Below are 56,056 nucleotides of genomic sequence, written 5' to 3'. Positions count from 1 at the left end.
CGCGATCGCGGCGGCCACGTCGTCGGCTGTGCCCACGCGGCGCAAGGGAATCGAGGCTCCCGTCTTCGCATTGAAGCCCGCATCGCGCCCGGGAACGAATGACGTGTCCACCACGCCCGGAGCAACCGCCAGGACCCGGGTGTGCGGCGCCAGTGTCTTTGCCAGCCCCTTGGTGAGCGCGTCGATGCCGGCCTTGGCCGCCGCGTAGGCCAGGTTGCTCCCCAGGCCGGTGCCCGCGGCGATGGACGACACATTCACGACCACGCTGTCACCCGCGGCCTGCAACTGCGGCGCGAACGCGCGAATTGCCGCGAAGGTGCCACGCCAGTTGGATGCGAAGATGTCGTCGATAAGCCCGTCATCAAGCCCTTCGAGATCGGAGGCGGGAACCTGGCGGGTGAAGCCCGCACAGTTGACGAGTATCCGCGCCGGTCCATAGGTCTGCTCGGCAGCCTGCGCCGCGGCATGCAGCTGCTGGCTGTCGGTGACCGAGGCGACGATGGCGCCATGCCCCGTGCCCGGCAGCGATGCGGCCAGGGCCGCAGCCTGCTGCGCGTCCGAGCGGTGCAGCAGCACGATGCGGGCACCCAGCGCCGCGAGACGCCGGGCCGTGGCCGCGCCGATGGCGCCCAGCCCTCCGGTGATCACGGTGGTCTGGCCGTCCAGGCGGTCCAGGGGAGAGAAAGCACTGTTCATTTTGCGTGTGTTCGGTTCAGAAGACGTCATGGGATGGGGCATTGGGGAATGCGGGTCTCGCCGGGCTCGAGGCGCAGCTCCAGATCCAGGCTGAAGCTGCCGTCCTCACCGGGTTCGAAACGACGCAGCAGCGACCCCACCGCGCCGAACACCACGTCGTCGAACGCGTGTGGATCGTCGATGTCGAAGTACTGTGTCGCCAGCACCTTGTGGCCTTCCGCAACCACCAGGAAATGCAGATGCGCAGGCCGCATGATGTGTCGGCCCTGTGCTGCCAGGAGCGCTCCGCAGGGACCGTCCACGGGCACCGGGTAGCCTGCCGGACGCACGCTCTCGAAGGAGAAACAGCCCTGCTCGTCGGTCTCGAAGCGGCCTCGCAGGTTCATTTGCTCCTGTGTCTCGTCCTGGTTTTCGTACAGGCCCTTGGGCGATGCCTGCCAGGTTTCGACGCGTGCGCCCGCCAGCGGCGTGCCGTCCAGCGACAGCACGCGGCCCCTGACCTTCATGCGGGCGCCGGGGGTGTCCGCGCTGCAGATACGCTCGCCATTCTTCTTTGCCGGCTGATTCGCGCGCCAGAACGGCCCTATCAATGCGGGCTCCGTGCCCCCGGCTTCGAGCGCATGGCGCGCATCGTGCAGTTGCACCAGCGTGGCCAGCCCGAGAATGTCGGCCAACAGGATGCCCTCGTGCTTCTTCGGTCCGGATGCCTGGCCGATCGCGACCAGAAAATCCAGGCCCTTCTCCAGCTCGGTGGGGGTGAGGTGGGCCTCGAGGGCGAAGGCATGCAGATGCCGGATGCCGATCTCCAGGATCTCCCTGAGCCTCGCGTCGGCAGTGCCGGCGTTCGCCTTGAGCACGGCGGCAAGAAGCGCCTGGGGATCGGTGGGTGGCAGAGCTTGTGGGCCCATGCGGTGGTTCTCCTGTTGCTGAGATAGTGTGGTGAAGTGCGATATGCGATATGCGATATGCGATGTGCGACGGGCACGGCTCCGCCTGGGCATGGCGCCCGCAAAGCCCATCCGGATGGGTTCTGTCGTCCTATTTACGCGCCAGCATCTTCAGGGCGTTGGTGCGGTAGATGGCCTTCAGTTCGTCGGCCGTGAAGCCGCTTTGTTCAAGACCTTTGGCGATCCTGGCAGGCTCGACCCACGGATAGTCCGAGCCGAACAGAATCTGCGAATGGGGCACGATCATCTTGAGGATGCCCATGTGCACCGCATCCGCTGCCGCGGCCGTGTCGTAGTAGAAGCGGCGGAAATGGTGCAGGCGCGAATTGAGAGGTGCCTCCTGCGCCAGCGACTGCACCGTCTCGCCTACCAGGAAGCGCTGCGCCCAGATGCTGCCGCCGCCGTGCGACCAGATGAAGCGCACGTCGGGCGTGGCATTGGCAACGCCGTTATGGACCAGACTCACCATCGCGCGTGCCAGGTCGGAACTGAGCTCCACGATGGTGGGCAAGACTCCGGGCTGGTAGTTCCACGAACAACAGCCGGGCGCTGTGGCATGAACGTACACCACGGCCTTGCGGCGGTTGAGCTCCTTCCACATCGGAGCGAACGACGGGTCGCCCAGCCACTTGTCGTCATAGCTCGACAGGAGCCCCACGCCGTCGGCCTTGAGCACATCGAACGCATATTCGATCTCACGCAGCGTGGCATCCATGTCCGGCAGGGGCAGCACGGCGAACAAGCCGTAGCGGCCCTTGCGCTTTTCCTTCATGCCCGCGCCATGCTCATTGAGGTCGCGCGCCAGGTAGGCGGACTCCTTGACGTCACCAAACCAGACACCCGGCTGGGTGACCGACAGATAGGCCTTCTCCACACCGTCACGATCCAGCACCTCGATGTCGCGATCCAGCGTCCAGTTCTTGAAATGGTCGAAACCGAGCACAGGCTGCAATGCATTGCGCTTTTCCACCGCCTGCACCCATTTGGGGGAAAAGAAATGATGATGGACGTCGATGCGCGAGCCGACCGCCGCAGCACCGGCAGCCCCCACCGCACCAGGCTCGGTGGAAACTGCAGGCACGTGCTGGCAGCCCGGCAATGCCGCCGCAGCGGCGAGGCCCGAAAACACGCCCATGAACCGGCGCCGCGAGCAGCAAGGAGCATGCATTCCCGCGAGAGCCTGCAGGCTCCTGCCTTCGTTAGTGTTCGTATTCATCCCGGTTATCTCCTCGCCCCAAGGGGCCACTTCTTTCAGTCAGTCAATGGAAGAGCAGGCAAAGAACAGGCCTGCATGCAGGTCACTGCGCGCCGAACAGCTTGTATGACGGGTCGTTCTTGCCCATGCGCGGAGCGACCTGGTAGTTCTTCTTCACTTCGGCGGCGCTCACGTAGCTGATACGGCGGTAGTCACTCACCGTCTTGCGGCCGTCGAGGCCCCACTTGCCATTGCGGCGCGACCATGCATCCAGGTAGCGCGAGTGCATCCAGCGCTCCTCGTACATGTCTGGATCGCCCGCCTTGGGCACGAGCAAGGTGGCCGTTCCCGTGGTCTCGCTGACGGCACGGTCGCCGTTCACGCGGATGAGAATATTGGTCATGCGGTGGTTGTTGCCCGTCATCTCGTCATGGGCCTTCATGAGCCAATCCACGTAGGCGGCCCAGCTCGGAAACTCCGTCTTGCCGAAGGTCATCTTGGCATCGGGGTGTCCGATGGAGAGCAGCAAGTCACGGTCGAGGCGGTCCAGGCCGCGCGGATAGGTATTGATCAACTCGGTGATCGCCTGCTTGTCCCACAGTTCCTGGATCTGGGCCGGCGTCGGGCCTGGGGCGGCTGTGGCAGCGGTTACCTGCTGCGCCTGCGCCGTGCCCGCCAGGGCCAGGGCTGCAGAGAGTGCCAGGCCCACGACGGAACGCCTGCCGAAGAGGATCGAAGAATGCATGTCTGTCTCCTTAGAAAATATGGCGGATGCCGAATTCGAGTCCGGATGAACTGGCGCCGGGGCGGTTGGTCAGCGGCTGGCTGATCGGTGCATTGCCGAAGCCCGTCGTGGTGATGATCTGCGTGGACCCGCCTCGGTTGTCGATGCGTGCATAGGTGCCATAGAGCGCCGTTCGCCTGGAGAGGTTGTGCAGATAGCCCAGCGCCAGCTTGGTCCAGTCATTCCCGCTGCTCTTTCGGTCGTAGTAGCTGTACGTGGCGCGCAGCTCCCCCATGGGCCCGAGCGGTGCGGTGGCGCCGACGAGGTAGGCATCGATGCGCGCGCCCGACGAGTTCTTCTCGCTGGCCCAGAACGCCATGGGCTTGACCACGCCCAAATCGTAGGTACCCACCACGCTCATGCTGTCGATGCGGCTGGCCGCCGTGGCAGTACCGCTGTGGTATTGCGAAGCCGACACTGCAAGGTTCATGCGTGCATCGGAGTAGCCTGCGCGGATGCCCAGGTAGTTGCCCTTCTTGCTGTTGGTGGAGCCCGACGGCTCCTCGCCAAAGGCGTATTGCAGCTGGCCGTTCAGCCCCCCAGGGATCGCGGAAGGAAATAGCTCACGGCATTGCCGATGCGGATGGGCGAGCCCAGCATCATGAAGGCCGTGGGTTGGCCGATGCCTGTTCCCTGGAACGGGTCGAACCAGGCGGGGTTGTAATACGAAGCGGTGTAGTCCTGCCCCAGGCGCAATTCGCCGAAGCTGCCTGCAAGGCTCACCGTGGCCCGGCGCGCAAAGTTGAACCCCGTCGCCGGGTTCAGCCCTTGCCCGGTGTCACCGGAGAGCGGCGCCTCCAGCCAGAACCCGGCCTTGAGGCCACCACCCAGATCCTCCGAGCCTCGGAAGCCCAGGCGCGAATAGCTTGCACCACTGTTGGTGAGCGCCGTGACGCTCTTGCCGCCGGCCTTCACGTAGGCGACGCCCGTGTCCACGACGCCAAAAATGGTGACCGAGCCCTGCGCCAGGACGCAAAGAGGGGCCATGCCGGCCAGCAGCATTGGGATTTTTTTCATGTCTCCGGTACTTTCTCTATTAATATGAATGAAACCCAATCATGAGTTTTCCAAATGGCATCCAACGTCACACTGCGCCAGCTGCGCGCCTTCGTCGAGGTGGTCCGCAGCGCCGGTTTCACAGCCGCCGCTCGGAAGCTGCATCTCACGCAATCGGCCACCAGCCTGCTGGTGCGAGAGCTTGAGGCGCAGGTGGGCCTGCAACTGATCGACCGCACCACGCGCCAGGTCATGCTCACCGAGGCGGGACAGGAGTTTCTGGAGCGCGCCGAGCGCATCCTGCGAGATGTCGAATTCGCTGTCTCCAACGCTCAGGACCTGCTGCACAAGCGTCGCGGCCGCGTAACCATCGCCACGACCCCGCTGCTGGCCGCAAGCTTCGTGCCTGCGGTGATCGCCGAATTCCAGAAGCGTCACCCGGCCATCGAGGTGCGCATCGCGGACCAGCCCGTGGACCAGGTGCTTCGCCTGGTGAGCAATGGCGACGTGGACATCGGCTTCGGCGCGTTTCCGCAGACCGACATCGAACTCAGGCGGCAGGCGATGCTCAAGCACAGCATGGGCGTCATGGTTCCCTGCGACTGGCCGCTGGCCAACCGCAAGAAGCTGTCCTGGAAGAGCCTTGCAGGCCAACCGCTGATCACGCTCTCCACCGCAAGCGGGTTTCGTACGCTGGTGGATCCGCTGTTCGCACAGATGGGCGTGACCGTGATTCCACGGTTCGAGGTGAGCTATCTCGGAACCGCGGTCGGCATGGTCGAGGCAGGCCTCGGCATGACGGTGGTGCCTTCCTACGTCGGTGCCATGCTGAACTCCAAACGCGCGCGCTTCGTCGCGCTGCACGATCCCGTAGTGTTCCGCGCCATCGAGATGGTGACCCAGCAGGGTCGCTCCATGTCGCCCGGCGTCCAGGTGTTCGCCGAGTGCCTGACGGACATGTGCAAGGACTTTCACAAGTAGCTCCGATCCGTGCGTGCTTCGTTCGTCGCCCGCCTCAGTGGGCCGGGACGAGCTTGTCGCCCACCACCGCGGTCGCCTGGATCTCCACCAGCATGCCCGGCATGGCCAGAGCAGAGACCGTGACCTGCGCGCTGGCGGGATAGCGGCCCTTGGCGAACATCTCCGAGCGCACCTTCTGGAAAACGGCGCCATTGCGCACGTCGGTGAGGTAGACCGTCATGTTGACAATGTCCCCCATGCCGCCGCCGGCGCGCTTGAGCGTCTGGTCGATGAGCGCGAACACGGTCCGCACCTGCGCCTCCATGTCACCGCGGATGTCCTTGCCGTCCAGGTCGGTGGTCGTCGTCACCCCCGCCATCCAGATCGTCTTTCCGCCTTCGGTGATCACCGCTGGCGAATAGGTGCGCCCTTGCGTGCGTTCCGAATGGGCCAGGTACTCGGCGGCCTGTGCGCCCAGTGCGGCGAAGCTGGTGGCCAGGGCCAAGGCAGCGGTACGGTAAAGAGCTTTCATGTTGTCTCCAGTTTTTGCTCGGTTGAAACTCGGGGTGGAATAACGGATTCGGCGGGACGGTGCTTGACGCGCAGGCTCAGCGCTGCACATGCTTCGGCGGATTGGTCTGCAGCTTCGCTAGGCGGTGGACCGACTCCACGGCCTCGCGCACCACCGTCTGCTGGTCGATGCGTATGAACTGTCCGCGGCGGACCAGCGCCTTGCCGTCCACCAGCACCGTGTCCACATTCACGGGCTGGCCCGAGTACACCAGTGCATGGGCGGCATCGATGACAGGCGCCATGTTCAGATCCATGGTGCGCACCAGCATGAGGTCGGCGCGCTTGCCGGGTGTGATCGAACCGATGCGGTCGGCCAGGCCCAGGTCCCGTGCGCCATCGATCGTTGCCAATTGCAGCAGGCGGCGCGCGGACAAGGGCTGCGTGCTGCCGAAGCGCTGCTTGTGCGACCACAGCAGCGCACGAATGCAACTGAAGAAATCGGCGTTGGCGGACGCGGCCGAGCTATCCACCGACAGGCTCTGCTGCACCCCGGCCTGCTCCAGTTCATGGAACTGGATCACTCCGCGCGCCGCCTGCGCGTAGTGCATCTCGATCACCGGCGAACACGTCATCGTGGTGCGGCTCTCGGCGAGCCAGCCGCACTCCTGCTCGCTCACACCCTGGGGATGCACCAGTTGCAGGTCGGGCCCCAGCAGGCCATGCTCCTGCAGCAGCGAGACGATGCCCGGACGCGCATGCATGGTGATCGGCAGCCCCAGCTTGCGGATGTGCCGACACTCGTGGCTCACCACCTCGATGGGTACGGTGCCGCGGGGATTGGCGATGGGCGTGCGCACGGCGGCCCCCAGCGAGATCAGGTCGTCCCGCCCTTCGCATTCGCCCTTCACACGCTCCAGATCCGCGAGATCCATGTGCTCTGAGAGCGGCAGGTCCTGCCCCCAACCATAGGAGAAGCGGCCACGGATACCCGTCTCGCGCATGGCCCGCAGTTCGGCATCGGCATGCTGCGGCGAGCGGGTGTTGTGCGACCAGTTGTGTACCGTGGTGATGCCCGAGAGCAGTCCCTCGGCAAGTCCCAGCCGCACGGCGCGGTATGAATCCTCGGGCGTGAAATGCGGCCCGAGCCCCAGCGTCACCGGGAAGTAGCCGCACTCGGCATCATCGCCACGCACCAGCCCGCGCAGTGCGCTGTTCCACAGGTGCCAGTGGGTATCCACGAACCCGGGCAAGGCGATCATGCTGCGCGCATCGACCTCCGTCACACCCGGGCAACGCAGTTGCGGCTGCACGGCAATGATCACGCCATCGCGCACATGAATATCGCCTTCCGGCATCTCACCAAGCGCGGGGTCCATGCTCAGGACATGCGCGTTGCGGATCACGAATTCGCCGGGCAAGGTGGAAAAGGAGGAAGTGATCGGTGTCATGAAAAAAAGAGGCAGGACAGGTGCACAGGCCACAGGGGCCGCAAGAACGTACCGGCAGGGCTTTCTCTACTCGGCCTTCGCGCCAATCATTCGGATCAGCTTCGATTTCCGCGCAGCGTCTTCTGCGATGAACTGCTTGAACTCCGCGGACGTCGAGAAGACCGGCATGAAGCCGCGCTGCACAAGGGTTCTGGAAAAATCAGCCGAACGGCCGATGGCTGCGACCTCTTGCTGGATCTGCCCAATCACGGGCTCGGGTGTGTGGGCCGCAGCAAAAAGGCCGAACCAGGATTCCCGGGGATTGATGTCCCCGAAGCCCTCTTCCTGCAGCGTCGGCACCTTGGGAAACTCCGCAATCCGCTTGGAATTGGCGACGGCCAACGCCTTGAGCTTGCCGGCGTTGAGATGCCCCTGCGCGGCCGCAACACCCGCCAGCGTGAGCTGCACCTCATTGCCCAGCGCCGCCATGACGGCAGGCGTGATGCCCTTGTAGGGAACCTGAACCAGGTCGATTCCAGTGCGCAACTTGAGGCCGTCAAAAAGCAGATGCGGCAGGCTGCCCGAGCCATAGGAGGCATAGTTGAGCGGGTACTTTTCGGCCTTCGCCTTGGCGACCAGCTCGCCCAGGGTGTTGGCGGTGACGGAGGGATGCGCAACGACCATCTGCGGCAGGCTCAGGATCTGCGAGACAGGAGCCAGGTCGCGCTGCGGGTCGTAGGGCAGCTTGTCGAAGAGATACGGATTGCTTGTGATGGACGCCTCGCTCGTCAGCAGCAGGGTATGTCCATCCGGCTCCGATTTGGCAACGGCCACGGTGCCGATGATCGTCGACGCGCCGGTCTTGTTCTCGACAATGACCGCCTGCTTCCACTTGCGCTGCAGTTGATCGGCCAGCATGCGCGCCACAACGTCGATCCCGCCGCCCGGTGCATACGGCACGATGATCCGGACCGTCTTCGTCGGGAAGGCCTGCGCTCGCGCCGAGACGGCCCAGCCGGAAGCCACAACCAGGCCCGCGGCCGCCTGAAGAATCTGCCTTCTGCCGTGGGATTGCGGTTGGGCTTCCAGCGGAAATACGGGCTCGGAGGCTTCTGCAAAGAGGTGGTTTGATGCGTTCATGGCGCTATTTCAAGCCATTTGGCACCATACGTCCAACGATATAAATATATTGATTAATGAGAAAAACTTATTCAAAAACTCCTGCCAGAACTAGCGAAGTACCGTTCCCTCAGGCTATGACACCGGCATCAGCATGGGGAGAGTTAACATCGACCGAAAGCTCGCGCTGGCGAGCAGCGACCGCCCAGCGTTTCGCCGGCCCATCGAGGGACCAGGCGGACCGCGTTTTCCGGCCCGCCCGGATCCACCGGGCTCCAGGCCTCCTCCCTTCACAATAAAGACCCCACCATGACAGTTGCCCTGCCACCCTGCCCCAATGTCAATCCGAGTTCGTCTACGCTGACGGCGCGCTGCTGATCTGTCCGGAATGCGCGCATGAGTGGTCTGCAGAAGCCGTGCCTGAGGCCTCCGAGCCTGAGACTGTCGTCAAGGATGCCGTCGGCAACGTGCTGCAGAACGGTGATGCCGTCACGGTCATCAAGGATCTGAAGATCAAGGGCTCGTCACAGGTGGTCAAGGTAGGAACCAAGGTGCGCAACATCAAGCTCATCGACGGCGACCATGACATCGATTGCCGCATCGACGGCATCGGGAACATGCAGCTCAAATCTGCCTACGTGAAGAAAGCCTGAGACCATCAATCACCGCCCTGAAGGCGACCCGGGCCCGCCCGCGCGCGCCCGAAATCCCATTCCTTCAGCTCTACCGCATTCCTTCAATTACAAGAAAAACTCATCAATTCATCTAATTATCTCGTTGGACTGATCAATCACCAGAAGCTGAAATACGCAACAGCGGCTCTGCGCCGGATACCCCGCCGGTTTGCGGGCGCCGACTTCCTTCTTTTTTCAGCCACGAGAGGTCATCTTGAACACATCCAACCGTCGTCCTGCCTTGCGGATGCTTGCAACCGCCGTTCCGTGGGCCATCGCCTGCGCCCAGGCCCAGGCCCAGGCCCAGGCCAACGTGACGCTATTCGGTCTTCTGGACGCCGGTGTCAGCCACTACTCACTGAGCGGTGGCCCCCGCATGAATGTGCTCTCGAATCACGGGCAGCAACTGAGCCGCATGGGCATCCGTGGTGCAGAGGACCTGGGGCAAGGGCTCAAGGCATCGTTCTGGCTCGAAGCGCCCGTCACCCTCGATGACGGAACGGCCGGCGGCCTTAACTTCTCGCGCCGCTCCACTATCAGCCTCTCAGGCAGGTGGGGTGAAGTGCGCATGGGGCGCGACTTCACAGCGACCTACCGCAACGACGGCTTCTTCGACCCATTCAACGCCACCGGGGTCGGCACGCAGGTCATTGTCCAGGCCCGCGCCAGCAGCTCAAGCCGCGTTGCGTGGGCCGGCAAGCAAGGGCTGAACAACCCCTCCTATCTGCGCACCAGCAACAACATCAGCTATTTCCTGCCAGGCAATGAGGGGGTGTACGGCACCATGCAATATGCCTTCGATGAACAGGCTGGCGGCGCCGGCCATCCGGGGCGCTACGTGGGCCTGCGCCTGGGCTACAAGGACGAGCGGCTCAATGTGGCCATGTCGGCCGGAAAGATCCACGGCACCTCGCCTTCGAGCGCTGCCACACCCGGCATCACCACCATGAGCATCGCCGGTTCGTATGCGTTCAGGCCCCTCACCGTGATGGCCCACTGGGGCCGCGACAGGATCGATTCCGGCGTGGCGACACACCATCTGAACGGCTTCATGCTGGGCGCCTCCGCGAACGTCGGCAGCGGTGAGGTGAAGCTCGCCTACTCGCAGGCCAGGATCAACTGGAATGAATCCCCCACCACACGCAAGGTGGCGCTGGGCTACGTGCACAAGCTGTCCAAGCGCACCAGCCTCTATGCCACCGCCGCGCACATGAAGAACTCGGGAGGCGCCCAGCTGACCGTGGCGTCTGCGCTGGCGGGCCGTCCGAACACGAGCTCCACAGGCATGGACTGGGGCATCATGCACAGCTTCTGACCACGCTACCGGCCTGCCCTGCAGGCACGGACTCGCCGCCTCACGCCCCCCGCCGGTTCGGGCTGACGATGTTCCATTTCTGCATGTAGCGATACACCGTCGCGCGGCAGATGCCCAGGGTCTGGGCGGCCTCTGTGACGTTCCAATGGCAGGCCTGCAGCGCGGCGAGCAGCCTGTCGCGCTCCCCATGGTGGGCCTGGGCGCCGGATGAGGTCGCCTGCACTGCCGACACAGGCGATGCCCTGGCGCCATCGGTACTCTCCTCCCTGTGAATGGACAGGAGCCGTGGTGGCGGCAGCAGGCCCGAGTTCGTGCCCACCCCTTCGAGAATCTCCGCCGGCAGGTGCTCCGGCTCGATGAGCGTGCCGCCGCTCAGTGCCAGTGCCGCCCGCAGCGCGTTGCGCAGCTGCCGGATATTGCCGGGCCAGTCATAGCGCAGCAGCCAGTCCGAGGCTTCTGCGCTGATGGGCACCTGGCGTCCATGGATCTGCAGACTGGCTTCCGCGAGAAGCGATTGCATGAGTTGCACGCGGTCGGTGCGCTCGCGAAGCGGCGGCAAGGTCAGCGTGACGCTGTTGAGACGGTAGTACAGGTCGAGACGGAACTCTCCGCGATCCACCATCTCGCGCAGGTTGCGGTGGGTGGCGCAGACCAGTTGCACGTCGACGGGAACGGCCTGCTCCGCACCCAGCGGCGTGACCTCGCCCTCGGCCAGCACGCGCAGCAGGCGCGTCTGCAAGGCGAGCGGCATGTCGCCTATCTCGTCGAGGAACAACGTGCCGCCATGCGCCTGCAGCACCTTGCCGCGCGCGCCCTTGCTGCGGGCGCCCGTGAATGCACCGTCCTTGTAGCCGAAAAGCTCGCTCTCGATCAGGGTTTCAGGAATGGCCGCGCAGTTGATCGCAACGAACGGCTGGTTGCCGCGTGCGCTCGCCTCGTGCATGGCCTTGGCGAAGGCCTCCTTGCCCGAGCCGGATTCGCCACGCAGCAGCACCGCAAGGCCCTTGTCGAGCACGCGCATCGCGTGCTGCACATTCGCCAGCATGGTGGTGTCCTCGCCCGCCAGCCGGTACAGCGCCTGTGCACCGCCCGCCGGGTCGTGGCCTGGCCTGGCGGCGGCGCCCGCGGAGCGTGCAGGCGCCGGGAATGTCCGGGTGGTGCCACGCCGCGGCGCACGTACGATCGCGTAGCACCGCTCGCCGGTGTGCAGCAGGCGCGTCGACAACGGATCACCGGGGTGCTGCATGGCGGACAGCACCTGCTCGAAGCGCAGGTCCAGCAACTCATCCATCGGCCTGCCGATGGCCAGGTACGCCATGTGGCCCAGCTCATGCAGCAAGGTCTGGTTGATGGCCACGACATGTCCCGTTTCGTCAAGCGCCGCCAGGCCGCCCGGTGCGACCTCCAGCAGATCGCGCCGTCGCCCGAGCCTCAGCACGCAATGGCCCTCGAAGGCATTGAGGAAATTGGCGTCCTCGGCCATGCGCGCGAATGACTTCACCATCTGCAGCACCAGGTGCTGGCTGCGCCGGTCGTCAGGTGATTCGAGTGCCGAGGCGTCGAGCACCGCGAGCGGCGTTCCGTCGGGCGCGAAGATGGGCACGGCGCTGCAGGTGAGCTTCTTGTTCGGCATCCGGAAATGCTCGGACTGGTGCACGGTGATGGCACGCTTTTCCAGGTTGGCAAGAGCCACCGCGCAGGTGCCCTCGTTGTCCTCGGTCCAGCAGCTGCCGAGCCACAGGCCCGCATGCCGCAGTTCACGATCGATGGTGGGGTTGGAGATGAAGTCCACCACCACGCCGTGCGCATCGGCCAGCAGCACGACATAGCCCGCATCGCGCACCTGCGAGAACAGGGCCTCCATGCCGCTGCGGGCAACACCCATGAGCCGCTCCATGGGCTGCTGGTGTTCCTTGAGTGCGGTCGACGTCAGCACGCGGGGCGAGCCGCTGCGCGCCGGATCGAGGCGATAGAGCTCGGACGAGCGCTGCCTGGAGCGCTCGATGACTTCACCGTCGGGCGCGAAGCCCGGCGGGATGGGCGTGCCGCTGGAAAGAGCGCCGGGCGATGTTGCATTCCACACCATAGACTGTCTCCATATGCCTGCCCTCGGCGTGCGGGGCGGGTCTGTCGTATCTGTGCTCTGGCTGGGGCCACCATATCCTGCCGCACCGCGCAACAAGTGGTTGATGCGAATCAAGATTTCACCATCATAAACCCGTAGTCCGGCGCCAGGCTTACACACGGGCGGCATGGCCGCCGAGCCAGTATTGCAGGCATTGGACCAGTGCCGCCGGCTGATCGGCCTGCAACCAATGCCCGGCGTGCGGCAGCTTGCTCACTTCGAGCAGAGGGAACAGCTCCCGCATGCGCAGCAAACCCTGCCCGGCAACGTAGTCGGAGCGCCCGCCCCGCACCAGCAGGGTCGGGGCACTGCCTTGCTCGGACTCCGCCCCCTGCAGCGCTGGCACGCGAAAATCCAGCAACTGTGGCAGCGAGTCCGCAATGCCCCGCCAGTGGATGCGCCACGCCAGGCGACCCTCGCGCCGCTGCAGATTCTGAAGCAGCATCGCGCGCAAGGCAGGCGCATCGACGGACTCCCTGAGTGCCTCGTCCACCTCCGCCCGCGACTCCAGCCGCGAAACGTCGATCCCCATGACGGCCTGCAAGAGCGGCGTGAACCGGTCTTCATAGCGCACAGGGGCGATATCGAGCACCGCCAGGCTCGCGCAACATTCAGCATGGAGCAAGGCCAGCGCCATGGCCACCTTGCCGCCCATGCTGTGGCCGATGACGTGCGCCCGGCCGATGCCCTGCTCCGCGAGCAGCCCGCGCACCTCGTCCGCCATGCCGGGATAGTCCATCGAGTCGCGGTGCGGCGACGCGCCATGATTGGGCAGGTCCACCACCAGTACGCGTCGGCCTTGCGACAACGGCATGGCGACGTGGTGCCACTGCACCGAGCTGCCGAAGAGCCCGTGCAACAACACCACGGCGATGTCACCGGGAGCACTGCCCTCGCCATGGCCCGCATCGCGGTGGCCGTAGTTCCGGAAGGCAAGCCGCGCTGAATGGCCCATTGCCGCCTCAGAGCTCCTTGCGCTGCATGGCCGAGGCGATGTACTCCGCCTGCCGGATGGCCAGCGCCACGATGGTCAGCGTCGGGTTGGCCGCCGAGCTCGATGTGAACTGGCTGCCGTCGGAGACGAACAGGTTCTTCACATCGTGCGTCTGGCCCCAGCGGTTGACGACGCCGTCGGCAGCCTTTTCGCTCATGCGGTTGGTGCCCATGTTGTGGCTGGCAGGATAGGCCGGCATGTCGATCACGCGCGTCGCACCCACGGCCTCGGAGAGCTTGCGCCATTGCTGCAGGCCGTGCGCCGTGATGCGGTCGTCGTTCTCGTGGTAGGTCTTGGTGACGATCGGAACCGGCAGGCCGTACTGGTCCTTCTCCGTGGGATGCAGCGTGATCGAGTTCTGCTCGCGCGCCAGGTCCTCGCCGCACACCCACACGCAGGTCATGTGGTCGTACATTTCCATGGCCGATGCGAAGTCGCGGCCCCAGCCACCGGGCTTCATGAAGGCCGCCGTGTACGGCAGATGGATCGCAAGGCCTTCGAGGTAGTAGCCCCCGACGAAGCCGCGCCGGGTATCGAGCGGCACTTCGTCCGCAACCACCGCCGCGATGTCGAAGCCCCGGTACATGTACACCGGCTTCTTGTGGATCGCCACCGCCGCGGCCGTGGCATGGTTCATGTAGTTGCGCCCGACCTGGCCCGATGAATTGGCCAGCCCGTTCGGGAACAGGCTGGAGGCGGAGTTCAGCAGCAGGCGCGGCGACTCGATCGAGTTGCCCGCCACGCACACGATGCGTGCCTTCTGCAGCTGTTTGCGGCCCTTGCCGTCCACATAGAGCACGCCCGTGGCGCGGCCCGACTTGTCGTGCTCGATCTGCAGCACCATGCATTCGGGACGCAGCTCCATGTTGCCGGTAGCCTGTGCGCGCGGCACTTCGGTGTAGAGCGTGGACCACTTGGCGCCGATCTTGCAGCCCTGCATGCAGAAACCCAGCTGCATGCAGCCCGGGCGGCCATCATAGGGCTCCGAGTTCGACGCCGCCGGGCGCACGATGTTCTTGTAGCCCACCTTCTTCGCGCCGGCCTCGATCACCTTGTAGTGGTTGTTGGGCGGCATCGGCGGCAGCCCGCTGGCCTTGGTGCCGCAAACACCCATCTTCTTCTCGGCAAGCTCGTAGTACGGCTCGAGCTCCGACAGCGTGATCGGCCAGTCCAGCACGTTTGCCCCGTCCACCGCGCCGTAGGTGGTGCGGGTGTGGAAATCGTGTTCCTGGAAACGCAGGGCCACACCCGACCAATGGACCGTGGAGCCGCCAACGCCCTTGACGATCCACGCGGGCAGGTTGGGGTAGGTCTGCGTGTGGTGCCAGCCGCCGGCCGATATGCGCTTGTCGAGCCATGAGATCTTGTTGAACATGGCCCATTCGTCGTTTTCGAAATCGGCCTGCGTATAGTGCTTTCCGGCCTCGAGCACCACGCTCTTGATGCCGCGCTGCGCGAGTTCATTGGCGAGCGTCGCACCGCCCGCGCCCGAGCCGATGATGACGGCGACGCTGTCGTCGTCGAGTGAGAATTTTGCCTGGTCTGTCATGGGGAATGTCTCCTGATCCGTGTTGTGTGCTGTTCTGGCTGGCGCCGTGCTTCAGAGCCAGTCGAGATCGTCGAAGCCGCGGTGCAGATAGCCGCCCTTCTGCCACGACGAGCCCTCGTAGCCGAACAGCGGCCACAGCTCCTTGTTGTTGTAGAGGCCGGTGACGAGGTCACCCTGGATCTTCTTGAAGAATGGCGTCGACTCGATGCCCCTGAGCAGCGCCACGCGGTCGCTCTCGGCCTTCACCTGCAGGTAGGGCGTGCCATGCTGCTTCCTCGCGCGCTGGTCCAGGTCCTGGAGGCCTTCGACGAGCAGCTTCTTGAGCGCCGCATCCTTCTTCGCAAGGCCGTCATAGGGAGCTTCGGCCTGCACGTAGAACTTGTCCGGGAGCTTGTCGTGCGGATAGATGTCACGCGCCATGCGCACCAGCGTACGGCCCGCGTGCTTGCCGAGATGCGTGAAGCTCTGATCCGCCGTCAGCGCCCTGGCCGCCTCCTTGGACAGGGCCGGTGCGGCCGGCAACACCACCACGCCGATGGCCCCCAGGCCGCTGCCGCGCAGGAAGCCGCGGCGCTGCACGCGGGGTGCCTTGTCGAGCACGCGCATCGCAGGCTCGTGCCCGGGCGATGCATCGTTCGCCGCCTGCCCCGCCGGCTTGAATGGATTGAGTTTCATGGGTCGTCTCCTTCAGGGTTTGAAGTCTTTGGTTATGAATCGATGGGATGGGCGACCTGCGCGCTCATGGCCTCGCGCAGCCGCTGCTCAAGCAGCTCCGTCCAGCGCCCGCGCTCGAAGAGCTCTCCCGCGCATTCGGTGCAACTGATCGTGGTGGTGGCCAACCGCGCGGCGTCCAGCGCCGAGCCCCCCAGCGCGGAGCACAGCAGGGGCCAGGGCGACGGCTCGACCAGCACGCCACCCACGAGCAGCACGCCCGCACGTCGCCGCACCTGCGCAAGGCCGGCGATCTTCCTGCCGTCCGCCAGGACCTCCCAGGGAGACAGGCCGCCGAAGCAGGCCCAGTCCACCTTGCGCTGGCCGCCGGCATAGCGCTCGTGCAGCACCCGGGGGTCGAGCGCAACGGCCTGCACGCCGCAGTCCGTGAGCGCCTGCGCGATCACCTCGCCGAACCATCGGTAGCCGGCCACCGGCCCGCCCTGCACCAGCGGATGACCGGCAGGCAGGACGGCCGAGATCCCCAGCATCCACGGGCCGGTGAGCACCGCTCCGCCACCAGACTGGCGGATCAGCACGGGCAGGTGCGGATCGGCCTGCTCCTGCCCCAGCAGCTTGCGCTGCGAGCACCCCAGCACAATGGCCGGATCGCTGTAGCGCCACAGGCGCAGTTGCGGCTGCGCGACCGGGCTATCGAGCTGCTGCTCGTTCCACAGTTGCTCCTGCACGGCCACGGGCACCTGCAGCAGCTCGTCGAGGGCCGCCGCCTGCTGCAGGCCGGCCGCGCAGTTCATGCTGCACTCCACAGGCGCTGCGGCGACTGCAGATGCTCCTGCACGCTGCGCAGGAACAGCGCCGCCGGATAGCCGTCGATCGCGCGGTGATCGAACACCAGCGTCAGCGTGGTGACGGCGGAGATCTGGACCTGGTCCTCGCGCACCACCGGCTGCTCGCGTACGCTGCTCACCCCCAGGATGCCCACCTGCGGCGCATTGAGCACTGGCGTGAACCAGTCGATGCCCGTCATGCCCAGGTTGGTCACGGTGAAGGTCGCCCCCTGGTAGGCCTTGGGCGTGAGTTTGCCGGCGCGCGCCCCGCTGGCCAGCTCCCGCGTTTCGCGTGCCAATTCCTCAAGCGGCTTGGTGTCCGCATCGCGGATCATCGGCACCATCAGTCCCTCGTCGAGCGCCACGGCCAGCCCGAGGTGGACACCCGGCTGGCACTGAATGCCGTCATCGAGCAGCCAGGCGTTCATGCGTTCGTGCTCGCGCAGGGCCAGCGCGACGGCCTTCAGCACACAGGTGGTGAACGTCATGCGCTCGGCGCCGTCGCGGGCGTTGCGCAACGTGAGCTCGGCCATGCAGGAGGCCACGTCCACGTCCACCCCCATGGCCACGCGCGGGGCCTGCCAGCCCCGGCTCATGTTGCGGGCGATCGCGCCGCGCAGGCCCTTGAGGGGAATGACGGGGAGCGCCGCCGCCGCCACGCCAGCCACGCCGGTCACCTCCACGGAGGCAGCCGGGGCTGTCATGCGCCGCTCCGCAGCGTGCCCAGAGCCTGGCCGGGCTTGAACGTGCCTTCGGCGGCTACCAGGATGGAGTCGATCACGCCGTCCTCCGGAGCCAGCACCTCGTGGCTGGACTTGACCACCACGACGCTCGCGACGGGTTGCCCGGCCTTCACCGCATCGCCCACCTGGACCAGCCAGTCCTCGACCAGTGCTTCGGTGCCGGGTTCCACATCCTGCCAGGCATCCAGAGAGAGAACGATATCGGTCATGCGAGTGCTCCTTCGATCTGGCGAGCGCCGACGATCTGCCGCGCGGCGGCGGCAATGGTGTCGACCTGGGGAATCACGAACTGCTCCAGCGGGCGGCTGAAGGGAATCGGCACGTCCGGCACGGCCAGGCGACGGATCGGTGCCTTGAGCTGCACGGTGTCCAGGTGCTCGCCGACCAGCGCCGCGATCTCGCCCGACAGGCCGAAGCTCAGGTAGTCCTCGTCGACCACCAGCAGGCGCCCGGTCTTGCGCACGGACTTCAGCACCGATTCACGATCCAGCGGCACGATGGTGCGCAGATCGATGATCTCCGCGGCGATGCCTTCGGCCGCGAGCTTCTCGGCTGCGAGGATGGATTTCTGCACCATCTGGCTCAGCGTCACGATGGTGACGTCGCTCCCCTCGCGCACGCACTTCGCCTGGCCGAAAGGAATCGCGTAGGACTCTTCGGGAACCTCGTTGGTACTGCCCTCGAAGTACGACATCCAGGGCAGTCCCATGATCCCCTTGTGGAACAGGAACACGACCGGGTTGTTGTCGCGGATGGCCTGCGTCATGAGGCCCTTGGCGTCGTAGGCGTTGGACGGAACGACCACCTTCATGCCGGGCATGTGGGCGAACGTGGCGTACAGGCACTGCGAGTGCTGGGCCGCGTCGTTGTACCCGCCGCCGATGGCCGACATGAGCACCATGGGCAGCTGGATGTTGCCGCCGGCCATGTAGGTGTTCTTGGCCATGTGGTTGTAGATCATGTCCATGCACACGCCGAAGAAGTCGACGAACATGAGCTCGGCGATGGGTCGCATGCCTTCGGCGGCGGCACCGATCGCCGTGCCGATGAACGCCGTCTCCGAGATCGGCGTGTCCATGATGCGATCCTTGCCGTGCTTGGCGAGCAGGCCGCCGGTGGCACCGAAGATGCCGCCGTACTTGCCCACGTCTTCGCCCAGAACGAACACGTTGTCGTCGCGTTCGATCTCCTGGCCGATGGCCTCGGCAATCGCCTGGGCCATGGTGAGTTTGCGTGTTTTCATGATGTCTCTCCTGCAATCGTTGGAATGGAAGCGGGCCGGGGCCGGTGAAGCTGGCTGCAAGCGGTCAGTTGAAGACGTGCAGCAGCGCGTCCTCCGGCTTCGGATAGGGGCTTGCGCGGCCGTATTCGTAGGCCTCCGCCACACGGGCGCTGACGCGCTGGCGGATCTGCTGCTCCACGGCATCCGTGAGTTCGCCCGCCGCGCGCAGCTGTTCGGCGATGCGCGGGATCGGGTCGTTGGCGCGCAGCGTCGTGGTCTCGCCCTTGGTGCGGTACACCTCGGGGTCGCCCTGGAAGTGGCCGAGATAGCGGTCGGTCTTGACCTCCAGGAGCGTGGGCCCGCCACCCCTGCGCGCCCGTGCGATGGCCTCACCGGCGGCCTCGTAGACCGCCACGGCATCGTTCTCCTTCACCAGCACCCCGGGCATGCCGTACGCGCTGGCACGGTCGGCGTTCCACTCCACCGAGGTCGACTCGGTCTTCTCCACCGAAATCGCGTACTTGTTGTCCTCGCAGACGAACAGCACGGGCAGTTGCCAGAGCGCAGCGAGGTTCAGTGATTCGTGGAAGGCTCCCTGGTTGGTTGCGCCCTCGCCAAAGAACGCCACGGCCACCCAGTCCTTGCCGCGCTTCTTGGCCGCCAGGGCCGCGCCGCATGCGGGGGGCATGCTCGCGCCCACGATGCCGCTGCAGCTGAACTTGTGCGCCGCATCGAACAGATGCATGTGACCGCCCTTGCCTTTGCCAAGCCCCGTCTCCTTGCCGAACATCTCGGCCGTCATCGGCTTGAGCGGTACGCCCTTGGCGATGGCGAAGTGGTGGGAGCGATGGGCGCCGACCACCGTGTCGTTGTCCGTCAGGTGCGCGCAGACCCCCACCGCAACCGGCTCCTGGCCAGCGGCGAGATGCATCTCGCCCGGCACCGGCCCGGAGCCGATGTCGAAGGCCAGTCCCTTCTGGATGTGGGGCGGCAGCTTGCCCTCCATGTAGACCCGGACCATGGTCTCTTCATATTCCCGGATCTCGATCATCTTCTCGTACATCCACAGCTTGCGCTCGGTGCTTGCATTCATGGCGGTGTCTCCATTGCCTGGTTGGTGATTCATGGTTTGAAACCCGAAACTGCGTCGCAGCTCGTACCTGCTCAAGGCAAGCGCCATGCCAATTGCCGGCCAGGCGTCGAAAAGCGTGGGTTAACCCTGAAAAACAATGGATGCAACGCGCCGGAAAACGCAGATACCGCTCACAAACAAGGGCAAACCCGCAGAGAAGGTGGCACTCGGCGTTGGAGGGAGCGTGCGACGGCATGCGACAGATGTCGCACCTGTCGCAGCGGGCTTGCAACGGCCTGCGACAGGTGTCGCAACACGACCCGAAGCGGGACGAAACAAGGTGCCCCAGGCACCCGTGAAATCCCTAGATGTCGTCTCGTTGACTTTTACCCATCAAGTCATGACACTTATACCAAACGAACGTTTGCTTTTTATATGAACTCCAAACGCACCACCACGCGGTCGCCACGGGCAGACAACCGGCTTCCGGAATTGCTGAATGCAGCAGCACGGCACTTCGGCAGCCGCGGCTACGCGGCGACCTCCATGCGCGACATCGCCCTGGAGACCAACATGCTTCCGGGATCGATGTACTACCACTTCCCTTCCAAGGAAGCGCTGCTCGTGGCGGTCTACAGCGAGGGCGTCAGGGAGCTGGAATTAGCAACCGCGGCGGCGCTGGAGAAGGAACGCGACCCGTGGAGCCGCCTCGAGGCGTTGTGCCGGGCACACCTGGAAACCGTGCTCAGCGACAGCAACTACGCAAACGTCCTCATCCGCGTCTTGCCTGACGACATTCCGGAAGCCGCCGAGCGCCTGCGCGCCGTGCGCGAGAGCTACGAGCAGACCTTTCGCGACGCAGTGGAGCAACTGCCGCTCGTGCCCCGCGCAGATCGCCACGCGCTGCGCCTGATGCTGATCGGCGCGCTCAACTGGACAGCGCTGTGGTTCAACCCCCAGGGACGCGATTCCCCACGCGCACTGGCAAGGAAGTTTGTGGGGCTCATAAAGGAGACACAAGATGGCAGCTCGTCCGCCTAGGGTGATTGTCACGAAGATTGGATTTGACGGGCATGACAGAGGCAGCCGCGTCATCTCCGCCACCCTTCGCGACGCAGGCATGGAGGTGATCTACACCCCGCCATGGCAGGAGATCGCCACCGTCGTCAAGCTGGCAACGGAAGAGGATGCCGACGTCATCGGTATTTCCTCTCTCGCGACGGACCACCTGATCATTCCCCAGCTCATGGACGCGTTGAGGAACGCCGGGCTGTCGGATGTCCAGGTCATCGTGGGCGGCATCGTGCCCGCCAAGGATGAAGCCAGGCTGCTTGAAGCGGGCGTTGCCCGGGTCTTCCATCCCGGTGCCGCACTGGATGACGTCGTCACCGACGTCATCGCCCTCACCGCGAAGCGCCGCCAATTGCAAGGGGAATCAGCATGAGCGCCGACATTCTGAACATCAAGCAGGCTGCAGCACCCGAAGGACTGCGCAAATGGGAAAGGGAATTCACCCAGGGGGTGAAGGCCGATGCCACCACGTTCAACCGCTCCGGCATTCCCATCAAGCCGCTTTACACGCAGCGGGACTGGACCGGCGAGCGCCAGGACGAGGCACTTGGCTACCCCGGCCAGTATCCCTACACGCGCGGCATCTATGCCACCATGTACAGGGGAAGGAGCTGGTCCCAGCGCCAGCTGATCGGCCTGGGGGTTCCGGAGGACTACAACCAGCGCGTCAAGGAAATCCTGGACCTCGGGGCATCCGCGCTGTCCCTCATTCCCTGCAACTCCGTGTTCCGCGGATACGATGCCGACGAGGTGCCCCACGAACTGCTGGGCACTTGCGGTACGGTGATCAATCACGTCAAGGACATGGACACCGCGCTCGACGGCGTGCCGATCGGCGACCTGTCCACGGCCATGAACGATCCCTCGCCGTTCACGCTGCTGGCCTTTGAGCTGGCAGTGGCGAGGCGTCGCGGCATCCCCTGGACCAGGATCACCGGAACCTCCAACCAGAGCGACTGCATTTCCCATTTCGTCGCCAACCACATGTTCTTTCGCCTGGCGCTTCAAGGCGCAAGGCGCGTGGTGATCGATCACATCAAGTTCTGCAACGCATACGTTCCCAACTGGAATCCGCTCTCCATCGTCGGCCAGCACATGCAGCAGGCGGGCGCGACGCCGGCCGAGGCCATGGCATTCACGCTGGCGTCCGGCATCCAGTATGCGGAAGACTGCATTGCAGCGGGCATGGACCCGGACCAGTTCCTGCCACGCTTCACCTTCTTCTTCGACATCTCGGTCAGCCTGTTCGAGGAGGTTGCAAAGTTCCGGGCAGGAAGAAGGATCTGGGCACGGCTGTGCCGCGAACGATTCGGAGCGAAGGACCCACGCTCGTGGCGATTCAAGTTCCACGGCCAGACGTCGGGCGTGGATCTCACCCGGCAGCAGCCACTCAACAACATCGCCCGTGTCACGACGCAGGCCATGGCGGGCATCCTGGGGGGGTTGCAGTCCCTGCACACCGACGGCTATGACGAAGTGTTCTCCACCCCCACGGCCGAGGCCGCGCGCATCGCCGTGGCAACGCAGAACATCCTGCGCGAGGAAGCCCACCTCACCGATGTCATCGATCCGCTGGGCGGCTCCTACTACATCGAATCGCTCACCGACGATATGGAGGCAAAGATCAACAAGATCATCGCCATGATCGACGAGGTGGGCGGCATGTACAACGCCGTGGAAAAGGGCATGGTCCAGCAGATGATCGGAGACTCCGCCCTCGCGTTTCAGAAGCAGGTGGATTCAGGCAGCCAGACCGTGGTGGGCGTCAACGCCTACCAGACGGAGGAAGACCCCGGAACCTATCCGTCGCTGGAGTATCCCGAACCCGCGCGGATGCAGGGCTATCTCCAGCGGCTGGCCCAGTTCAAGCGGGAGCGCTCGAACGCCGACGTGGATGCCGCATTGACTGCGCTGGCACGCTCGACGGAAGGCCGGAATGCCAACGTATTCGAGCATGTGGTCAAGGCCGCTGAGGCCGGCGCGACCCACGGGGAAATTTGCGGCACGCTGCGCAAGGAACTCGGATTCGGCCATCCACTCACCATGGTCTGACGCGATGGATACAGCTCTCATATTCAAGGCGCTGGAGGGAGATCGCCGGGCCATCGGACGGGCGATCAGCGCACTCGAGGATGGCGGGGCATCGGCATATGCGATACGCCAGGCCACCGCTGCCCGGCAAGGCCGCGCCCATGTCATCGGCGTCACGGGCCCGCCCGGGGGCGGCAAGTCCACGCTGGTGTCCGCGATGATCCGCGGCCTGCGCGAACGCGGCATGACCGTGGCGGTCGTGGCGGTGGACCCGTCGAGCCCCTTCACCGGCGGGGCCGTGCTGGGAGACCGCATCCGCATGGGGGAACGCCAGTCGGACGACGGCGTGTTCATCCGCTCGCTGGCCTCCCGGGGGCATCTCGGCGGCCTGGCCACGGCCGCTGCCGATGTGATCGACCTGTTCGATGCAGCCGGGTTCGATGTCGTCATCGTCGAGACCGTCGGTGCGGGGCAGTCGGAAGTGGAGATCACCCGCTTTGCAGACACCAGGATCGTCGTATGCCCTCCAGGACTGGGCGACGACGTGCAGGCCATCAAGGCGGGCATCCTCGAGATCGCCGACGTATTCGTCGTGACCAAGGCCGATCTTCCCGACTCGCGCAAGACAGCGTCCGACCTGCGCGCCATGCTCGCGCTTCGCAAGGACCAGTGCCACCTGCCCCCTGTGCTGCAGGTGGTGGCCACAAGCGGCGACGGCGTCGACAAGCTGGTGGAAGTGCTGCTCCAGCGTCCGGAGCGAGGCAAGCGGCATGCGGTGGACGGCGCTCAGGAGGCCTACCGGCAACTGTCCGGGTTCATTGCACAGGACAACGTGGCCAACCTGCTGGGATTCGAGCTGGTGGCAGCCGCCAAGGGAACGGCCACGCTGCGCATGAAGGTGCAGCGCAAGCACATCAATTTCAACGGCAAGTGCCATGGCGGCATCCTGTTCTCGTTTGGTGACATGGCGCTCGGCCTGGCATGCAATTCGCACGGCAAGCTCGCCACGCTCGTGGATGGACAGATGAGCATCTCGACGGCCGTGGACGAAGGCGACTGGCTGATCGCACATGCCAGCGAGGTGAGCCGCTCCAGGAAGATCGGCAGCTACCAGGTGCGCATCTTCAGGGCCAGCGACAACGCGCATATCGCCCTGATCCACGGGACGGTGTATGTCCTGGACAGGCCTCCTGTGGGCGCCAACGATGAATGAGGTGCCGTGATGGACCAGGAAGCCCCGATGACGACAGCCATCGCACTGCGCGGAAGGCGCAAGGTCCGGCAGCTCAAGCGGCAACTGCGCACGGCCGGCCTTCCATCCGCGGCCGCCGCGCAGCAGGATCTCGGCCGCGACAGTGTCCTGGAGCTGCTGGAGCGGAGCATGCGCTTCGGTCACCAGCGCCTCGCCCTGCAACGTTTGCACCAGGCATTGAAGCTGGGTGCCGTGCTGACTGAAACTCACTGGAAGTACTGCCATGGTGTTGCCGCTCGCTCACAAGACAAGTCACTGCAGGAACGATACCTCGCGCTCGCCCTTGAGCACTCCGCCCATCCTCCAGGCGCCCATTGAGCGCCCCCTCCAACGCGGAGTCAACGTGCAACCGACCTTTCCCCGCTTGATGCTGAAACAGGCCGCAACACGTCCGAAGGCCCCGGCGATGCGGGAGAAGGAGTACGGCATCTGGCAAACCACGAGCTGGTCGGATCTTGCGCGAATGGTTCAGGAAATCGCGGGCGGCCTGCACCTGGCGGGACTGCAGCGGAACGAGCACCTGGTGCTCCTCGGGAGCAATCGTCCGCGCCTCTATGCGACCATGCTGGCGGCCCAGTCCCTCGGTGCGATTCCCGTTCCGCTCTATCAGGACGCCGTGGCGACGGAATGCGTCTTCCCCATCAACAACGCGGAAGTGCGCTTCTGTGTCGTCGAGGACCAGGAACAGGTGGACAAGCTGCTGGAAGTGCGCGACCAATGCCCCCGGCTCGCGCGCATCTGGTATGACGAGCCGCGCGGCTTGCGCAACTACGAGGAGACCTGCCTGGAAGGGCTCGATGCCCTGATGGACCTGGGCCGGCAGTTCACACGCGACCATCCCGATTTCTACCATGGCCAGGTGGAGCAAGGCAGTGCCGCCGATGTCGCCGCCATGTTCTTCACCAGCGGCACCACGGGCAATCCCAAGGGCGTGGTCCACACCCACGCGTCGCTCATCGACCGCGCCCAGGCAGGAGCCAGGTTCGACCAGCTGAAGGACACGGAAGAAGTGCTGGCCTATCTGCCACCTGCGTGGATCGGACAGAACATCTTTTCCTATGCGCAATGGCTGGCGGTGGGCTATGTCGTCAACTGCCCCGAGAACGCCAGCACCGTCTCCATCGATCTCAAGGAGGTGGGGCCGACATACTATTTCGCGCCGCCCAGGATCTTCGAAGGGTTGCTGACCCATGTGATGATCCGCATGGAAGATGCCAGCACCGTCATGCGATGGGTGTTCAGTTCCTGCATGGAACTGGCCAGGCGCGTCGGCCCTGCCCTGCTGGACGGCAAACCCGTGGGCATGTGGGACCGGATCAGGTACCGGATCGGCGATGCCCTCATCTATGGTCCGCTTCGCAACAATCTTGGATTCTCGCGGGTGCGGGTGGCCTACACGGCGGGCGAGGCGATCGGTCCGGATCTCTTCAGTTTCTATCGCTCTATCGGCATCAATCTCAAGCAGTTGTATGGTTCCACCGAAACGGCCGTCTTCGTGTGCCTGCACCCGGACAGGGACGTGCGATCGGACACGGTGGGCATTCCTTGCGAAGGCGTGCAGATCAAGATCGGAGAGAACGGCGAGGTGCTCGTCAAGACGCCCGGACTGCTCAAGGAGTACTACAAGAACCCGGGAGCGACGGCGGAAGTCATCTCGGACGATGGCTGGTATCACACCAGCGATGCCGGCTTCCTTGACGCCAGCGGACACCTGAAGATCATCGACCGCATCAAGGACGTGGGCCGTTTGCAGGGGGGGCCGTTCTCGGGTGCCATGTTCGCGCCCAAGTACGTGGAGAACAAGCTGAAGTTCTTCTCGTTCATCAAGGAGGCAGTGGCCTTCGGCGATGGCCGCGACCGTGTCTGCGTGATGGTCAACATCGACTTCGACGCGGTCGGGAACTGGGCCGAGAAACGGAACCTGCCCTATGCGGGGTACACCGACCTGGCCGGCAAGCCCGAGGTGTGCGAGCTGGTCAGGGATTGCGTGGAGAAGGTCAACCTCGACCTGTCCCGGGACGGCATGCTCGCGGGCAGCCAGGTCAGCCGTTTTCTTGTGCTGCACAAGGAGCTGGATGCCGATGACGGCGAACTCACCCGCACCAACAAGGTCCGCCGCGGCTTCATCGGCGACAGGTACTCCGTGCTTGTCGACGCGCTGTACGGCACGCAGACTGAGCAATTCGTGCAGACACAGGTGAAGTACGAGGACGGACGGACCGGCTCCATCAGTGCGACGCTGAGGCTGCTGGATGCAAAGACCTTCCCTCCCTCAGAGACGGCCGAAGGAGTCCACCGCGTATGAGCAAACGACAGATCGGCGACGTCATCCTCGACGTCCGGCACATCAGCCTGCGCTTCGGCGGCGTCAAGGCGCTCACGGACATCAGCCTCGACGTCCGCGAACATGAGGTGCGCTCCATCATCGGCCCCAACGGAGCAGGCAAGAGCTCGATGCTGAACTGCATCAACGGCGTGTACATCCCGCAGGAAGGAAGCATCAACTTCAGGGGCAGATCCTTCAATCAGCTGAGCAGCCGCGATGTGGCGCAGATGGGCATCGCGCGCACGTTCCAGAATCTTGCACTGTTCAAGGGCATGAGCGTCATCGACAACATCATGACGGGGCGGAATCTGCGCATCAGGAGCAGCCTGCTCTCGCAGGCCTTTCGCAACCCCTTCGGCCTGGGCGGCGCGCAGCGCGAGGAAGAAAAGCACCGCGAATTCGTGGAGCGGATCATCGATTTCCTGGAGATACAGGCCCACCGCAAGACGCCCGTCGGCCAGTTGCCCTACGGGCTGCAGAAACGTGTCGACCTGGGGCGCGCCCTTGCAATGGAGCCGCAGGTGCTGCTGCTCGACGAGCCGATGGCCGGCATAAACCTCGAGGAGAAGCAGGACATGTGCCGCTTCATCCTCGATGTGAACGACGAGTTCGGAACCACCATCGTGCTCATCGAGCACGACATGGGCGTGGTGATGGACATCTCGGACCGGGTCGTCGTTCTGGACTACGGCAGAAAGATCGCCGATGGGACCCCGGACGAGGTTCTGAACAACGAAGAGGTGATCCAGGCCTACCTGGGCACCACGCATTGAAACCATCCGGAGAAGCCTATGTCCTTCTTTCTAGAGACGCTGTTTGGCGGGCTGATGGCGGGCATGCTCTATGCCCTGGTGGCCTTGGGATTCGTGCTGATCTTCAAGGCCTCCGGCGTATTCAACTTTGCCCAGGGAGCGATGGTCCTGTTCGCTGCACTGGCCATGGCAAGGTTCTCCGAGTGGATACCCCAGTGGTTCGGCATCGGAAGTGCGCTCGTCGCCAACGTGCTGGCATTCCTGATGGCCGGGCTGTGCATGGTGCTGATTGCATGGCTCGTGGAGCGGCTTGCGCTGCGCTACCTGGTCAATCAGGAAGGTGCGACCCTGCTGATGGCAACCCTGGGCATTTCATATTTTCTGGATGGACTGGGGCAGACCATCTTTGGCAGCAATATCTACCAGATCAATATCGGCATGCCCAAGGACCCCGTGTTCATCCTGGAGCAGGCATTCGAAGGCGGCCTTCTCATCAACAAGGAGGATCTCTATGCCGCCCTGATCGCGGCCGTCCTCGTCGCGACACTGTCCGTCTTCTTCCAGAAAACGGCAACGGGACGCGCACTGCGCGCCGTGGCCGATGACCACCAGGCCGCGCTGTCCATCGGCATTCCGCTCAACCGCATCTGGGTGATCGTCTGGAGCGTCGCAGGCGTGGTGGCCCTGGTCGCGGGAATGATCTGGGGATCGAAGCTGGGCGTTCAGTTCTCGCTGGCCACCGTGGCCCTGCGCGCACTTCCCGTGCTCATCCTCGGCGGGCTCACCTCCGTGCCCGGAGCCATCATCGGCGGCCTGATCATCGGCGTCGGGGAAAAGCTCTCCGAGGTCTACCTGGGCCCCCTGGTCGGGGGCGGCATCGAGATCTGGTTCGCCTACGTCCTCGCGCTCGTGTTCCTGCTGGTTCGCCCCCAGGGGCTGTTCGGCGAGAAGATCATCGATCGCGTCTGATCCTTCGCCCTCTCCACCCTCGCATCCGCACCTAACGGGAGGCATCCATGCTCTACAGAGAAAACGGCCAGATCAAGACCAGCTACCGCGCCGACCAGCAGATCCTGCCCATCGAACAGGATCGCCATGCCATGCTCGCGTTGCTCGTCACCGCCAGCGTGCTCATTCCCTCGCTGGCCTCCGACTATGTCTTGCGGGCCATCGGCATTCCCTTCCTGATCATGTCGCTCGCCGCACTGGGAGTGAACATCCTGGTGGGCTACTGCGGGCAGATTTCACTGGGATCGGGGGCCTTCATGGCCATCGGTGCGTACGGTGCATTCAACCTGATGGCACGGATTCCGGACATGCCGCTGATCCCTGCCCTCCTTCTTGGCGGGTTCTTCGCCATGATCTACGGGATCGGGTTCGGACTGCCGAGCCTGCGCGTCAAGGGACTGTATCTTGCGGTTGCCACGCTGGCAGCGCAGTTCTTCAGCGACTGGCTTTTCCTGCGGGTGAAATGGCTGACCAACCATTCGTCTTCGGGCTCCGTGTCGGTCGGCAACCTGCACGTCGGCAGCCTGCCCATAGAGACGCCCATACAGAAATACCTCTTCTGCCTTGCGTTCGTGATCTTCTTTGCCCTGATCGCCAAGAATCTCGTTCGCAGCGCCGTCGGCCGGGAATGGATGGCGATCCGCGACATGGACGTGGCAGCCGCGGTGATCGGCATCCGGCCGACCTACGCCAAGCTGAGCGCATTTGCCGTGAGCTCCTTCATCATCGGGATCGCGGGCAGCCTGTGGGCGTTCGTGCACCTGGGCGCATGGGAGCCCGCCGCCTTCTCGGTGGAGATCTCGTTCCGCCTGCTCTTCATGGTGATCATCGGCGGCATGGGCTCGATCATGGGCGGTTTTCTCGGGGCTGCGTTCATCGTCCTGCTGCCCATCTTCCTGAGCCAGGCCCTTCCCGCAGTGGGGGGCGTCTTCGGCTTCGCCATTTCCACCGCCACCATCGCCCATATCGAGACGATGATCTTCGGTGGATTGATCGTCTGGTTCCTCATTGTCGAGCCCCACGGGCTCAGCAAATTGTGGTCGCTTGGAAAGCAGCGTTTGAGGATCTGGCCATTTCCTCATTGACTGTCGGAACGCACTCCGCGGCCCGGCAACAAGGCCATTTGACAACAACGATCAGGAGACATGATGAAACGGACCATCGCAACCCTTTCCGCAGCTGTCGCTGCACTGGTGTCTGTCGCTTCCAGCCCCGCGCTCGCGCAGGAAAAACAGCAGTTCTTTCCCATGCTGACCTTTCGTACCGGCCCCTACGCACCAAGCGGAACGCCCTGGGCGAACGGCTTTCTCGACTACTACAAACTGGTCAACCTGAACGGAGGTATCAACGGCGTGCGCGTGCTGTGGGAGGAATGCGAGACGGGCTATGCCACGGACAGAGGCGTGGAATGCTATGAGCGCTTGAAGGACAAGCACGGCGGGGCAACCGTCTTTCAGACCATGTCCACCGGCATCACCTTCGCGCTGACTGAACGCGGCGCCGCAGACCGCATCCCCATCCTCACGCCCGCCTACGGCGTCAGCGAAAGCGCGGATGGCGGTGCCTACAAGTGGAGCTTTCCCATTGGCGGCACGCACTGGGCTTCCGCGGATACGCAATACCAGTATCTCGTTCAGAGGGCTGGCGGAGCCGACAAGCTCAAGGGCAAGAAGATCACGCTGCTGTACCACGACAGTCCCTTCGGGAAGGAAGCCATCCCGGTTCTCACGGCAAGGGCCAAGGCTGCCGGCTTCGACCTGCTGACGCTGCCGGTCTCCCACCCCGGTGTGGACCAGAAGGCCGCATGGCTGCAGATCCGCCAGACCCGACCGGACTATGTGCTGCTGTGGGGATGGGGCGTGATGAACTCCACCGCCCTGAAAGAGGCGCAGTCCACGGGATTTGCGCGCAACCGCATGATTGGTGTATGGCCCTCCGGCTCGGAGTCCGATGTGAAAGGCGTGGCAGGCGCGGAAGGGTACAGCGCCGTGCTGCTGCTGCCCGGACCTGGCGCCAGCTCGAAAATCGCACAGGAAGTTCTCGAGAAACTGCATGCGAAGGGCAACGGATCCGGCCCCAAAGAAGAGGTGGGAGAGGCGCTCTACATGCGCGGCATGATGAACGCGATGATGTCGGTCGAGGGGGTTCGGCGCGCCCAGGAGAAATTCGGCAAGGGCAAGGTGATGACTCCATCCCAGGCACGTTGGGGCTATGAGAACCTGGACATCAGCCAGAAGCGCCTGGAGGAACTGGGCATTGCGGACATCATGCGTCCCCTATCTACCACCTGCAAGGATCACATGGGCCCCTCGTCCGCCCGCGCCTATACGTGGGATGGAGCCAAGTGGAACGTGAGTTCCGACTGGCTGCAGGCCGACCAGAACATTCTGGGCCCCCTGCTCAAGGAATCCGTGGACCGCCACCTGGCCGAGAAGAAGCAGACGCGCCGCGCCGCCGACGACTGCAACTCGTAGCCTGCCGCAATTGAAACCCTGAAGCCGGGAAGCGGTGCCCGCCCGGCTTCCCCCATGGAAGATCACATCACATGACGAACACGGTTTTGAATGTCAACGGCATTGAGGTCATCTACAACCATGTCATCCTGGTGCTCAAGGGGGTCTCGCTGACCCTGGCCGAAGGTCAGGTAGCAGCCCTGCTGGGTGGAAACGGCGCGGGCAAGACCACCACGCTGCGCGCGATATCGAATCTTCTCAAGGGCGAGCGAGGAGAGGTCACCAAGGGCAGTATCGAGCTGCGCAACGAGCGGATCGACAGCCTGTCCCCGGCCGAGCTGGTACGGCGCGGGGTGGTGCAGGTCATGGAAGGAAGGCATTGTTTTGCACACCTGACGATAGAGGAAAACCTGCTGACAGGCTGCTACACCCGCAGCGACAAGGCCGAGATCGCAAGAAACCTGGAAAAGGTCTATGCCTACTTTCCCCGGCTGAAAACACGGCGCACCTCTCAGGCCGCCTATACATCCGGCGGCGAGCAGCAAATGTGCGCGATCGGCCGGGCGTTGATGACCAACCCCGGCATCGTGCTGCTCGACGAGCCCTCCATGGGACTCGCGCCCCAGATCGTGGAGGAGGTATTCGGAATCGTGAGGGACCTGAACCACAAGGAGAAAGTCAGTTTCCTCATCGCCGAGCAGAACACCGGCATGGCGCTCAAGTATGCGGACTACGGCTATATCCTGGAGAGCGGCCGCGTGGTCTTGGACGGAAAGGCCCAGGACCTGCGCAACAACGAAGATGTCAAGGAGTTCTACCTCGGGGTGGGCGGGGAGCAGCGCAAGAGCTTCCGAGACATCAAGAGCTACAAGCGCCGCAAACGCTGGTTGGCTTGAGGCGTTGGATGGCCATTCGACAAAGCCGTTTACATTAGGTTAACATTCAACAAGGAGACCGTACGAACCCAACAAGCCGGGAGAACACATTGCCGATCGAGCTTTTGAAGGAAATCAGAAACCTGGATCTGCCCGTGGTGCTGACGGATGCTGCCAAGGTGGACAAGGTCCGGATATTGCGTGCTTCGGGCCTGATCGAGGCCGACATTTCGGAGCCCGGCGACTCCATCCAGAAAGCCACCATACTTTCCATCACCAACCTCGGACTCATCGCCACGCACATTGGCGAAGACCCGAATGGCTAGCGGCGGCTACGAGTAAGCCAGGGCACGACAGCCAGGACGGTGAGTGCCAGCACCGTGCAGAAAATGGCGGTGGTCTCTTCCCCTACCCCCACTGCCACACCAATGGCAGCCGTGAACCAGATACCCGCGGCAGTGGTCAGTCCCTTGACGTCCTCTTCCCCATGCCTGGAAGACTTCAGGATTGCGCCCGCGCCCAGGAAGCCCACGCCCGCGATCACCCCCTGGATGACCCTGCTCGATTCGGCTGCGCTGACGCCTGTCAGTTGCGCAATGGTCAGAAACATGGAGGCGCCCATGGCCACAAGCATGTGCGTACGCAGCCCTGCGGACTTGCCGCTGGTTTCGCGCTCGAATCCCAGCAGGCCTCCGAGCAGCGCAGCCAGCAGCAGCCTGAACACGACCTTGGTCGCCTGCTCCAGGTCCTGGACATCCGAGAGTTCTCGACTGATCGTGTGGAGCACGATATCAACACTGGAATCGGAAGCGTTCATTGCATTCATGGAGCAGTTGGAATGGTGATTCCGGCAAGGAGGCCTGTCCAGGGCGCCGCTGCGCCACCAGGTATCCGTCAGTTCAAGATGCCGTTCTTCATCGCGTAGTACGTGAGATCGCTGTTGGAAGCCAGTCCCATCTTCTCCAGCAGACGTGTACGGTAGGTGCTCACGGTCTTGACACTCAATCCCAGGCCCCCGGCAATCTGGCCCGCCGTATCGCCGCGCGCCAGCTTGAGAAACACCTGATATTCGCGCCCCGACAGCAGCTCGTGAGCAGGGGCATCGGACTTGCGACTCACGTTCTGCGCGAGCAACTCGGCCACCTTGTCGGTCAGGTAACGGCCGTTGAGCGCAATCTTTCGTATGGCCTCGGCGATTTCATGAGGAGGACAATCCTTGTTGAGGTAGCCGCGAACGCCCTTCCTCAGGACGTTGACTGCGAATTGCTCTTCCGGATAACCGGTGAAAATGAGGATGGCAATGTCCGGCGCCACCTCCTGGATCCGTGTGATTGCGTCAACGCCGCTGCCGTCTGGCAGTGTCAGGTCCAACACCAGCACATCCAAATGCTGGTTCCGCACCATCTCGACCGCCTCGCACACATTGAGCGCCTCGCCCGCCACGCGAAAGTCCACGTGCTCGGCCAGATACTGTTTCAGGCTGGCCCTCACGATCGCATGGTCGTCCACTATGCCTATTTGAATCATAAATTTCGAGTCTCCTTCTGATGTCATGCCACCGCGTTAAGCAGCAAGCATGTTAGGCAGGAAACCTCATGCGACCTTGTAGGATTCGGCCCCTCGCCGGGAGCAGTCCGAAGCGAATCGTGCTGAACGAAAAGCCGAACCTACGCCGGCTGTCGCACCGCAGAAAGGCCCCGACGGCGTTGCCGTGGGGCCCCGTGTTGGTTCAATGCGGCTGGACCGGCGGCAGCGGTTGGCCCACCTGCCGCTGATTGGCCTTGGTCTGCAACTGACTGTAGTTCCTGTCCGTGATGGGCTGGCCCATCTGGAGAGGCACATACGTCCGCCGCTTGGACTGCCCCAGGCTGAGAAGTTGCTTCATTGCGACCTCCATCTTCCCGGAAGCTGCCGCCTTCGATCCATCCTTAGCGGTGCTGGCCGGTTTGCTGTTGACCCGCCTGGCCCGGCTGCTTCTGTCCGGGGTTGTGCTGTTGCTGCTGATCCCGCTTGTCCTGCTGCTGATCGTGCTGCTTCTGGTTGGGATTCTGTTGTTGCTGTGGCTGTTGCTGCTGGTGTGGCTGTTGGGATTTATGCTGATTCATGATCGCTCCTTGAGAGGGGGAAAGTCACCATCTCGGCCGATGGCTGCATCGCGTCCGGTACGTACGTTGTCGCTTGCGTTCAGTTTGCGCCCCTCGCTTCCGGCGGAGTGTCAGGAATCATCCGGTTCACGGCCTCCCCGTGTCCGGCACATGTAGTCCCTCCCGAATGACGTGGCGGTGTCGCGACCAGCGGAGTCCACGGCTCCCGGCAGGCGGAAAGTCGTCATATTGAATGTCAACATGAGCGTTTGAATTGTGAATTGACACATATCAAGTGGCATCATTCCCACATGAGGGATCCCAAAGAATCACACTGCCCCATATGCCGCCAGCCCTGTACCTTGTTCTTCTTCGGCAGCGGCAGCTGGCATCACTTCCACGGATGCGCGTGCATAGAGGTGCGCGTGCATTCCGAACTGCTCACCTCCGATCAACGCCTGAGGTCGGATGAGTTTTCACTGGAAGCACGGGAACAGCTGTCGGAAGATGCGCGCAACGCACCATCGCACCAATACCTGGTCGTCAGCCTGAGTTCCGGAATGCAGAAAAAGGGCAAGCTGCGCTGGAGCACCCGCATAGCACGCCGCAAGCGTGAAGACCCCGCGCGGCCGGCACCTGTGCAGCAACCTCAGCCCTCCTGACGGCGCGCGGCCCCGGCACGACTGCGGGGAGCTCTCCTACAGGGGACAGGACGCATGCGCTGAAAAAATGCGGGGCTGTCCAACTGCCGGATATTCGTATGAAATTTGCACATGCTGTCTTCGTCGCTGTGCATTGCCTGATGGCGACCATGTTCACGCTCTGCGCCCTGGGCCTGCTCTGGATTGCCGGAGCCAAGGGGTGGGAGGCGTTCCAGAACGGACTCGGTCACGATGAAATGTTCAAGGTGGTCGAAGCACTGGGCATTCTCGCGGCAAGTGTCGTCGCCCTGCAGATTGCACAGACCATCCTGGAGGAAGAGGTCATGCGCGATACACACATCAGCGGCCCGACGCGCGTGCGGCGCTTTCTCTCCCGCTTCCTCGTCGTGCTGGTGATCGCCCTCGCGGTCGAAGCCCTGATAACGACCTTCAAGGCCTCCCAGGATACGGACCTGATGCTCAACGCATCCGCGCTGATCGGAGCCGTCGGGCTCCTGCTGTCGGGCTGGGGAGTCTTCATCCACCTGAACACCTCTGCAGAAAAACTCGAGCCCGAAGCGATGGAGGACGCCAAGAGCGAGGACTCCAAGGTGCAAGACCGGAAGTAGCTTGTGCGACTTCTTTCCCCGGAGCGCCAGCGTAGGCTAGTATGATGGCCTGCAGCACGGCGCCCTCGCGCGCCGCCCAAACTTCCGGCAACAGATGAAGCCACAGATCAATTTCATTGAGAGGGGACGCCTCTACAGGCGCGAGCTGAAGCGGCGTGGCGTGAGGTTCCTGCCTGCGCAGGTCCTTCGCAGAATCTTCGAGGCTGCCGGGGTCTAGCCCCTCATGCCCTCACCCGCTTGGCCCCGCCACACCGGCGCCCGGCCAGGAGATCACTCCACGCGCTGAATGGAGAGTTCGAGTGTCTCGATCTGGCGGAGCGTCGACTCCAGGATGCATCCTGCATAGTTCTGCGCCGGACTGCTGCCGGAAAGTGTTCTTTCGAACTGGCACCAGTCCTCACGCTGCCTGAGCCACGCCTTCTGGCCCTTGATCAGGATGGGAACCTGCTCCTTGGCGAGCATGCTCCGCAGCCGGTTGTAGCGTTCATTCAATAGGACATCCTGGCGCTTGAGCTCCGCCATGTCACAGGCCGCGAAGAACTCGCCCTCCGTCTCTCCTGGAATGACGGCGTTGGTGCATTTCCTGTGCTCGAGAGAGGTCTTGTACTCCGCCGCATGGATGCCTGGCTGGATGCACGCGAGGCCGATGATTGCGGCCAGCTTGATCAGAACGTTCACTTGCGCCTCGTCGGCAAAGGTCTGGAATATAACGGGAGAGCCCTCCCCTCGCACGTTCTTCATCTGGCGTCCGGGGCGGCCCTGGACAGGGTCAGGATGGCGCTGACTGCCGTGCCATGCGGTCCAGAGACGATATCGAGCACGGCGCCCATGCGGTCGGCACGCGCCGCCATGCTGCGCATGCCCACCGACAGCCCGGCCCGCTGCACGGCCGCCACATCGAAGCCGGTGCCATCGTCCTCGATGCGTACCTCCAGGACACCGCGCTGCTGCGCCTCTTCAGTACGCACGTCCACCATCACGCACAGGCGATGGGCCCGACTGTGCTTGATCACGTTGGACAGCGCCTCCTCGACCAGCCGTGTGAGGCCCAGGCACTGCAGGGCGCTCGGACGGTATGGCCCGAGCCAGGTCGGCGCAATGCGCCACTCCGAAGCCACGTCCAGCTCGTCAAGAATGCGGGTATAGCGGTGACGCAGCGGCGCGGCCCACTGGACCGGCGTCTCCGGCACGTTCGCTCCGGCACTCGATCCGTAGTCGATCACCTGGCGCAGGTCATCGCGCAGGGTCTTGAACAGCGACAGCACCCGCTCGTTCGGCAAGGCCTCGCTGGCCTGCTCCACCAGGGCCATGCCACGCACCAGGCTGCCACCCAGGCCGTCGTGCAGGTCATGGGCGATCTGCATGCGCTCCTGCAGCTTGGCATTCTCCAGTGCCCTCGCATGTTCGCGGGCCAGCGCCTGGGCGAGTTCGGTGCGCGCGTCATTCACGCGCTCGGCCAGGGTGAGATTGAAGTGTTCCATGCGGCGCATCTGCCGCACCAGCTGCGCCCCCAGCAACAGCATCACCAGTCCGATGACCGACAGGCCGGACAGCGCAGCCCAGTACCGCGCCACCTGCCAGCGATCCACCACGGAGAACAGCGTGGCCACTCCGACGAGCACGAACACCAGCCAGCACAGCGCCAACAGCACGTGCGACATCCGGCGGCTACCCGACCGTGGGCGCCAGGCATGCCATTGGAACTGCACGCCATTGGCCAGGATGACCATCATCGTTGCCTGCCACACCCTGTCGAGCCAGGGAATCACCGCGTCGGGTGACGGCAGTATCAGGGCCGCCACTCCCACGACAGCCAGCACATGGAGAGCCTTTTCCACGCGCGGCAGATCCTGCCCGCCGAAGCGGAAGGTGAACTTGCACACGCACAGCGCATAGCCGATCAATGCGATCAGGCTGAAGCGGCTGCGGGTCAGCGAATCGGGCCAGGGCCACGGAGTCAAGGCCAGGTAGGTCGAAAGATAGGCCAGCCAGCACAGCGCCATCAAGCCGAACCAGCCATAGGCCGGCGCCTGTCCGCTCTGGTCCTGGAAACGGCCACGCCGGTTGAGTGCCCACACCAGCAGGAACAGCACGGCGGCCATCGCGCACAGCACCGCATTGATGAAGTACACCGTGCGCTGGCGCCACTGCGCACTACCGTATTCCCCAGCGACCCAGCGCGTGTCGCCCACACGCACCGCACCCAGACCGGGAGACAGGCCTGCAGGCCCCACGGCTCGCACCCACACGGAGTTGGCGCCATTCTTCAGCCCCGAAGAGGACAGCACCCACCATCGCGGCACGTTCCAGCTGCGCGACAGCGGCTCCACCAGCGAGACATCGCGCCAGAGCAGGTCGCTGTTGCTGAACACCTCACCCGTCACGCTCACGCCATCGATGCCCAGCGCCACCGGAACATCGGCGGCGGCGCATCCCGCGGCGGCGCCTCGAATCCAGTCGATGCGATACCACACCGACCCGCTCCAGTCCGGCCAGCGCCGCGTCCATACGTCGGGCACCGTCACGTCCACCCAGCCTTCGACGGGCCGCAGCTCCGGGGCATCGGGTGCCGCACGCGCGGCCTGCACGGATACGATGCGCGGCTCGCAGCCGGGCGGCGCGTCCAGCGCGGCCAGGGCCGCGCCGGCGGAGAGTGCCCACAGCAGTCCTATCCAGAAAAGCCGCCAGCATCTCACCCGGTAATCCTCCATGCCGGCGCCATGCACTCGCCTTCGGCATGTCGGAGGTGTTTCTTCATCATGTGGAAAGTGTGCGTCAGGGCATCCGCCCAAGACGGCATGCGCGTGGTATTCGAGGCGGTCATGGGCCGCCATCGTATGCCAAGCCCAGGCGCGAGCCTATCCCTGAAATCCGGTAATCCGTGGTGCGCGCGGAGCGCAGCGTCAGGCTGCACGCTTCAGGGACAGGTCACTTGCCCGGTGCCAGGCACTGGTCGTCGTTCACCATTCAGCAGCGGGCAACCTTGCTCGAGGGTGCCGGGCACCTCATTGCGTCCTGCCCAGCCACCAGATCAACCCCAGCGCCAGCGCCGCCGGCACGGCGAAGTTGGCCAGCAGAATGGGGAGCTCCTGTGCCACGGTATAGCCCGCCTTGCTGACACCCACCCACATGTTGGCCAGGACAACGCCCAGCCATGCGATAAGAAACCATCGGGCACCCAAGGCGATGCCAAGCGCATCGGCCCCCCAGAGCTTTCCAAACAAGGCGAATACCGCCAGCAGAAGCATTCCCGCCACCATTACCAAGAGCATGTGCATTCAGGTTCTCCTTGTCGGCATGTACTGCGCTGCAAATCCGGGGCGTATCACCGCCTCTTCCATCGGGTGGGCCGGGGTTGCAGCCCGGCTGCCGTTTTTATCGTAGTCTATTGAAATACATTCATCAATAAAAACAAGCTCAAACAGGGATCACCCCTTCCCCGCGGCCCGTTCGCCGCATCCCTTGTCGGGTTCGCGCAACGGCGAGGCATGCCAGCAGCGACGGGAACTGCAACGAGCTTGCTCAGCCTGCCGGAGCGACCGAAGCGCCCGTCCTGGAACGCGCATTTCGATTTTCCGAGTAAATAGCCAGCGTTTATTCAGAAGCCACACGCATTGAAAAACCTGTTCCTATAATCCGCGCCTCTGAGTCTTGTAATAGACCGAAGCGTGGCGGACGACCGGGCTGTTGATCTGCGGGTGAAGGCACCTGCGGCGACACCGGTGGTTATCACCTGCTTTTTGACTCTCGGGCCCCCGGATTTCGCGTCCACCCTGCCCGGGAACACCAGTCATCTAGCGATGTGACCACGCCAGCTCCTGCTGTCTCGTGTGCGCATTGCAGCGAGGAGTTGAACCATGTCCAAACTGGACTTGAATCGGCGCAGCCTGCTCAAGGCTGCCGCCGCACTGGGCGTGATTGCAAGCGTACGCCCCATCAAAGATGCGCTTGCGGAGTTGATCGAGCCGGCAGCCGGCCAGGAGACCCAATGGGTCACCGGCAACAAGCTGAACTATCGCCGCGACGGCCTGGCCAAGGTCACCGGGCAGAAGGTCTTCACGATCGACCTGCGCGCCAGGGACATGAAGGGCTGGCCCGAGCAGCAGTCCCACGCGCTGACCATCCATGTCCCGCGCGCCGACCGCATCTATGAAGGGCTGGATCTCTCCGTCCTGGGGGATGAATACCAGCCCGACGTGCTGATCGATGCCGAGAGCATCCTGGCGGACAAGGTCGGCATGCCCGAGCCCGGCTTCTACGGCGACTTCTTCGTGAAAAAAGGCCAGGTCTCACCGATGCTCGGCCATCCCGTGGCCGTGGCCATCTGGCATGACTACGAGAAGTTTCGCGTCGCTAACAAGCGCCTGCGCTTCAACGACGACATCTTCCGCTTCGGTGCAGAGGCGGCGCAGCCTCCCCGCGCGCCCTACGTGGCCGCGCGCTTCGTGCGCGTCCAGGGCGAGGATGCCTATGACGAGGATCGCTTCTCCCCGATGAAGAACACCATCGTCTGGCCGCAGCTGGACGACAAGGGCGTGCACTGGCCCGACGAGCGCCACCCGGCGTTCGGCGCGCTGATGGGCGAGTCCGCCCGCATCCAGGCCGAGATGAAGCAACCCAAGGACGGCCTCACCACCTTCGCGCGCAAGTACTACAGCCAGTCCATCGAGCACATGTCGATGGAGATGGAGAACGGCCTTGCGTGGTACGACAAGGCCAGCGGCGAGCTGCACATGGTGGCCGCCGCACAAGCGCCCTACGGCACCGCCGAGCACGTCATGCACATGCTCAAGGACAGCCGCCTGCCACTCAGCAAGCTGGACTACATCAGCGCCTACACCGTGGGCTACGGCCAGAAGGAACACCATCCGTTCCCGTTCTACGTTGCGCTCGCGTCGCTGTATGCGCAAGGCCGCCCGGTGCGCCTCGCGCTCGATCGCTGGAAGCATTTCCAGTTCGCGCTCAAGCGCCATCCCTTCGACGTGGAGACGGCGATCTCGGTGGACAAGGAAGGGCGCTTCCATGCACTCACCTGCCACATGGTGGGCGACGGTGGCGGCGTGACCAATTTCAGCCCTTCGGTGGGCACAGTGGCCGTGACCGCGGCGCAGTCGATCTACTACTTCCCCGAAAGCGACCTGTCGGTCGAGGTGAATCCCTCGGTCGGCGTGACATCGGGCTCCATGCGCGGCTACGGCACCGTGCAATCCATGGCCTACACCGAGATGCTGGTCGACGAGATCGCCCAGGAAATCGGGATGGATGCCATCGAGCTGCGCAAGCGCAACGTGCTCAAGAGCGGCATGAAGAACACGCAGGGTGCATCGCCCTCGGGCCACCTGCGCATTGGAGAGATCCTCGACATCGCCGCCAAGGATCCGATGTGGACCGACCGTGCCAAGCGCAAGGCCGCGTACGAGTCCGCCAATCCCGGCATGCTCCATGGCGTGGGCTTTGGTGCCGTGCAGAAGGACTTCGGCACGGGTGCGGAAGCCTCCATCGCGCAACTCGAGATCACGCCCGAAGGCCGCATCAAGATGCGTCACATCGCCACCGAGATCGGCACCGGCAGCACGACGGCGCAGCTCGTGGCGGTGGAGCCCTTCCTCGGCCGCCCGGCCGACGACGTGGACTTTGCCGTCAACCAGTGGGACAACATGCCCCTGCACAGCAAGGACGAGCCCTACACCACGCCGCAGGCCAAGGAAGACGAACTGGCCCGCGACCCGTACTGGGTGCCGCGCCTCGTGTCGCCCGTGTCGGCCTCGAACTCGGCCTACTATTTCCGGCATGCGACGCAGCAGGCTGCGCAGCTGCTGCTCAAGCTGTGCCTCTGGCCGGCAGCGCAGTCCATCTGGGCCGGCAAGTCCGGCGGCGGCCAATGGCTGCCCAGCGCCGTCACCGAGGACATGCTGGAATGGCGCGACCGCATGCTCGTGGCCGAGGGCCTCGAGCCCCTGAGCCTGGAGCGCCTGGCCGCCCGCGCCCACGAGCTGGGCATGGTGACCGGCGTGTGCGTGCATGCCTTCAACCGCTGGGCCTGGGCCAAGGCCGACTTCACCGTCGACGGCAAGAAGTTCCAGGCTTTCGTGGATGCACTGTCGGTCCGGTACGGCCAGGGTGCCAGCCAGGCCCGCAAGTCGAGCATGAAGCATGGCGGCTACGCCTTCATCGCGCGCGACAAGGTCGACTACCCGCCGGTGCAGCGCAACAACGCCGGCACGGTGTACTACGCCCCCTGCGCCACGATGATGGAGGTGGCGGTCTCCAGCGGCACCGGCAAGGTGCAGATCCTCTCGCACAAGACCTGGCTCGAATGCGGCACGCAGATCGTGCCGGAACTGGTCTCCGGGCAGTTGCAGGGCGGCGTGGCGATGGGCATCGGTCACGCACTCTACGAAGACCTTCCGCGTGACGAGACCGGTCCCGGCAACGGCAAGTGGGGCCTGAGCCGCTACCACGTGCCGCGTGCCAGCGAAGTGGCCGTGTGGCAGGCCGAAGGCCATGTGCTGCCGCCGCTCTCCCGCACCGACCCGCCAAAGGGCATGGCCGAAGTGGTGATGATTCCTGTCGTCGCCGCCTGCGTCAACGCCGTAGCCAACGCCACCGGCAAGCGTTTCCATGCCACCCCCGTCACCCCGGAAAAAATCAGAGAGGTACTGTGATGCAGGACCGTATTCAATTCAGCGCCACCATCAATCGTAAAAAAATCGGCCCCGTGGACGTTCCCAAGGACTTGATGATGATCGAGTTCCTGCAGGAATACGCGGGCATGAACGGCACCCGCCTGGGCTGCGGCCAGGGCGTCTGCCGCGCCTGCACCATCATCGTGGACGAGCCGGGCAAGGGCTCCATCACCGTGCCCGCCTGCGTCACCGGCGTGACCTGGCTGAACGGCAAGACCATCCGCACCGTAGAAGGTATCGCCTCGGTGGACGACAAGGGCGTCGTGCATCCCTCTCCGGTGCAGAAGGCATTCCTTGAGCACTACTCCTTCCAGTGCGGCTACTGCACGCCGGGCTTCGTGAACTCGGCCACCGTGCTCATGGAAAAGCTGGAAAAGAACCCCGTGCCTGCCGACGACGTGGAGAAGGCCATCGAACAGCAACTCGAGCCCCATGTCTGCCGTTGCACAGGCTACGTGCGCTACTACAGCGCCGTGCGCGACGTGATCCTGAAGACGCCGGGCCTCACCACGGGCAAGCGCACCAAGGAGGTTGCGAACAATGGCTAAGGCGAACGGGAAATCCAAATGGATCAAGGGCCTCGGGGCCGTCGCCGTCGTGGGTGTGGCAGTGGCGGCAGGACTGTATCTTGCCGGCAGCTCGAGCGGCGACATCCCGCCTGCCTCGGTGGACTTCGCCAAGCTCGGCCCGCAGGAATACGACGTGCTCTACAAGCGCGGCGAACAGGTGTTCCGCGCAGGCGACTGCGCGGCCTGCCACAGCTCGCCGCAAACCGGCGCGGAGCTGGCCGGCGGCGTACCCATGGTGACCCCCATGGGCACGCTCTACGGCACCAACATCTCGCCGTCGAAGGAACACGGCATCGGCAACTGGAGTGCGGACGACCTGTACCGAGCGGTCGCCACGGGCATCGCCCCGGGCCGCAAGGTCCTCTACCCTGCCATGCCGTATGCGAGCTATCACCAGATCACGCGCGGCGACAGCGATGCGCTGTGGGCCTGGCTCATGAAGCAGCGCCCCGTCGAGGTGGCCAACAAGCCGGGCGAGATGCAGTTCCCCTTCAACATCCGCCCTGCCGTGGCATTGTGGAACGTGGTCAACCGCCCTGCCGCGAAGGAGTTCGACTACACCGTGAACGAACTCGCGCGTGGCCGCTACCTGGTGGATACGCTGGGCCATTGCGCGGAATGCCATAGCCCGCGCACCAAGGTGACCTTCGCGATGGACACCTCGCGCTACCTTGAAGGCAACACCATCGAGGGCTCGTATGCCCCCGCGCTGACACCCGGCGCCCTGGGCGAACGTGGCTGGACCCGCGATGACCTGGTCAAGTTCTTCCGCACAGGCCTCTCGCCACAGGGCGTGATGACCTTCCGCATGGCCTCCGTGCTGGATCACTCCACGTCGCACATGCCGGAGGCCGATCTGCGCGCCATGGCGGCGTACCTGACACAGAACCAGGACATGCCCGGCCTCCAACCCAAGGCACCGCAAACGCAGGTCAACGTGAAAGGCGAGAACCTGTACGTGGGCCTGTGCGCCGGCTGCCATGGCGTCCAGGGCGAAGGCCAGCCGCACTCGTCGGTGCCCATGAGCACCAACACGACCGCCATGTTCCCCACGCCGATCAACCTGATTCGCGTGATCCGCGAAGGCGTCGAGGAGCGCGACCTGGCCCATGGCGAGCGCATGCAGACCATGCCCGGCTTTGCCGACAAGCTGGGTGATGAGGAAATGGCCGATCTGGTGAACTACATGCGCCAGACCTGGGGCGGCCAGCCCGGCAACGTGACGGCCTCGGATGTGGCCGGACACGTGCGGACCATCGAGCACAGCAAGTAACCTCTACCTGCTTGCCGCTCGCGCCCTGGCGTCAGAACGGCATGATGAACAGCACCTGTGCGTACACATTGCGCCCCTTGCCGCTCTGCAGGCCGCCGTTGGCGGCCCAGGCGGCCGGCTTGTAGAGGCCGACCAGGGGCGAGATGATCAGGTGCTCGTTCACCGCCCACTCGGCGTAGAGGTCGAGTTCCCGGCCGTCGAGGTTCAGTGCCGCGCGGTCGTGCAGCGTCCTGAAGTCGAAGAACAGCGCGCCCAGGGTCAGCGTCTCGGTCGGCTTCACGGTCAATGCCACATGGTGGCTGCGCGTGTTGGTATTGAAGGGGCCGGCATAGTTGCCGGCCACCTCACCCTGCAACCAGCCCATGTAGCCGCCCGTGAAGAACGAATCCCAGTTCTTGCCGTAGCGGACGTAGCGGTAGGTCAGCTTGGGCTTCCAGGGCAGATCGGCGAACTCATAGCCCGCCTGCGCATACCAGGCCGTGTCGGTGCCCGTGTCCTTGCGCTGGCGCGCGAACTCGAACGCGAAATCCGCATTCTCGATACCAGCGTTGCCCTCGCCCCGCAGGCTGTACATGTCCATGCCCTTGCGCAGGCTGCGCGCCGGATCGGCATAGCGCGCATCGACATCGATCCCGTGGATATAGGTCAGGCCCAGCGTGCCGGGCGCAGCGGTGTACTCCAGCGTGCCCACGCCCATTTCGGTCCTGGCTTGCGCGCGGTTATCGGACTTGAGCCACATGGCGCTGCCATGCAGTCCCTCCTGCCCGCCAAGCCGCAGCACGGCAGTGTTCGCGAAGGAGTGACGGGCGGCAATATAGTAGGCACCACCTCGGCTCAGGCCGCCACCACCCAGGGCGTTACCCGCGTTGAGACCGTCATCGTTGATGAGAAAGCCCCGTCCGACCTTGACCACCTGACGCCCTGCGGAAACGTCCAGACCATCCTTGCCCAGCGTCGGAAACAGATCCGCCGAACGCCAGCCCAGAAAAGCATCCTCGATGCTGGTGCGGCGTTCGCTGCCGTTGGTCATGCCTCCGGCATCTCCGTTGCCCCAAGTGCCGGAGCTGACGAAGGCAAGGCCGCCATAGACCGTACCGGCGCTGCCCGAACCCAGCCTGCCGGTCTGCCCGCTCAGACCGTATTTCACAAAGCCCTCGCGCCAACTGGTACCGCCCGGCCGGCCATCGTAGTTGTAGCGGCTGTGCATGGCGCCGAACACCGCGGTGACGTCGGCATTCAGCAGGTCATTGCCCTCTTTGTAGAGCTCAGAGGCAGCGGCAGGCGCCGCCAGCGCGCAGGCTGCGGCCCATACGGTCAAGGAGAAAAGTGGTTTGAAGAATTGCATGATGGCGATGTCTCTTTTTTCTTGGAATGAATGATGGGATGCACGCTGCTTCAAAGCTTGTGGTTATGGCTTCCCAGGGCGGCGAAACGGTGCGGCGCCGCTTTGCGCAGTCGCAGGGCCAGTGCCACGCCAATCGCGATCGCCAACGGAATCACGGCGCACAACAGGTAAGAGAGCGTCTTGCTGGCCCCGGTCAGCACGTCGAAATTCACGATCGCGATGCACAGCACGCACGTCAGCGCAACGCTGGACGCCATCGGCAGGATCGCCACGCGCCACATGCTGAGTTGCAGGTCGCGGCGACCCAGGAAGTAGCTCACCACCGCAATCGAGGTCAACGCCATCAGCAGCATCACGCACAGGCAGGCCAGATTGGTGAGCCAGGAGAACAGGTGCAGGATGGGGTCGGCTCCCAGCGCCGCGAAGATCACGATCACCACGGCGGCGATCAGGCTTTGCAGCGCCGAGCCCAGGTGCGGACTCTGATGCACGCGATGCGTGGTGCCCAGTGAGCGGTAGAGCAAGCCATCGCGGCCGATGGCATAGAAGTAGCGCGCGGCGGAGTTATGGAAGGCCAGCAGGCCGGCGTAGATACTCACCATGAACAGCACGCGGATCGCCGTCGTGAGCTGCGGTCCCACATAGTGGTCGGACAAGCCGTAGACGAAGGTCGTCGGATCCTGCAGCGCCTGCAAGGCAGGAACGATCTTGCCCGAGCCCGCGCCCACGATGAAGGCCCAGATAGAAAATGCGTAGAACGCCCCCACCAGGAGAATCGACGCATAAGTGGCCAGCGGAATGGCGCGCTCGGGATCCTTGGCTTCCTCTCCGTAGATCGTCGTCGCTTCAAAACCGATGAAGGCCGCAAAACAGAACAGCAGGCCGATGGACGGCGTTCCGCTGAGGATGTTCGACACCTTGAAGGCGTCGAAGTTGATGCCGGAATCACCGCCCGTGCGCAGAATCGCGACGTCCAGTACCAGCACCACCAGGTATTCGGCGATCACCACGACCGACAGCAGCCGCGCCGAGAGATCGATCTTGCGATAACCCAGCACCGCGATGCTGAACATCGCCAGCAGCGAGTAGACCCACCACGGCGCGTTGATACCGAAGGTCTCGGCCATGGTGCCGGCCACCACGCCGCCAAACAGACCGTTCAGGCCCACTTGCATCATGTTGTAGGCGAACATCGCCAGCACGCCCGCCGCTCCGCCCACCACGCCACCCAGCCCGCGTGACGCAAAGGCATAGAAGCCCCCGGCGTTGGTGAGGTAGCGTGCCATGGTGGTGTAGCCCACCGAGAACATCAGCAGCAATGCCAGCACCGCAAGCAGCAGCGCCGGTGTGCCCGCGCCGTTGCCCAGCATGATGCCGATGGGAAAGCCGCCCGCCAGCGCACTCAAGGGACTGGCCGCCGAAACGACGAAGAAGATGATGAAGCCCACGCCCAGCGCATTGGTGCGCAGCGACGTGGAGCCCTCGGCGGGCACCGAGGTGGATGGAATCGCGCTCATGTTTGTCTCACTTTGTTGATGGATGATTCTGGGGACCCAACTGACTCTTGCTTACTCGTACTCTTGTTCTGGCTTTTTTTTCAGCTTCACTGCATGCCCAGGGCCTGCAGGGCCTCGGCAAACGACCTGGCGGGGGCCTGAACGTCAAACGCCACGGCCTGCATGCCGGCCCGCTGCGCGCCTGCCACGTTGCGGGCCTGGTCGTCGACAAACACGCAGTCCGACACCGCCACGCCCAGCTCGCGCGCCACCTGCTCATACGCCTCGGGGGCCGGCTTGAGCACCCCGGTATAGGTGGCATCGACGATGACCTCGAACTGATCCAGCAGCGGCAGGCGGTTGCGGAAATCCGCGCCATAGAACAGATCCAGCTCGTTGGAGAGAACGCCCAGCCGCACGCCCTGCGCGCGAGCCTGTGCGATGGCCTGCACGGCTTCGGGCCGGATCACGGCTTCCACGTCCGCCCCGCGCGCGCGCTTGACCAGGGTCTCCATGCGGTCCCATTGCTCGCCCAGCAGACTGCCCACCTCCCGGGTGCGATGCAGCCAATACTCGCGCTCGGTGATCCGGTCGGCCTGCATGTCGCACCACAGCGGATCGGTGTCCGGACCGAACGGACCCAGCCACTGCAGCGTGCCGGGAGGCAGCCCGAGGGCGCGCTCCGACAGCCGGTGGGTTTCAAACAGGGTGCGGCTGATCACGCCGCCAAAGTCCAGTACCAGTGCCTTGGATGTCATGGTGTCTTGTTGCTTCTCTGAATTCATGCGGCCTTCTCCCACATGGCCGGCCGGCCTGTCGGCACCAGGCCCTGCGCCACCCAGGTATCGAATACGTCCAGCGCGGCCTCGATGAAGGCCGCATCGTTGATGTGCGCGGGCACGGTGCGACAGGGCACGCCAAGTGCTTCGGCGCGCGTCTGCAGCGCGTCCAGCATTGCCACCAGCGCGGGGGCGTCGTGCAGTGGCTCGCCGGGCAGATCCCAGGCATGGACGCCGCCCAGCGGCAGCAACAATTGCGTGGGGCCTACTGCCTCCGCCAGGCGGGCGGCGATCTCTCCGGCGACCAATCGCCGCGCCGGGCCATCCAGCGTGGCCGAGGCAATGAGGCGGTTGTGCTCGTGGCTTGGCCGGCCCTCGAAGCCTGCGGGCACCGCACCCCAGGCCGGAAAATCGATGAGATCGATGGCTCCGGGCGCAACGATCTGCGGCACACCTGTGCGGCCCGCTGCGCGCAGGCGGTCGGGGCCGGCCGAGACGCAGCTGCCGCCCAGGTGGTTGCCGATTTCCTGCAGGCTGAAGTCAAACACCGCCGCAAAGGCGCGCTGCTCCGCCAGGCTCTCGAAGGCACGCCCGCCCATGCCCGTGGTGTGGAACACGGCCACCTCATAGCCCCGCGCCTCCAGCGCCGGCTTGAGCGGCACCATATAGCGCAGGCACGTCTTGCCGAACGACGTCATGCCGATGAGCGGGCGCTCGAAGCGCGGCGGCTCGGCCACCCTGCATGCCCCCACCACCGCACCGGCGGCTTGCGACAGCGTGGCCCGGCTCAGGCTGCTCAGGCCGTAGAGCCCGCCCGTCCAGAGCATCATCGTGAGGTCCGGCGTGATGCGCTCGGGTGCGATCAGATGCGAGTGCGCAATGGTGGAGAGCACCACCTTGGGAACGCCGAGCGGCAGCGCCGCCGCCACGTCCAGCGCCAGGTCGGTGCCCATGCTGCCGCCGAGAATCAACACGCCGTCCATCCGTCCCTGGCGGTATTGCTCCCGTACGATCGCTACGGCGCCCTGCGCCATCGCCACCATGGCCGTATTCTCGTCACCGCAGATGCGCAGAGCAGAGATGTCCGTCCCCCCCGCGCACGCCACCTGGGCATGGTCGATGTCGGGGGTGAAATCGGCGGGCGCCATCACGCCCACGTCCATCACCCTCGCCACGCCACCAGCCGCAGCGATCCGCTCCCGCAGATAGAGCAGCTCGGCGCTTTTGGTATCTGCGGTGCCGATAAGCAGGATCCGAGGCATCACAGCGTGGCCTCGACCGCGGCGAACGATGCCTCGAGGATGTCGCACAAGCGGTTCACCTCGGCCTCGCTGATCACAAGCGGTGGCGACAGGATGAGGTTGGCGCCAGAGACACGCACCATCAACCCGCGCTCGTAGGCTTCGCGGTGAATGCGCGCCGGCAGATCGCTGCTGCGCGGCAGCTTCTCGCGGGTAGCCTGGTTGGCCACCATCTCAATACCCGCCATGAGGCCGATGCCGCGCACATCGCCGATCACCTTGGAGCGGGACTGCAGGCGCTTGAGACGCTCATGCAGCAGCACGCCCTGGCAAGCAGCGTTCTCCACCACGCCCAGGCGTTCGGTCTCCGCCAGCGCCGCCAGCGCTGCGGCAGCGGCCACCGGGTGGGCGCTATAGGTATAGCCATGGCCGAGCGCGGCAGAGCCCGAGGTGTCGGCCTCGAAGACCTCCGCCACCTTGCGGTTCACCGTGGTGGCACCCAGCGGGATGTAGCCCGCCGAGATGCCCTTGGCCAGGCACATGATGTCGGCATTCACATTCCACAGGCGCGTACCGAACCACTGGCCCGTGCGGCCGAAGCCCGTCACCACCTCGTCGGCGATCAGCAGCACGCCATGGCGGTCGCAGATCTGCCGCACCAGCGGCCAGAAGTTGGGAGGCGGCACGATCACGCCGCCCGCACCTTGCACCGGCTCGGCGATGAAGGCCGCCACCGTGTCCGGTCCCTGGAAGACGATTTCGCGCTCGAGCAGCTCGGCACAGATCTCGCCGAGGCGGATCGGGTCGTCTGTGTAGGGGTTGCGGTAGACCCAGGGCGTGTCGATGTGAAAGCACCCCGGCAGCAGCGGCTCGTAGGCGCGCCGGAAGTTGGTGTTGCCGTTGACGCTGGCCCCCCGAAATGCACACCGTGGTAACCCTGGCGCAGGCTGATGAATTTGGTGCGATCGCCCTGTCCGCGCAGCTTGTGGTACTGACGCGAGATCTTCAGAGCCGCCTCCACCGCATCCGAGCCGCCGCTGCCAAAGGTCATGGCGACGACGCCCTCCGGCTGCAGCAGCTCCACCAACCGGTGCGACAGCTCGATCGCGCGCGGGTGCGTGGTGCCTCTGAACACGTTGTAGAACGGCAGCTCGTCAAGCTGGTTCACGATGGCATCGCGCACCGCGCGGTTGCTGTGCCCCAGGTTGTTGCACCAGAGGCCGCCCACGCCGTCGAGCATGCGGTGGCCATCGATGTCCCACACCTCGCAGCCACTGCCACGGGTGATGATGTCGGGGCGCTGCTTCTTCATGGCCCCGGGGTGTGCCATCGGATGCCAGAGGTGCTCGGCGTTGAGGGAGCGAAGGGTATTGCTGTGAGTCGTCATACAGGGCTTGTTGTCAGAGTTGAATCCAGGCGGTCTTGAGATCGAGGTATTTGTCCAGGGCATGCAGCGACTTGTCATGGCCGTTGCCCGACTGGCGCACGCCACCCATGGGAACGGTGATATCGGAGCCGCCATAGGTGTTGACGTGCACGACGCCCGCCCTCACCGCACGCACCATGCGATGGGCGCGCGAGAGGTCGGAGGTCCAGACGCCGGCGGCGAGCCCGTAGGCCGAGTCGTTGGCAATGCGCACGGCCTCGGCTTCGTCATCGAACGGCAGCACCGCGAGCACGGGGCCGAACACCTCCTGTTGCGCCAGCGCCATGTCCGGCTTCACGTCGGTGAAGACCGTGGGCGCCATGTAGTGGCCGCCCGCCACCGGGAACAGCGCTTCTCCTCCCGCGATCAGGCGGGCCCCTTCTTGTTGCGCTTTTTCGACCGCCGAGAGATTGCGTGCCAGCTGGGCCGGATTGCTCACCGCTCCGACCTGGGTGTCAAGCCGCAGCGGATCGCCCACGCGCAGGCTGCGCGCCACGCGCGTCAATTCCTCCACGAATTCGTCATGCACCGGGCGCTGCACCAGCAGCCGCGAGCCCGCTACGCAGACCTGGCCACTGTTGCGGAACAAGCCCAGTGCCGATACCTCCGCGGCCCGCGCAATGTCGGGAGTGTCGGCAAACACGATGTTGGGCGATTTGCCGCCGAGCTCCAGGTACACGCGCTTGAGATTGGATTCAGCCGATGCCTGCAGCAGCCGGCGCCCGACCGGGCCGGAGCCCGTGAACGTCAGCACGTCGACGTCGGGATGCCGGGCCAGCGCATCGCCCGCCGTGCGTCCCTGCCCCGTCACCACGTTCAGCACGCCTTCGGGCAGCCCCGCATCCAGGCACAGTTGCGCCAGGCGCAAAAGCGACAGCGACGCCTCCTCCGACGGCTTGAGCACCACCGAGTTGCCCGCCGCCAGGGCCGGCGCGATCTTCCACGCACCGATCATCAGCGGGAAATTCCAGGGCACGATCGCGCCGACCACGCCCACCGGCTCCCTGTGCACCAGCCCCAGCGTTCCATGCGGCGTGGGCGCAATGTCGCCGTTGATCTTGTCCACGCATTCGGCATAGAAGCGAAAGGTGGACGCCGCGCTGCCCGGCTCCGCCTTCCAGGCCATGCCGATCTCGGTGCCGTTGTCCCGCACGCCCAGCACGGCAAGTTCGGCATGGTGGGACTCGATGCGGTCGGCAATGCGGTGCAGAATGCGCTTGCGCTCGGCCGGGGCCATGCGCGACCAGGTGCCGCGCTCGAAAGCATCGCGGGCACTGCGCACGGCCAGCTCCACGTCCGCCTGTGCTGCATCGGCAATGCCGCACAGGCGCCGCCCGTCGATGGGGGAATACACGTCCAGGGTGTGGCCGGAGGCCGCGGGCCGCCACTGTCCGCCGATCAGCAGCGAACCGTCGGCCACGGGCTGCTCGCGCCGGGTATCCAGGTTGTCTTGAGTGAGTGCGTTTGACATGACGGTTATCGTCCCGCAATGCACCACCAGGGCGTTATCGAATTTGCGCAGGCCGCTGATAAGGGATTCCCTAAAGGCCTTGCGGCGCATTGCGGCGACACTTCTCCACCATGAACGAACCCTACTGGCTTGACTCCCGCATGGAGCGGGACATCGACGGATACACGGCGGCCCAGGGCGGCTGGCGGTTGCACTACGAGCAGCTGTCGGAGGGCACCTTCGAGGGACGGCTTCAAAGCGCGCGCCTGCCCGGAATCACGCTGCTGCGCGAGGACATCAACGTCGCCACGCGCCAGCGCGGACGGCTGGCGCTGGGCACCTATGGTTTCGCCACGCCCCTGCAGCCGACGACCGGCCTGTACTTCAACGGCCATGCGGTGGGATCCCACGGCATCATGTGCGGCAAGGGCGACGAGGTCGACCTGCGCACGCCCCCCTCCTTCACGTTGCTGGCCCTCATGGTCGAGCGGGAACTGCTGGCTCCGCTGTGGGAGCGCATGTACCACAAGCCCCTGGTAGCCTGGCTGGAGCACAAGCTGGTGCTGGATGCGGAGCCCCACAAGGCCGCCGCGCTGCGCGAGCTGCATCTGGCGGCACTCCGGCAGGTCAGCGCACTCAGCGCCAGCGGAACCCCTGCAACCGCCCTGCTGTCATTGCGCGACGACCTGCTCATCGAGTGGATGGAGGCCCTGCCTTCCGTGGTCGACCTGACGGAGCTTCCCAGCATCGAGCGCCGCAAGCGCCTCGTGGATCGCGCCTGTGAAATGATGCTCGAAAGCCCCGACGAGCCCCTGTCGATGCTCGCGCTATGCCAGCGCCTGGGTGTGAGCCGGCGAAAGCTCAACTACTGCTTTCAGGACGTGCTGGGAACCTCGCCACTCAAATACCTGCGCACCTTGCGCCTCAACGGCGTGCACCGTGCGCTGCGCCATGCTCCCCCACAGGCCAGTGTGCAGGACATCGCGGCCCATTGGGGGTTCTGGCACGGCAGCCAGTTTGCGGTCGACTACCGAAAGCAATTTGGCGAAAAGCCCTCGGACACCTTGCGGCGCGGCCTGGGGAACCGCAACACGCATCAGATCGACGCATGCTAGCGTGGCCCGAACGGAATCCGGGCGAGATCCGCTATTCGAAATCGGCGCCGGTGGGCGCACCAAGGCGCTGCTCGATCTGCTCCAGAATCAGGTAGAGCTGCTCGATTTCAGCGGCACCCACGAGGCGCTCGATTTCCAGATACGTCGCCTCGGAATGCGGAGCGATCTCGGCCACCAGCGCACGACCCGTTTCCGTGAGGCCGAACTCGGAACCGCGCAGGTCATCGGTAAGGTGGCCCCGCTTGATCAGGTCCTTGGACTCCAGGGTCTTGAGCAGGCGTGAGAGGCTGGGCGCGCTGATGAACGTCATCTGCGCCATCTCCATCGGCCGCAGGCAGGCATCCGCCGCCGACATCGCGCGCAGCACCCGCCACTGCTGCTCCGTCAGGCCGTGGGCCCGCAGCTCCGGGCGAAAACGCACCATCACCGATTCGCGCGCCTTGAGAAGCGCCATCGGCAGGGAACGCGAAAAGGAACGCATGGACTCGGTCATAGATGGGAGACGGGATTGTAGGGCCTGCCACCCCTGGCTCCAGACCCGTGCGGTTCAATACGTGCTGCTCTGCGCCACGGCCTGCACTCCCTTGAAGCGCGTGGCGAGCGCCCCCGTGGCCTGCACCAGCAGGCTGGTGTCCAGTCCTACCGCGACGAAGCTGCAACCCTGTTCGAGATAGCTGCGTGCCAGTGCCTCGTTCGGAGTCAGGATGCCCGCGGCCTTGCCCGCCTTCTGGATGCGTGCGATGGCATCGCTGATGGCGGCCTGCACGCGCTCATGGCCCGGGTTGCCCACATGTCCCATCGCGGCGCTGAGATCCGCCGGGCCGATGAAGACGCCATCCACGCCCTCGGTCGCGGCAATCGCATCGAGATTGCGCAGCCCGTCCATCGACTCCACCTGTACCAGCACGCAGACCTGCGCGTTGGCCTCATGGTAGTAGCTGGATCGCCGGCCCCACGCCGATGCACGTGCACCGGCCATGCCGCGGATGCCGCCCTTGCCGTCATCCTGCGGGTAGCGCGAAGCACGCACGATGCGCGCCGCCTGCTCGGCCGTGTCGACCATGGGAACCAGCAGCGTCTGCACGCCCAGGTCCAGGTACTGCTTGATGAGCATTTCGCCCACCTCGCCATGGCCCATGGGCACCCGCGCAATGGGGTGCACTCCCGGATAGGCCGCGACCGCCTGCAGCTGTGCCAGCAGGGTCAGCGTATCGTTAGGGGCATGCTCGCCGTCGATGAGCAGCCAGTCGAAACCGGCACCCGCACAGATCTCCGCTGAATAGGGACTGCCCAGGCTGAGCCAGAACCCGATCTGGGCCTGCTTTCGGGCAATCGCTTCCTTGAACCGGTTGGTGGGGGTTTGCATACGTATCCTCCTTGGAGCCAATCCCAGGGAATCTCTGCAAAACTCCCTGGTCTTCTACCCGTTATCTTAATAGCCCATGCACAGATACTTGGTGCTGACGTATTCGTCGATACCGGCCGCCCCGCCCTCGCGGCCCATGCCGGACTGCTTGACGCCGCCGAATGGTGCCACCGCCGTGCTGATGATGCCGCTGTTGATGCCGACCATGCCGTACTCGAGCGCCTCGCCCACGCGCCACACCCGACCAAGGTCGCGCGCATAGAAGTAGGCGGCCAGCCCGAACTCCGTGTCGTTGGCCATGCGGATGGCATCCTCTTCCGTCTTGAAGCGGAAGACCGGCGCCACGGGGCCGAACACTTCCTCCTTCGCAATGCGCATGCCTGTCTCTGCACCACCAAGGATCGTGGGTTCGTAGAAGCTGCGACCCAGGTGGCTGCGCTTGCCTCCGGTGATGACCTGCGCGCCCTTGCTCACGGCATCCTGCACCAGTTCCTCGACCTTCTCGACAGCGGCGTCGTCGATGAGCGGCCCCTGGGTGACACCATCCTGCATGCCGTCGCCCACCTTGAGTGCGAGCACGGCCGTCTTCAGCTTGGCCATGAAGGCGTCATACACGCCGTCCTGCACCAGCAGCCGGTTCGCGCAGACACAGGTCTGGCCGGTATTGCGGTACTTGGAGGCCATCGCCCCCTCCACCGCGGCGTCGAGGTCCGCATCGTCGAACACGATGAAGGGTGCATTGCCGCCCAGTTCCAGCGACATCTTCTTGAGCGTGGGCGCGCATTGCTCGGCCAGCACGCGGCCGACTTCGGTCGAGCCCGTGAAGGTGAGCTTGCGCACGGCCATGCTGGAAGTCAGCACGCCGCCAATGGCACGCGCAGATCCCGTCAGCACGCTGAAGACACCTGCCGGCACACCCGCGCGCTGCGCGAGCTCGGCCAGGGCGAGAGCCGACAGCGGCGTCTGCTGTGCGGGCTTGACGATGATGGTGCAACCGGCCGCCAGGGCGGGTGCCACCTTGCGGGTGATCATGGCTGCCGGAAAATTCCACGGCGTGATCGCCGCGCACACACCCACGGGCTCCTTCGTCACCACGATCTTCTTGCCACCCCATGGCGCCGGCACGGTGGAACCATAGACACGACGAGCTTCCTCGGCAAACCATTGCACATAGGACGCCGCGTAGGCGATCTCGCCACGCGATTCGGCCAGGGGCTTGCCCTGCTCGGCCGTCATGATCTGCGCGAGGTCTTCCTGGTTCTGCATCAGCAGCTCAAACCAGATGTGCAGGACGGCCGCGCGCTGCTCGGCCGTCTTGGTCTTCCATTCCGAGAAGGCGCGCTCCGCGGCGGAGATGGCAGCCTGGGTCTCGGCTTCGCCGAGCTTGGGCACGTTGGCAATCAGTTCGCCCGTGGCGGGATTGTTCACGGCGATGACGGCGCCGTCGCGCGCCGACAGCCATTGGCCGTCGATCAGGCATTGGGTCTTGAGCAGACCGGGGTCGCGTAGTTGCAAAGGCATAAAAACTCTGGTTGGTGCTTCAGTCGAAGCGAAATTGCAGCTTGCCCAGCGGGCCGTAGTCGGCCTCGAATTCATCGCCGGACTTGCCGGCGACGGGGCGCGTGAAGGAGCCGGCCAGCACGATCTGACCGGGCTGCAGCGACTCTCCCCATGGAGCCAGCTTGTTGGCGAGCCAGGCCACGCCGATCGCCGGATGGCCTTGCACGCCGGCGGCCAGGCCGGTTTCCTCGACCACGCCGTTCTGGCGCAGTACGGCGCCGCACCAGGGCAAGTCCACGGAGCGGGGATCAGCCCGGTTGGCACCCACCACGATGCCCGCGTTGGCCGCGTTGTCGCTGATGGTGTCGAACACCTTGCGCATGGCCTTGGTATGGCGGTCGAACTGTTCGATGCGCGAGTCGATGATCTCGATGGCCGGTGTCACGTATTCGGTGGCAGCGATCACGTCATCCAGCGTGATCTCCTTGCCGCCCGGCAGCCCCGGGCCGATCAGCGGCGACTTGAGGATGAAGGCCAGCTCCACTTCCACGCGCGGCGCGATGAAGCGGTTCGTGGGCAGATCGAGCGTGCGGCCGCTCTCGCAGGTGAACAGCATGGAGTCGAGCAGCGTGCCGTAGTCCGGCTCGCTGATCTGGCTGGCGATCTGCATGGCGCGCGAGGTCAGGCCGATCTTGTGGCCGATCACCCTGCGGCCTGCGGCGATCTGCATGCGTACCCATTCGCGCGATACGCGGTAGCCGTCCTCCACGGTCATGCCGGGAAAGCGCTTGGAGAAATGCTCGATCTGCTGGCGCGATTTTTCGCTGGTATCCAGCTCATGGGCGAGCTGCTTCAGGA

General features: G+C 64.6%; 55 protein-coding genes and 1 pseudogene (2 of these 56 cut by a window edge). 21 read left to right on the top strand and 35 right to left on the bottom strand.

The window, feature by feature from the left end; translation table 11 throughout:
- From H9K76_RS08335 to H9K76_RS23575, 6 genes are all read right to left on the bottom strand, one after another.
- A protein-coding gene (locus H9K76_RS08335) for an SDR family NAD(P)-dependent oxidoreductase (RefSeq protein WP_187599486.1) crosses the window boundary here: on the bottom strand, window positions 1-696 show its 5' portion. The gene continues 69 nt to the left of window position 1, outside the view; 696 of the gene's 765 nt are visible here — the first part of the coding sequence; the start codon lies at window positions 694-696; the stop codon falls past the left edge of the window.
- Between the two features lie 26 nt (window positions 697-722).
- The gene (locus H9K76_RS08330) at window positions 723-1,604 is read right to left on the bottom strand and encodes a dioxygenase family protein (RefSeq protein WP_187599484.1); all 882 of its coding nucleotides are present in this window, start codon (window positions 1,602-1,604) and stop codon (window positions 723-725) included.
- A 130-nt stretch (window positions 1,605-1,734) separates the two neighbouring features.
- Window positions 1,735-2,859: an amidohydrolase family protein gene (locus tag H9K76_RS08325; protein ID WP_246475390.1), complete on the bottom strand. Its 1,125-nt coding sequence runs from the start codon at window positions 2,857-2,859 to the stop codon at window positions 1,735-1,737.
- 82 nt (window positions 2,860-2,941) lie between these two features.
- Entirely contained in the window at window positions 2,942-3,583 is a 642-nt protein-coding gene (locus tag H9K76_RS08320) for a nuclear transport factor 2 family protein (RefSeq protein WP_187599482.1), read from the bottom strand.
- 10 nt (window positions 3,584-3,593) lie between these two features.
- Complete coding sequence (locus tag H9K76_RS23580; RefSeq protein ID WP_281394296.1) at window positions 3,594-4,145, bottom strand: porin; 552 nt, start codon at window positions 4,143-4,145, stop codon at window positions 3,594-3,596.
- An 8-nt stretch (window positions 4,146-4,153) separates the two neighbouring features.
- Entirely contained in the window at window positions 4,154-4,639 is a 486-nt protein-coding gene (locus H9K76_RS23575; protein WP_187599479.1) for a porin, read from the bottom strand.
- A 54-nt stretch (window positions 4,640-4,693) separates the two neighbouring features.
- Here H9K76_RS23575 and H9K76_RS08305 point away from each other — a divergent pair, with 54 nt between their 5' ends.
- A complete protein-coding gene (locus tag H9K76_RS08305) occupies window positions 4,694-5,599 on the top strand; it encodes a LysR family transcriptional regulator (RefSeq protein WP_187599477.1) in 906 nt (301 codons plus the stop codon).
- A 34-nt stretch (window positions 5,600-5,633) separates the two neighbouring features.
- Here H9K76_RS08305 and H9K76_RS08300 read toward each other — a convergent pair whose 3' ends face one another.
- The 3 genes from H9K76_RS08300 to H9K76_RS08290 all read right to left on the bottom strand — a co-directional run bounded on the left by H9K76_RS08300 (window position 5,634) and on the right by H9K76_RS08290 (window position 8,658).
- Complete coding sequence (locus H9K76_RS08300) at window positions 5,634-6,110, bottom strand: RidA family protein (RefSeq protein ID WP_187599475.1); 477 nt, start codon at window positions 6,108-6,110, stop codon at window positions 5,634-5,636.
- 76 nt (window positions 6,111-6,186) lie between these two features.
- Window positions 6,187-7,539 carry an amidohydrolase family protein gene (locus H9K76_RS08295; RefSeq protein ID WP_187599473.1) on the bottom strand — a complete coding sequence of 451 codons (1,353 nt, stop codon included), beginning with the start codon at window positions 7,537-7,539 and terminating at the stop codon, window positions 6,187-6,189.
- 66 nt (window positions 7,540-7,605) lie between these two features.
- Window positions 7,606-8,658: a Bug family tripartite tricarboxylate transporter substrate binding protein gene (locus H9K76_RS08290; RefSeq protein WP_187599471.1), complete on the bottom strand. Its 1,053-nt coding sequence runs from the start codon at window positions 8,656-8,658 to the stop codon at window positions 7,606-7,608.
- A gap of 308 nt (window positions 8,659-8,966) precedes the next feature.
- Between H9K76_RS08290 and H9K76_RS08285 the strand changes: the two genes are divergently transcribed.
- Window positions 8,967-9,290 carry a zinc ribbon domain-containing protein YjdM gene (locus H9K76_RS08285; RefSeq protein ID WP_187600527.1) on the top strand — a complete coding sequence of 108 codons (324 nt, stop codon included), beginning with the start codon at window positions 8,967-8,969 and terminating at the stop codon, window positions 9,288-9,290.
- Between the two features lie 235 nt (window positions 9,291-9,525).
- Window positions 9,526-10,626, top strand: coding sequence for a porin (locus tag H9K76_RS08280; RefSeq protein ID WP_187599469.1), 1,101 nt, complete (start codon window positions 9,526-9,528; stop codon window positions 10,624-10,626).
- Window positions 10,627-10,666: 40 nt separating this feature from the next.
- Here the strand turns inward: H9K76_RS08280 and H9K76_RS08275 are convergent, their stop codons facing one another.
- The 9 genes from H9K76_RS08275 to H9K76_RS08235 all read right to left on the bottom strand — a co-directional run bounded on the left by H9K76_RS08275 (window position 10,667) and on the right by H9K76_RS08235 (window position 19,851).
- The gene (locus H9K76_RS08275) at window positions 10,667-12,712 is read right to left on the bottom strand and encodes a sigma-54-dependent Fis family transcriptional regulator (protein ID WP_187599467.1); all 2,046 of its coding nucleotides are present in this window, start codon (window positions 12,710-12,712) and stop codon (window positions 10,667-10,669) included.
- Between the two features lie 151 nt (window positions 12,713-12,863).
- Entirely contained in the window at window positions 12,864-13,706 is an 843-nt protein-coding gene (locus H9K76_RS08270) for an alpha/beta fold hydrolase (protein WP_187599465.1), read from the bottom strand.
- A 7-nt stretch (window positions 13,707-13,713) separates the two neighbouring features.
- A complete protein-coding gene (locus H9K76_RS08265; RefSeq protein ID WP_187599464.1) occupies window positions 13,714-15,294 on the bottom strand; it encodes a GMC family oxidoreductase in 1,581 nt (526 codons plus the stop codon).
- A 51-nt stretch (window positions 15,295-15,345) separates the two neighbouring features.
- The gene (locus tag H9K76_RS08260; RefSeq protein WP_246475388.1) at window positions 15,346-15,969 is read right to left on the bottom strand and encodes a gluconate 2-dehydrogenase subunit 3 family protein; all 624 of its coding nucleotides are present in this window, start codon (window positions 15,967-15,969) and stop codon (window positions 15,346-15,348) included.
- A 32-nt stretch (window positions 15,970-16,001) separates the two neighbouring features.
- Window positions 16,002-16,760: a lipoate--protein ligase family protein gene (locus H9K76_RS08255; RefSeq protein WP_187599462.1), complete on the bottom strand. Its 759-nt coding sequence runs from the start codon at window positions 16,758-16,760 to the stop codon at window positions 16,002-16,004.
- Window positions 16,757-17,497: a dihydrolipoamide acetyltransferase family protein gene (locus tag H9K76_RS08250; RefSeq protein WP_187599460.1), complete on the bottom strand. Its 741-nt coding sequence runs from the start codon at window positions 17,495-17,497 to the stop codon at window positions 16,757-16,759. The genes H9K76_RS08255 and H9K76_RS08250 overlap by 4 nt, the downstream gene beginning before the upstream one ends.
- Window positions 17,494-17,745, bottom strand: coding sequence for a biotin/lipoyl-containing protein (locus tag H9K76_RS08245; protein WP_187599458.1), 252 nt, complete (start codon window positions 17,743-17,745; stop codon window positions 17,494-17,496). Before H9K76_RS08245 ends, H9K76_RS08250 begins: the two co-directional genes overlap by 4 nt.
- Window positions 17,742-18,779, bottom strand: coding sequence for an alpha-ketoacid dehydrogenase subunit beta (locus tag H9K76_RS08240; RefSeq protein ID WP_187599456.1), 1,038 nt, complete (start codon window positions 18,777-18,779; stop codon window positions 17,742-17,744). Before H9K76_RS08240 ends, H9K76_RS08245 begins: the two co-directional genes overlap by 4 nt.
- Before the next feature lie 64 nt (window positions 18,780-18,843).
- Window positions 18,844-19,851: a thiamine pyrophosphate-dependent dehydrogenase E1 component subunit alpha gene (locus H9K76_RS08235; RefSeq protein ID WP_187599454.1), complete on the bottom strand. Its 1,008-nt coding sequence runs from the start codon at window positions 19,849-19,851 to the stop codon at window positions 18,844-18,846.
- 414 nt (window positions 19,852-20,265) lie between these two features.
- Here H9K76_RS08235 and H9K76_RS08230 point away from each other — a divergent pair, with 414 nt between their 5' ends.
- From H9K76_RS08230 to H9K76_RS08175, 12 genes are all read left to right on the top strand, one after another.
- Window positions 20,266-20,871 (top strand): TetR/AcrR family transcriptional regulator, encoded by a 606-nt coding sequence (locus H9K76_RS08230; protein ID WP_187599452.1) that lies wholly within the window; start codon window positions 20,266-20,268, stop codon window positions 20,869-20,871.
- Window positions 20,852-21,274 carry a cobalamin B12-binding domain-containing protein gene (locus H9K76_RS08225; RefSeq protein WP_187599450.1) on the top strand — a complete coding sequence of 141 codons (423 nt, stop codon included), beginning with the start codon at window positions 20,852-20,854 and terminating at the stop codon, window positions 21,272-21,274. The genes H9K76_RS08230 and H9K76_RS08225 overlap by 20 nt, the downstream gene beginning before the upstream one ends.
- The gene (locus H9K76_RS08220; protein WP_187599448.1) at window positions 21,271-22,953 is read left to right on the top strand and encodes an acyl-CoA mutase large subunit family protein; all 1,683 of its coding nucleotides are present in this window, start codon (window positions 21,271-21,273) and stop codon (window positions 22,951-22,953) included. The genes H9K76_RS08225 and H9K76_RS08220 overlap by 4 nt, the downstream gene beginning before the upstream one ends.
- 4 nt (window positions 22,954-22,957) lie before the next feature.
- A complete protein-coding gene (meaB, locus tag H9K76_RS08215; RefSeq protein ID WP_187599446.1) occupies window positions 22,958-24,145 on the top strand; it encodes a methylmalonyl Co-A mutase-associated GTPase MeaB in 1,188 nt (395 codons plus the stop codon).
- Window positions 24,146-24,172: 27 nt separating this feature from the next.
- Window positions 24,173-24,502, top strand: a complete 330-nt coding sequence (locus H9K76_RS08210; protein ID WP_187599444.1) for a hypothetical protein — start codon at window positions 24,173-24,175, stop codon at window positions 24,500-24,502.
- Between the two features lie 25 nt (window positions 24,503-24,527).
- On the top strand, window positions 24,528-26,489 hold the full coding sequence (locus H9K76_RS08205) for an AMP-dependent synthetase/ligase (RefSeq protein ID WP_187599442.1): 1,962 nt from the start codon (window positions 24,528-24,530) through the stop codon (window positions 26,487-26,489).
- Window positions 26,486-27,283, top strand: a complete 798-nt coding sequence (locus H9K76_RS08200) for an ABC transporter ATP-binding protein (protein WP_187599441.1) — start codon at window positions 26,486-26,488, stop codon at window positions 27,281-27,283. The genes H9K76_RS08205 and H9K76_RS08200 overlap by 4 nt, the downstream gene beginning before the upstream one ends.
- A gap of 18 nt (window positions 27,284-27,301) precedes the next feature.
- On the top strand, window positions 27,302-28,231 hold the full coding sequence (locus H9K76_RS08195; protein ID WP_187599439.1) for a branched-chain amino acid ABC transporter permease: 930 nt from the start codon (window positions 27,302-27,304) through the stop codon (window positions 28,229-28,231).
- Window positions 28,232-28,278: 47 nt separating this feature from the next.
- Window positions 28,279-29,355: a branched-chain amino acid ABC transporter permease gene (locus H9K76_RS08190; protein WP_187599437.1), complete on the top strand. Its 1,077-nt coding sequence runs from the start codon at window positions 28,279-28,281 to the stop codon at window positions 29,353-29,355.
- Window positions 29,356-29,415: 60 nt separating this feature from the next.
- Window positions 29,416-30,744, top strand: coding sequence for an ABC transporter substrate-binding protein (locus H9K76_RS08185; protein ID WP_187599435.1), 1,329 nt, complete (start codon window positions 29,416-29,418; stop codon window positions 30,742-30,744).
- A 71-nt stretch (window positions 30,745-30,815) separates the two neighbouring features.
- The gene (locus H9K76_RS08180) at window positions 30,816-31,619 is read left to right on the top strand and encodes an ABC transporter ATP-binding protein (RefSeq protein WP_187599433.1); all 804 of its coding nucleotides are present in this window, start codon (window positions 30,816-30,818) and stop codon (window positions 31,617-31,619) included.
- 104 nt (window positions 31,620-31,723) lie between these two features.
- A complete protein-coding gene (locus tag H9K76_RS08175) occupies window positions 31,724-31,924 on the top strand; it encodes a hypothetical protein (protein ID WP_187599431.1) in 201 nt (66 codons plus the stop codon).
- On the opposite strand, the gene H9K76_RS08170 is transcribed toward H9K76_RS08175, so the two are convergent.
- From H9K76_RS08170 to H9K76_RS08155, 4 genes are all read right to left on the bottom strand, one after another.
- Window positions 31,921-32,415: an MgtC/SapB family protein gene (locus tag H9K76_RS08170; protein ID WP_187599429.1), complete on the bottom strand. Its 495-nt coding sequence runs from the start codon at window positions 32,413-32,415 to the stop codon at window positions 31,921-31,923. The genes H9K76_RS08175 and H9K76_RS08170 overlap by 4 nt on opposite strands.
- Before the next feature lie 77 nt (window positions 32,416-32,492).
- Entirely contained in the window at window positions 32,493-33,125 is a 633-nt protein-coding gene (locus tag H9K76_RS08165; protein ID WP_187600525.1) for a response regulator, read from the bottom strand.
- Between the two features lie 202 nt (window positions 33,126-33,327).
- Entirely contained in the window at window positions 33,328-33,483 is a 156-nt protein-coding gene (locus tag H9K76_RS08160) for a hypothetical protein (RefSeq protein WP_187599428.1), read from the bottom strand.
- A gap of 43 nt (window positions 33,484-33,526) precedes the next feature.
- Entirely contained in the window at window positions 33,527-33,703 is a 177-nt protein-coding gene (locus H9K76_RS08155) for a hypothetical protein (RefSeq protein WP_187599427.1), read from the bottom strand.
- Between the two features lie 404 nt (window positions 33,704-34,107).
- On the opposite strand from H9K76_RS08155, the gene H9K76_RS08150 reads away from it, so the two are divergent.
- Both H9K76_RS08150 and H9K76_RS08145 read left to right on the top strand, forming a co-directional pair.
- Window positions 34,108-34,344 (top strand): hypothetical protein, encoded by a 237-nt coding sequence (locus tag H9K76_RS08150; RefSeq protein ID WP_187599425.1) that lies wholly within the window; start codon window positions 34,108-34,110, stop codon window positions 34,342-34,344.
- A gap of 98 nt (window positions 34,345-34,442) precedes the next feature.
- Window positions 34,443-34,952, top strand: a complete 510-nt coding sequence (locus tag H9K76_RS08145; RefSeq protein ID WP_187599423.1) for a hypothetical protein — start codon at window positions 34,443-34,445, stop codon at window positions 34,950-34,952.
- 270 nt (window positions 34,953-35,222) lie between these two features.
- Here H9K76_RS08145 and H9K76_RS08140 read toward each other — a convergent pair whose 3' ends face one another.
- The 3 genes from H9K76_RS08140 to H9K76_RS08130 all read right to left on the bottom strand — a co-directional run bounded on the left by H9K76_RS08140 (window position 35,223) and on the right by H9K76_RS08130 (window position 38,230).
- Window positions 35,223-35,693, bottom strand: a complete 471-nt coding sequence (locus tag H9K76_RS08140; RefSeq protein WP_187599421.1) for a lysozyme inhibitor LprI family protein — start codon at window positions 35,691-35,693, stop codon at window positions 35,223-35,225.
- On the bottom strand, window positions 35,690-37,648 hold the full coding sequence (locus H9K76_RS08135; protein WP_246475386.1) for a sensor histidine kinase: 1,959 nt from the start codon (window positions 37,646-37,648) through the stop codon (window positions 35,690-35,692). Before H9K76_RS08135 ends, H9K76_RS08140 begins: the two co-directional genes overlap by 4 nt.
- Before the next feature lie 309 nt (window positions 37,649-37,957).
- A complete protein-coding gene (locus H9K76_RS08130; RefSeq protein WP_187599419.1) occupies window positions 37,958-38,230 on the bottom strand; it encodes a hypothetical protein in 273 nt (90 codons plus the stop codon).
- A gap of 579 nt (window positions 38,231-38,809) precedes the next feature.
- Between H9K76_RS08130 and H9K76_RS08125 the strand changes: the two genes are divergently transcribed.
- From H9K76_RS08125 to H9K76_RS08115, 3 genes are read left to right on the top strand one after another with little or no spacing between them, the layout of a single operon-like run.
- Window positions 38,810-41,617: a xanthine dehydrogenase family protein molybdopterin-binding subunit gene (locus H9K76_RS08125; protein ID WP_187599417.1), complete on the top strand. Its 2,808-nt coding sequence runs from the start codon at window positions 38,810-38,812 to the stop codon at window positions 41,615-41,617.
- Window positions 41,617-42,186 carry a (2Fe-2S)-binding protein gene (locus tag H9K76_RS08120; RefSeq protein ID WP_187599416.1) on the top strand — a complete coding sequence of 190 codons (570 nt, stop codon included), beginning with the start codon at window positions 41,617-41,619 and terminating at the stop codon, window positions 42,184-42,186. The genes H9K76_RS08125 and H9K76_RS08120 overlap by 1 nt, the downstream gene beginning before the upstream one ends.
- Window positions 42,179-43,480, top strand: a complete 1,302-nt coding sequence (locus tag H9K76_RS08115) for a cytochrome c (RefSeq protein WP_187599414.1) — start codon at window positions 42,179-42,181, stop codon at window positions 43,478-43,480. Before H9K76_RS08120 ends, H9K76_RS08115 begins: the two co-directional genes overlap by 8 nt.
- Before the next feature lie 31 nt (window positions 43,481-43,511).
- Here H9K76_RS08115 and H9K76_RS08110 read toward each other — a convergent pair whose 3' ends face one another.
- From H9K76_RS08110 to H9K76_RS08085, 6 genes and pseudogenes are all read right to left on the bottom strand, one after another.
- Window positions 43,512-44,825 carry an alginate export family protein gene (locus H9K76_RS08110; RefSeq protein WP_187599412.1) on the bottom strand — a complete coding sequence of 438 codons (1,314 nt, stop codon included), beginning with the start codon at window positions 44,823-44,825 and terminating at the stop codon, window positions 43,512-43,514.
- Between the two features lie 50 nt (window positions 44,826-44,875).
- Complete coding sequence (locus tag H9K76_RS08105) at window positions 44,876-46,342, bottom strand: APC family permease (protein WP_187599410.1); 1,467 nt, start codon at window positions 46,340-46,342, stop codon at window positions 44,876-44,878.
- 86 nt (window positions 46,343-46,428) lie between these two features.
- Window positions 46,429-47,106: an HAD-IA family hydrolase gene (locus tag H9K76_RS08100; protein WP_246475384.1), complete on the bottom strand. Its 678-nt coding sequence runs from the start codon at window positions 47,104-47,106 to the stop codon at window positions 46,429-46,431.
- Window positions 47,103-48,362, bottom strand: a complete 1,260-nt coding sequence (locus H9K76_RS08095) for a Tm-1-like ATP-binding domain-containing protein (protein WP_187599408.1) — start codon at window positions 48,360-48,362, stop codon at window positions 47,103-47,105. Before H9K76_RS08095 ends, H9K76_RS08100 begins: the two co-directional genes overlap by 4 nt.
- Window positions 48,362-49,728: pseudogene (locus tag H9K76_RS08090) on the bottom strand (aminotransferase class III-fold pyridoxal phosphate-dependent enzyme). The gene H9K76_RS08095 and the pseudogene H9K76_RS08090 overlap by 1 nt, the downstream one beginning before the upstream one ends.
- 13 nt (window positions 49,729-49,741) lie before the next feature.
- Window positions 49,742-51,238, bottom strand: coding sequence for an aldehyde dehydrogenase (locus tag H9K76_RS08085; protein WP_187599406.1), 1,497 nt, complete (start codon window positions 51,236-51,238; stop codon window positions 49,742-49,744).
- Window positions 51,239-51,348: 110 nt separating this feature from the next.
- On the opposite strand from H9K76_RS08085, the gene H9K76_RS08080 reads away from it, so the two are divergent.
- Window positions 51,349-52,332, top strand: coding sequence for a helix-turn-helix domain-containing protein (locus tag H9K76_RS08080; protein ID WP_187599405.1), 984 nt, complete (start codon window positions 51,349-51,351; stop codon window positions 52,330-52,332).
- Window positions 52,333-52,363: 31 nt separating this feature from the next.
- On the opposite strand, the gene hpaR is transcribed toward H9K76_RS08080, so the two are convergent.
- The 4 genes from hpaR to hpaH all read right to left on the bottom strand — a co-directional run.
- Window positions 52,364-52,813 (bottom strand): homoprotocatechuate degradation operon regulator HpaR, encoded by a 450-nt coding sequence (hpaR, locus tag H9K76_RS08075; RefSeq protein WP_246475383.1) that lies wholly within the window; start codon window positions 52,811-52,813, stop codon window positions 52,364-52,366.
- Between the two features lie 66 nt (window positions 52,814-52,879).
- A complete protein-coding gene (locus tag H9K76_RS08070; RefSeq protein WP_187599402.1) occupies window positions 52,880-53,698 on the bottom strand; it encodes an aldolase/citrate lyase family protein in 819 nt (272 codons plus the stop codon).
- Window positions 53,699-53,764: 66 nt separating this feature from the next.
- Window positions 53,765-55,219, bottom strand: a complete 1,455-nt coding sequence (locus tag H9K76_RS08065; protein WP_187599400.1) for an NAD-dependent succinate-semialdehyde dehydrogenase — start codon at window positions 55,217-55,219, stop codon at window positions 53,765-53,767.
- 19 nt (window positions 55,220-55,238) lie between these two features.
- On the bottom strand, window positions 55,239-56,056 hold the 3' portion of the coding sequence (gene hpaH / locus H9K76_RS08060; RefSeq protein ID WP_187599398.1) for a 2-oxo-hept-4-ene-1,7-dioate hydratase. Its footprint extends 16 nt past the window's final position; 818 of the gene's 834 nt are visible here — the last part of the coding sequence; the start codon falls outside the window, past its right edge — the gene reads right to left on this strand; its stop codon occupies window positions 55,239-55,241.

The sequence above is a fragment of the Diaphorobacter ruginosibacter genome (assembly GCF_014395975.1).
GTDB lineage: Bacteria > Pseudomonadota > Gammaproteobacteria > Burkholderiales > Burkholderiaceae_C > Diaphorobacter_A > Diaphorobacter_A ruginosibacter.
The sequence above is the reverse complement of the archived record's forward strand: the minus strand, read 5'-3'. Positions and strand labels throughout refer to the sequence as shown.

Coding starts and splice junctions, on each gene's coding strand:
- H9K76_RS08305 (WP_187599477.1), top strand. CDS start 4,694: ATGGCATCCAACGTCACACTGCGCCAGCTGCGCGCCTTCGTCGAGGTG.
- H9K76_RS08115 (WP_187599414.1), top strand. CDS start 42,179: ATGGCTAAGGCGAACGGGAAATCCAAATGGATCAAGGGCCTCGGGGCC.
- H9K76_RS08195 (WP_187599439.1), top strand. CDS start 27,302: ATGTCCTTCTTTCTAGAGACGCTGTTTGGCGGGCTGATGGCGGGCATG.
- H9K76_RS23575 (WP_187599479.1), bottom strand. CDS start 4,639: ATGAAAAAAATCCCAATGCTGCTGGCCGGCATGGCCCCTCTTTGCGTC.
- H9K76_RS08295 (WP_187599473.1), bottom strand. CDS start 7,539: ATGACACCGATCACTTCCTCCTTTTCCACCTTGCCCGGCGAATTCGTG.
- H9K76_RS08085 (WP_187599406.1), bottom strand. CDS start 51,238: ATGTCAAACGCACTCACTCAAGACAACCTGGATACCCGGCGCGAGCAG.
- H9K76_RS08065 (WP_187599400.1), bottom strand. CDS start 55,219: ATGCCTTTGCAACTACGCGACCCCGGTCTGCTCAAGACCCAATGCCTG.
- H9K76_RS08070 (WP_187599402.1), bottom strand. CDS start 53,698: ATGCAAACCCCCACCAACCGGTTCAAGGAAGCGATTGCCCGAAAGCAG.
- H9K76_RS08170 (WP_187599429.1), bottom strand. CDS start 32,415: ATGAACGCTTCCGATTCCAGTGTTGATATCGTGCTCCACACGATCAGT.
- H9K76_RS08140 (WP_187599421.1), bottom strand. CDS start 35,693: ATGAAGAACGTGCGAGGGGAGGGCTCTCCCGTTATATTCCAGACCTTT.
- H9K76_RS08320 (WP_187599482.1), bottom strand. CDS start 3,583: ATGCATTCTTCGATCCTCTTCGGCAGGCGTTCCGTCGTGGGCCTGGCA.
- H9K76_RS08230 (WP_187599452.1), top strand. CDS start 20,266: ATGAACTCCAAACGCACCACCACGCGGTCGCCACGGGCAGACAACCGG.
- H9K76_RS08100 (WP_246475384.1), bottom strand. CDS start 47,106: ATGAATTCAGAGAAGCAACAAGACACCATGACATCCAAGGCACTGGTA.
- H9K76_RS08080 (WP_187599405.1), top strand. CDS start 51,349: ATGAACGAACCCTACTGGCTTGACTCCCGCATGGAGCGGGACATCGAC.
- H9K76_RS08275 (WP_187599467.1), bottom strand. CDS start 12,712: ATGGTGTGGAATGCAACATCGCCCGGCGCTCTTTCCAGCGGCACGCCC.
- H9K76_RS08270 (WP_187599465.1), bottom strand. CDS start 13,706: ATGGGCCATTCAGCGCGGCTTGCCTTCCGGAACTACGGCCACCGCGAT.
- H9K76_RS08290 (WP_187599471.1), bottom strand. CDS start 8,658: ATGAACGCATCAAACCACCTCTTTGCAGAAGCCTCCGAGCCCGTATTT.
- H9K76_RS08325 (WP_246475390.1), bottom strand. CDS start 2,859: ATGAATACGAACACTAACGAAGGCAGGAGCCTGCAGGCTCTCGCGGGA.
- H9K76_RS08265 (WP_187599464.1), bottom strand. CDS start 15,294: ATGACAGACCAGGCAAAATTCTCACTCGACGACGACAGCGTCGCCGTC.
- H9K76_RS08330 (WP_187599484.1), bottom strand. CDS start 1,604: ATGGGCCCACAAGCTCTGCCACCCACCGATCCCCAGGCGCTTCTTGCC.
- meaB (WP_187599446.1), top strand. CDS start 22,958: ATGGATACAGCTCTCATATTCAAGGCGCTGGAGGGAGATCGCCGGGCC.
- H9K76_RS08180 (WP_187599433.1), top strand. CDS start 30,816: ATGACGAACACGGTTTTGAATGTCAACGGCATTGAGGTCATCTACAAC.
- H9K76_RS08145 (WP_187599423.1), top strand. CDS start 34,443: ATGAAATTTGCACATGCTGTCTTCGTCGCTGTGCATTGCCTGATGGCG.
- H9K76_RS08105 (WP_187599410.1), bottom strand. CDS start 46,342: ATGAGCGCGATTCCATCCACCTCGGTGCCCGCCGAGGGCTCCACGTCG.
- H9K76_RS08225 (WP_187599450.1), top strand. CDS start 20,852: ATGGCAGCTCGTCCGCCTAGGGTGATTGTCACGAAGATTGGATTTGAC.
- H9K76_RS08220 (WP_187599448.1), top strand. CDS start 21,271: ATGAGCGCCGACATTCTGAACATCAAGCAGGCTGCAGCACCCGAAGGA.
- H9K76_RS08235 (WP_187599454.1), bottom strand. CDS start 19,851: ATGAATGCAAGCACCGAGCGCAAGCTGTGGATGTACGAGAAGATGATC.
- H9K76_RS08130 (WP_187599419.1), bottom strand. CDS start 38,230: ATGCACATGCTCTTGGTAATGGTGGCGGGAATGCTTCTGCTGGCGGTA.
- H9K76_RS08255 (WP_187599462.1), bottom strand. CDS start 16,760: ATGAACTGCGCGGCCGGCCTGCAGCAGGCGGCGGCCCTCGACGAGCTG.
- H9K76_RS08185 (WP_187599435.1), top strand. CDS start 29,416: ATGATGAAACGGACCATCGCAACCCTTTCCGCAGCTGTCGCTGCACTG.
- H9K76_RS08165 (WP_187600525.1), bottom strand. CDS start 33,125: ATGATTCAAATAGGCATAGTGGACGACCATGCGATCGTGAGGGCCAGC.
- H9K76_RS08210 (WP_187599444.1), top strand. CDS start 24,173: ATGACGACAGCCATCGCACTGCGCGGAAGGCGCAAGGTCCGGCAGCTC.
- H9K76_RS08110 (WP_187599412.1), bottom strand. CDS start 44,825: ATGCAATTCTTCAAACCACTTTTCTCCTTGACCGTATGGGCCGCAGCC.
- H9K76_RS08125 (WP_187599417.1), top strand. CDS start 38,810: ATGTCCAAACTGGACTTGAATCGGCGCAGCCTGCTCAAGGCTGCCGCC.
- H9K76_RS08160 (WP_187599428.1), bottom strand. CDS start 33,483: ATGAAGCAACTTCTCAGCCTGGGGCAGTCCAAGCGGCGGACGTATGTG.
- H9K76_RS08250 (WP_187599460.1), bottom strand. CDS start 17,497: ATGACAGCCCCGGCTGCCTCCGTGGAGGTGACCGGCGTGGCTGGCGTG.
- H9K76_RS08155 (WP_187599427.1), bottom strand. CDS start 33,703: ATGAATCAGCATAAATCCCAACAGCCACACCAGCAGCAACAGCCACAG.
- H9K76_RS08300 (WP_187599475.1), bottom strand. CDS start 6,110: ATGAAAGCTCTTTACCGTACCGCTGCCTTGGCCCTGGCCACCAGCTTC.
- H9K76_RS08260 (WP_246475388.1), bottom strand. CDS start 15,969: ATGAAACTCAATCCATTCAAGCCGGCGGGGCAGGCGGCGAACGATGCA.
- H9K76_RS08245 (WP_187599458.1), bottom strand. CDS start 17,745: ATGACCGATATCGTTCTCTCTCTGGATGCCTGGCAGGATGTGGAACCC.
- H9K76_RS08190 (WP_187599437.1), top strand. CDS start 28,279: ATGCTCTACAGAGAAAACGGCCAGATCAAGACCAGCTACCGCGCCGAC.
- hpaR (WP_246475383.1), bottom strand. CDS start 52,813: ATGCGTTCCTTTTCGCGTTCCCTGCCGATGGCGCTTCTCAAGGCGCGC.
- H9K76_RS08120 (WP_187599416.1), top strand. CDS start 41,617: ATGCAGGACCGTATTCAATTCAGCGCCACCATCAATCGTAAAAAAATC.
- H9K76_RS08200 (WP_187599441.1), top strand. CDS start 26,486: ATGAGCAAACGACAGATCGGCGACGTCATCCTCGACGTCCGGCACATC.
- H9K76_RS08240 (WP_187599456.1), bottom strand. CDS start 18,779: ATGAAAACACGCAAACTCACCATGGCCCAGGCGATTGCCGAGGCCATC.
- H9K76_RS08095 (WP_187599408.1), bottom strand. CDS start 48,362: ATGCCTCGGATCCTGCTTATCGGCACCGCAGATACCAAAAGCGCCGAG.